Source organism: Herbaspirillum sp. alder98, from assembly GCF_020179755.1.
Taxonomy (GTDB): domain Bacteria; phylum Pseudomonadota; class Gammaproteobacteria; order Burkholderiales; family Burkholderiaceae_D; genus Herbaspirillum.
Map to the genome: position 1 here is coordinate 112,461 of NZ_JAIUCY010000012.1, position 40,716 is coordinate 153,176.

Genomic DNA, 40,716 nt, shown 5'->3' on the forward strand with positions numbered 1-40,716 from the left:
GCCGCGGCGATCTTGCCTTCCACGCCGCGCTTGCCGAAACCGCCCGGTACCAGGATGGCGTCGTACTTGGCCAGCGTGTCGGTACCGGTCGCCTCGATCTCTTCGGAGTCGAGGTACTCGATGTTGACGCGGCTACCGGTATGGATGCCGGCGTGGCGCAACGCCTCGGTCAGCGACTTGTAGGACTCGGTCAGGTCGACATACTTGCCCACCATGCCGATGGTGACTTCGTGCGAAGGATTGTTCTGCGCATCGATCAGCTTGTCCCACATCGACAGGTCGGCCGGCTTGGGCGACAGGCCCAGCTTTTCACAGATGATGGTGTCCAGGCCCTGGTCGTGCAGCATCTGCGGGATCTTGTAGATGCTGTCTGCATCCCACACCGAGATGACGGCATCGGTGGCGATGTTGGAGAAGAGCGAGATCTTGTCGCGCTCGTCGTCGGGAATGCGACGGTCGGCGCGGCACAGCAACGCATCCGGCAAAATACCGATTTCGCGCAGCTTCTGCACGCTGTGCTGGGTCGGCTTGGTCTTGAGCTCACCGGCCGAGGCCAGGAAAGGCACCAGCGTCAGATGCACGAAAGCGGCTGCATTGCGGCCCGAGCGCAGGCTCAGTTGGCGCGCTGCTTCGAGGAACGGCAGGGACTCGATATCACCGACGGTGCCGCCGATTTCCACCAGGGCAACTTCGAAGCCTTCGGCGCCGCGATGGATGAAATCCTGGATCTCGTTGGTCACGTGCGGGATCACCTGCACGGTCTTGCCGAGATACTCGCCGCGACGTTCCTTGCGGATCACCGATTCATAGATCTGGCCAGTGGTGAAGTTGTTTACCTTCTTCATCTTGGCCGAGATAAAGCGCTCGTAGTGGCCCAGGTCGAGATCGGTCTCGGCGCCGTCGTCGGTGACGAACACCTCGCCGTGCTGGAATGGGCTCATCGTGCCGGGATCGACGTTGATGTACGGATCGAGCTTGAGGAGGGTGACTTTGAGGCCACGCGATTCGAGGATCGCAGCCAGGGACGCGGCGGCGATCCCTTTACCCAGGGAAGACACGACGCCGCCAGTGACAAATACAAACTTGGTCATTACAGATGAGTGCCGAACGGCACATGCGGGAAATTGAAATTATACCCCAAAGCGCTCGCTTTTTTAATCCCCCCTGCGCCGATAATTGGCCCGCCCGCCGCGCCCGATATTGCCAGGCAAGAACATCAGCGCGCGGGAGCGCCCTGCCCGGCCGCCAGCAACTGGCCGATCATCGCATGGGTGGCGGCAGCGGCCGCCAGCGGCGACTCCATCGGAAACAGATGACCACCGGGGATTTGCAGGAAGTGCCCGCCCACCAACCGGCGCGTGGCATCCAGCCCGGCCAGGCGGCACTCGGCCGAATCGACGCCACCGATAAAACCGACCGGCACCGGGAACGGCCGCGTGCTGAGCCGTCCCAGGTGATGCGGAATGGTGCGATAGACCTGGGTCTCGGCCTCACGCGTAAAGCGCAGCCGCACCCCGCCCTGCCCGCTCTGTTCCACCCCGTGCTCGACATAATCGCGCAAGACCCGCTGCGGCCACGCTGCGAACAGGGCCTTGGCGGCGTAATGCTGGTAGGCGCTTTCGATATCGGGCCAGGCATTGCGCCGGCGCGCCGAGGCGGCCGCCGGCGAGCGCCGGCCATCGAGCCGCAACAGCTTGGCCAGTCGCAGCGCCGAGGCGCGCCAACCGGCCACGATCGGCGAATCGAGCAAGACCACGCAACGCGTCAGATCGGGACGCTGGCGCGCTGCCATCAGGGCCAGGATGCCGCCCATCGAATGCCCCACCAGGATCACCGGCGCCGGATAGCTGCGCTCCAGTTCTTCCACCAGCTCGCAGGCCAGGCGGCGCCAGCCGTCATCGACCGGGAAGCGCGGATTGTGCGCATGCAGCGGCAAGGCCCGTACGTCGTAGTGCTGGCGCAGTTGTTCGAACAACATGCCATAGGTCCCGGCGGGATAACTGTTGGCATGGACAAAATGAAGGATGGGGAGCGACATCGTCTGGTCAGGCTGGCAGGCGGCAATGCCGGCCAGCATAGCAAAACGGCCGGCGCCGCGAGCGTGCTATTTTTTCAGATCGCGAAATGCCCGCTCAGCGGCCATACCAGTAACGCGCGTGCTCCTGGCGATACTCTTCGGCCACCAGCTGGTCGCCGAAATTGAGCGTGATGGCGCCCGACTGGTCGGTGCGCAGCGTGCGGATACCCAGCGCCCGGTAGCGCGCATCGATCTCGGGCCGCGGATGGCCGAACCGGTTGCGATAGCCCACCTGGAACAACGCCAGCTCGGGATGCACGGCGCGCAGGAAAGGTTCGGTCGACGAGGTATTGCTGCCGTGATGCGGCGCCAGCAAGACCGTGGCCCGCAATTGATCGGCGTTGGGCCCCTCGACCAGGTGTTCTTCCTGCAAGGCCTCGATGTCGCCCGCCAGCAGGATAGCCTGGCGGCCGATCTGCACCTTCAAAACGCAACTGCGGGCATTGGGCTTCCACTTGTCGCTTTCGTAACTCTGCGCCGTGGGGTGCAGCATGGTGAAGCCGATGCCGTCCCAGTTCCACGACTGGCCCGCCTCGCAGCGCTGGTGATGGGGCGAGGCCCGCTGAATCGGGTGCCCGGCCGGCAACGACGAATAGACACTGTCGACCTCCACTGCGCCAAACAGCGACAGCGCCCCGCCGGAATGATCGATGTCGCTATGCGAAATCACTACCCGGTCGAGCCGGTCGATTCCGCGCGCCCGCAGGTACGGCAAGATCACCCGCGAGGCGCCATCGGAATGGGTGCCGTAAGCCGGGCCGGTGTCGTACAGCAAGCGGTGGCCCGGCGTTTCCACCAGCAGCCCCATGCCCTGGCCGATATCGAACGCGGTCACGCGCAGGTTGCCATCGGCCGGCGCAGTCGCCGGATTGAGCAGCAGCGGCAGCCAGCCGAACCAGCCCAGCCAGCGCGCAGGCCAGCCGCGTGGCGCCAGTACCAGCGCGGTGCCGCCAGCGGCCAGCAAGAACATCCACCAGCTCGGCAGCGGCGCGCGCCACACGGCAAACGGCCATTGGTCGAGCCACTGCAGAAAGCCCGCCAGCCAGGCCAGCAGCGCATGCGGCACCAGCAGCACCCATTCGGCGGCAAACGCCGGCAACACGCTGCCGAACAGCGACAGCGGCGTGATCACCAGGCCCACCAGGGGAATCGCCACCGCGTTGGCAATCGGGCTGACCAGCGAATATTGTCCGAACAACAGCATCGTCAGCGGCACCAGACCCAGCGTAACCAGGTACTGGGCACGCGCGCCGGTCTTGATCGACAACCATAGCTTCTGCCACCAGCGCACGCTGGCGGCGGCCTGCATCGCATGATGCGGACGCATGCGCCCCACCGTGCCATACAGCAGCAGCGCCACGGCGCCGAACGACAGCCAGAACCCCGGCCACAATACCGACCACGGATCGAGCAGCAGGACCGCGCCCAGCGCCAGGCACAGCACCAGCGAGATGCGCACGAAGCGCCCGCTCCAGAACGCCACGCCCAGCACCAGCAGCATGTAGAAGGTACGCTGCGCCGGCACCTCGAAACCGGCCAGCAGCACATATAACAAGGCGGTGCCGATACCGGCGATCACGGCCACCTTCTGCGCCGGCATGATCAGGGGCAGGCGCCTGCCGGCCACCCGTGAGCGACGCCACAACCAGCTGGCCAGCGCCCCGGCCAGGCCCGCCAGCATGGTGATATGCAAACCCGATATCGCCATCAGGTGGCCGATGCCGGTACGCTGGAACACGCCCCAGTCGGCCTGGCTGATGCCACGCTGGTCGCCCATCACCAACGCCGCCACCACCGGCGCATAGGGCTGGCCGGACAGCGCCGTCATGATGCGGTCGCGCAACCAGCCACGCGCCAGTTCGATGACGTGCGACGGCGTCCAGACAAAGGCATCCAGCCGGTGATTGCCGGTGCCTGGCCCGGAGCCGGCGGCATCCACCACATAGCCGGTGGCGCGCACGTCGTCCTGCAGCAACCAGACTTCATAATCGAAACCATCCGGATTGGCGTGCCCGTGCGGACGCTTCAGGCGCACCGTCAGGCGCCAGCGCGCGCCGGGCCTGAGGTCGCCCGCCATCTGGCGCGCCGGAGCAGCCTCTTCGCCATCCTCGGCGGGCGCCTGCACCCGGCGGTTGCCGTACCAGGCCAGCGCCAGCCGTGGCGGCACCTGCGGCACCACCAGCCCCTGCATCACCACCTGCTCGACATCGAAACGAAACCGTACCCCCAGCGCTGTGCGATCCGGCAGGTCGGCCACGGTGCCGATGACGGTGATGTCGCGCCCTTCCCATGCCTTCGGCAATTCCTGGTCGAGATAATAGTGCGCGAAGGCGGCGGCCCACAGGAAACCCAGCCAGGCGCCGCAGGTCAGCAGCAAGGGCACGCGCAGCATGGGTTTCCAGAAGCGCCAGGCGGTGTAGCCCAGCAACGCCGCCAGCAGCAGTCCCAGCACATACCATTCGATGCCGGGCAGTTGCGCCTGCGTCTGCAACAGGCCGATACCGAGCGCAAAGCCGATGATGAGACTTCGCATCAGAGCGCCAATCCCGAATGCGCCAGGCGCGGCAAGGCGGCCAGCGCCGCCGCCGTGCTGGCGCTGGCGATCTGATCCGGCGTCATGCCGCGCAACTCGGCCAGGGTCTGGCCGATGCGCGGAATCTGGTCCGGCGTATTGACTTCGGGATGACGCCAGGCCGGCGCGATATCAGGGGCGTCGGTCTCCAGCACCAGCGACGACAGCGGCAGGTCGCTGGCCAGGCGCCGAATCTGCAGCGCCCTTGGAAACGTCATGGCGCCGCCGAAACCCAGGTGCAGCCCCAGCCCGATATAGGCTTCGGCCTGCTGGAAGCTGCCATTGAAAGCGTGCGCGATGCCACCCGGCACGCGGATGCGGCGCAAATGCTTGAGGACGATGTCTTGCGAACGGCGCACATGCAGCAGCACCGGCAGCGCGAAATCGCGCGCCAGCTTGAGCTGCTCGGCCAGAAACAGCTCCTGTTTCTCGCGCATGGCGGGCTCTTTCAGCTGCGGCACGAAGAAATCAAGCCCGATCTCGCCGATGCCGACGAACAGCGGATCGTCCATGGCGCGGGCGACAGCGGCGCGCAAGGCGACCAGATCTGACTCCTGCGCGGTCGGCACGAACAGTGGATGGATACCCAGCGCGTAGACGCCGTTGCCGACTGCGCGCGCTAGTTGCGCGACGGTGTCGAAATTGAAACGGGCGATGGCCGGAATGACGATCGCGCCCACGCCAGCGGCGGCGGCCTGCTCTGCGACAGCGGCAGAACGGGCACCGAATTCACCGGCATCGAGATGGCAATGCGTGTCGACCCACATGGATATGCGTTGAAATCAAAACTTGCGCTGGACTGCTTCAAACCTGATGCGGCGCCGACCGGCATCGTCTTCGATGCTTCTGGAGGGCATGCCGCGCCCCGTATGCGGAAGTGTAGCGCCTAACCCGAGGCCGCGCCGCCTTAACACTTGCAAAGACGACCGCAAAACCGAATTCGGACGCCACGCCCAATAAAAAAGGACGCAACGTGCTGCGTCCTTTTACTTACACCCCGTTGTCTCAGGCGGCCTGCAGCGACTTGCCCAGGCGACGCAGGAACTGTTCGCAGTTGGCCAGTTGATCCAGCGTCACGAACTCGTTGGGCTTGTGGGCGTTGCCGATATCGCCGGGACCGCAGACGATGGTCGGAATGCCGATCTGCTGGAACAGCCCGGCTTCGGTGCCATAGGCCACCTTGCGGGTTTCACGGTCGCCGGTCAGCGCACGCACCAGTTCGGTCATGGCCGCCTGTTCGGCCGCTTCCAGCGCCGGGCTGCCGGCGAAGTTGTCGATCTCGATGCGGGCATCGGCGAACTCCAGCTTCATCTTGGGCAGCAGCACATCGCGCACGTAGTTGTCGATCTGGGCCTGGATGTCGCCCACCGTCATACCCGGCAGGTTGCGGAATTCATAAGTGAATTCGCACAGCTCGGGAATGGTGTTGACCGCAATGCCGCCGCGAATCTGGTTGGTGGTCATGGTGGTAAACGGCACGTCGAAGAACTGATCGTAGGGACCGTTGGCCTTGTACGCATCGGCGAAGTCGCGAATCGCGCAGATCAACCGCGCCGAGTGCTCGATGGCGTTGCAGCCCTGGGGCGTGAGCGACGAATGGGCCGACTTGCCATGCACCTTGCAGGCGAACACGTTGATGCCCTTGTGCGCCACCACCACATTCATGTTGGTCGGCTCGCCCACTACGCAACCGTCGACCTTGATGCCGCGACGAACGATTTCTTCCAGCATCACCGGCGCGCCGATGCAGCCGATTTCCTCGTCGTACGAAAATGCCAGGTGCATCGGCTTGACGCGCGGCATGGCCAGGAATTCAGGCACCAGCGCCATGGCCGTGCCGATGAAACCCTTCATGTCGCAGGTGCCGCGCCCGAACAATGCGCCATCCTTCTCGGTCAGCTTGAAGGGGTCGGTGTCCCACTTCTGTCCGTCCACCGGCACCACGTCGGTATGACCGGACAACACGATGCCGCCATCCGTGCTGCCAGCGGCATCGCCGGCGGTCGCCGGCAGCGTGGCAAACAGGTTGGCCTTGGTCTTTTCCTTGTTGTGGGCGAACCAGGGCTTGATGCCCTGTTGTTCCAGGCTGTCGCGCAGCGTGGCGATCAGGTCGAGATTGGAGTTGCGGCTGGTGGTGTCGAAGCCGACCAGCGTTTCCAGCCATTGGCGGTTATTCATGGTGTGATTGCAGTTCTACGGATAAATAAAAAGCGTCTGCGCCCGAGGGACGCAGACGACATGACGCTAGGCACTATTATGAGGCCGTTCGGCGATTGCCGCCGACAGCCCCCTCTCGCGACAGTCAGCCAGGCTGCAAACCGTTCTCCGACAGGCGCAACAGACGCTTGCAGCGCCCGGCCAGTTCATTGTCGTGCGTGACGATGACAAAGGCCGTGCCCAGCGTGGCCGACAACTCCATCATCAGCGCAAAGGTGCGGTCGGCGGTGCCACGGTCGAGGTTGCCGGTGGGCTCGTCGGCCAGCACGCAGGCCGGACGCGTCACCAGCGCGCGCGCCAGCGCCACCCGTTGACGCTCGCCGCCGGACAGCTCGCCCGGCACGTGCGACACCCGCTGTTCCAGGCCGACCCGGGCCAATATCTCGCGCGCCTGCTGCTGCGCCTCGCCGCGCTTGACGCGACGGATCATCAGCGGCATGGCCACGTTGTCCAGCGCCGAGAACTCGGGCAGCAGATGGTGGAACTGGTAGACGAAACCCAGCGACTGGTTGCGCAACTGGCCCCGGGCCGATTCGCCCAGGGTGGCGAAGTCGCGCCCATGCAACTGCACGGTGCCGGTGGTGGGCGTATCGAGCCCACCCAGCAAATGCAACAGCGTCGACTTGCCCGAGCCTGAGGCGCCGACGATGGCCACCTGCTCGCCACGCCGCACGTCGATGTCGACGCCCTGCAGCACCTTCACCGAATACTTGCCCTGCGAAAAAGTCTTGCCCAGGCCGCGCGCGGCCAGCACTACCGGTTCTTGGTCGATCACATCATTCATAACGCAGGGCCTCCGCCGGTTTGACACGGGCCGCGGCCCAGCTGGGATACAAGGTCGCCAGGAACGCCAGCACCACGGCCAGCGCGCCGATGGTATAGACGTCCGACCAGATCAGATCGGACGGCAACTCCGAGATCACATAGATGCTCTTGGGCAGGAACTGTACATGGAAGGCGCGCTCGATGGCCGGCACCACGACATCGATGTTGAGCGCCACCGCCACGCCCAGGCCGATGCCCACGGCGGTGCCGATCAGCCCCACCAGTGCGCCCTGGATCACGAAGATCTTCATGATCGAGGCCGGCGAAGCTCCCAGCGTGCGCAGGATGGCGATGTCGGCCTGCTTGTCGGTAACCGTCATGACCAGCGTCGAGACCAGGTTGAAAGCCGCCACCGCGATGATCAGGGTGAGGATGATGAACATCATCCGCTTCTCGGTCTTGACGGCGGCGAACCAGTTGCTGTTCTGCTGCGACCAGTCGCGCAGATACAGGTCGCCCGACAGCGTCGAAGCCAGTTGCTGGGTCACCTGCGGCGCTTCCAGCATGTCGCGGATGCGCAGCCGCACGCCACTGGGGGCGTCCAGCCGGAACAAGGTCTCGGCGTCCTGCATCTGGATGAAGGCCAGCGACGAATCGAATTCGAAATGCCCGGCCTCGAAGATCCCCCCCACCGTGAACTGCTTCAGGCGCGGCAGCACGCCGGCCGGTGTGACCTGTCCCTGGGGTGCGATCAGCGTAACCTTGTCGCCCACGCCCACGCGCAGGCCGCGCGCCAGTTCGCTGCCGAGCACGATATTGAACTCACCCGCCTTGAGCGAACCGAAACTGCCCTTGATGACCTTGCTGGCCACATCCGACACCTTCGGTTCTTCGTCCGGCAGCACGCCGCGCACCATCACCCCGCGCACGCTGTCGTCGCGCGTCATCATGGCCTGGGCCGAGACATAGGGCGCCGCGCCCAGCACTTCCTTGTTCTGGAAGGTCTGCTTGGCCACCGCCTGCCAGTCGTGCATGGCGCCGGAGGCGTCGAACACCTCGATATGCGCCAGCACCGACAGCATGCGGTCACGCACTTCCTTCTGGAAGCCGTTCATGACCGACAGCACCACGATCAGCGCTGCCACGCCGAGCCCGATGCCAGCCATCGAAATGAGGGAAATGAACGAAATGAAACTGTTACGGCCGCTGCGCTTGCCGGCACGCGTATAGCGGATGCCGACCAGCCACTCGAACGGCAGGTTTTTTATCAAACTCAAAATTGCTCCGTGATTGACCCCGAGGGCGAGGCGAAGCGCGCAGTTTGCCACAGAATGGACCTGCTGCCGCGCTTGGCCCCAGTGCGCTGTAGAGCGTAATGCGGCGTACTGGTTCACTGCTTGCAGCAAGAACTGGTTATATATACAGTATCGCCATCACGTCGGCTAAAGTTGGCCGACTGCCTGCTCATCCTGCACACCATGTCCACCGAACTCCACACCGAACTCCACACCGATCCCTTCGCCCGCCTGAACCCGCAGCAGCGCGCCGCCGTCGACCACGACGGCCGCCTGCCGCCGGACCAGCAACGCCCCTTGCTGATCGTGGCCGGCGCCGGCTCGGGCAAGACCAACACGCTGGCGCACCGGGTGGCGCGCCTGATCCTCGACGGCGCCGACCCGCAGCGCATGCTGCTGCTCACCTTTTCGCGCCGGGCCGCGGCCGACATGGGGCGGCGCGTCGGCCAGGTGATCCGGCAAGTGCTGCAACTGGCGCCCGAGGCCGCGCCGCCTGCGCTGCCCTGGTCGGGCACCTTCCACGCCGTCGGCGCCCGGCTGCTGCGTGACTATGCCGTGCAGATCGGGCTGGAACCGGACTTCACCATCCAGGACCGGGGCGACTCCGAAGACCTGATCGGCCTGTTGCGCCACGAAATGGGCCTGTCGTCGACCGACAAGCGCTTTCCGCTCAAGGGCACCTGCCTGGCGATCTACTCGCGCGCCGTCAACACCCGCGCCGAACTGGGCCAACTGCTGGCCAGCCAGTTTCCCTGGTGCCGCGAATGGGAACGGCAACTGGCCGATCTCTTCTCGCGCTACGTCGATGCCAAGGAACAGCAGCACGTGCTCGACTACGACGACCTGCTGCTGTACTGGGCCGACCTGCTGTCGGAGCCCGAACTGGCGCAGCACATGGGTCAGCGCTTCGACCATGTGCTGGTCGACGAATACCAGGACACCAACCGCCTGCAGGCCGACATCCTGCACCGCCTCAAGCCCGACGGCGCCGGCGTGACCGCGGTGGGCGACGACGCCCAGTCGATCTATTCGTTCCGTGGCGCCACGGTGCGCAACATCCTCGACTTTCCGGATCTGTTTTCGCGCCAGGCCGCAGTGGTCACGCTGGAACGCAACTACCGCTCGACGCAACCGATCCTGGCGGCCTCCAATGCGGTCATCGCCGACGCTCCCGAACGCCATCACAAGCACCTGTGGAGCGACACCCCGTCGTCGCAGAAGCCGCAATTGGTGGTGATCCCCGACGAAGCCGAGCAGGCGCGCTGGATCGCCAACCGGGTGCTGGCCCATCGCGAACAGGGCCTTACCCTCAAGTCGCAGGCGGTGCTGTTTCGCACCGCCACCCACAGCGCCGCGCTGGAGCTGGAACTGGCCCGCCGCAATATTCCCTTCGTCAAGTTCGGCGGCCTGAAATTTCTGGAAAGCACTCACATCAAGGACCTGCTCTCGCTGCTACGGCTGGCCCACAACCCGCATGGCCGCATGGCGGGCTTTCGGGCCTTGCAGCTGATCCCCGGGGTCGGTCCGGCCACCGCCCGCAAAGCGCTCGACGCCATGACCGGCGCCGGCGACCCGGCCGATGCGCTGCTCAATTTCAGCGCCCCCTCCAGCATTGCGCTGGAATGGCAGGCCTTCGCCGACGCCTATGCGCTGATGCGCCGTGCCGGGGCGCCCTGGCCGACCGACATCAATGTGGCGCGCGACTGGTACCTGCCGCAGCTGGAACGCCGCTACGACGACGCCAGCGCCCGTAGCGCCGACATCGAACAACTGGCGGCGCTGGCCGCCGGCTATGCCTCGCGCGAGAAATTCCTCACCGAGCTGACGCTGGACCCGCCCGAGTCCAGCAGCGACTATTCGGCCCCACCCTATCGCGACGAGGACTACCTCACCCTCTCCACCATCCACTCCGCCAAGGGCCAGGAATGGCGCTCGGTGCATGTCCTCAACGTAGTTGACGGCTGCATTCCGTCCGACCTGGCCACCGGCAGCGAAGCCGAGATCGCCGAAGAACGGCGCCTGCTGTACGTGGCGATGACCCGCGCCCGCGAGCATCTGCACCTGGTGGTGCCGCAGCGTTTCTACATCACCCAGCAGACGGCCCAGGGCGACCGCCACGTCAACGCCATCCGCAGCCGCTTCATCACCACCCGCATGCTGCAGCACTTCGATGACAGCCTGTGGCTGTCGGCCGAAGTCAACGGTGCGCGCACGCCCATGCCGGAGAGCGTGAGGATGCTGGTGCGGCAACGCGCCAAGCGTGCCTGGACGAAACCATAACCAATACCTCGCGAGCCGCTAAAATAGCGCCCCATGAATCAACTCACTGTATTGATCCCCTTCGCCCTGCCGCCAGCCGAACTGGCCCGCGACCTGTTGCGCCAGGCCAGCGCACCGGCGCTGGCCATGCTGCTGGCGCGTGCCGGGCAGACTGCGCCGCCCCAGGCCTGTGATCCGTTTTCGCGTGCGCTGCCGCACGAACACTGGCTGGCACAGCACTTCGGCCTGACCCGCAGTACGCCGGACAGCAGTCCGCCAGCGGCCAGCGCGCTGATGCAGCGCTTCGGCCATGGCGCCCGCGAAGGCCACTGGTTCGTCCTGCACCCGGCGCATATCCATGTCGCGCGCGACCACCTGGTGCTGACCGACGTCGGCCAGCTGCAACTGGAACAGGCCCAGTCGCAGAAGCTGTTCGACGCCGCCGCCCCGCTGTTTGTCGAGTTGGGCTACGAACTGATCTATGGCGACGCCCGCACCTGGTTCATCCGCGCCGATGCCTGGGCCGGCCTGCGCACCTCGACCCCGGGCGCGGCCAGCGGGCGCAACGTCGACATCTGGATGCCGGAAGGCCCGGGTGAGCTGGCCTGGCGCAAGCTGCAAAATGAAGTGCAGATGCAGTGGTTCACCGAGGCGCTCAACGAAGAGCGCGAGGCGCGCGGCCTGAAGACCGTCAATTCGATCTGGCTCTGGGGCGGCAGCAATGCCGGCGCCGATACCGGCGCCAAACCCGGCGCCACCAGTGTTGCACCCGGCGGCTGGCAACTGCCGCTGGGCCAGGGCGGTGCGGCAGAGCTGGGCGCACTCGTCGCCGCCTCCGGCCCGCGCCTGCTGGCGCTGGATACGCTGATCGAGCTGGCGCTGGCCGAAGAATGGGGGCTGTGGCTGCAACGCGTGGAAGAACTCGACCGCGACTGGCTGGCGCCGCTGCTGGACGCCCTGCGGGCCGGCGCCATCGACCGCATCGAGCTGGTGCTGACCGGCTCGGACCGGGTCCGGCAATTCGGCACCGGTCGCGCCAACCTGCGCAAGTTCTGGGTCAAACCCTCCCTCTCACGATTGGCCGCATGATTCGCATCACCACCCGTCCCTATTCGGCGCAGCAGGCCGACCAACTGATCGCCGAAGGCGTGCACCCGGTGCTGGCGCGGGTATATGCCGCGCGCGGGCTGTCGAGCGCGCGCGAGCTGGCCAGCGAATTGCAGTCGCTGATCCCGCCGTCAGGCCTGCTGCATATCGACGCCGCGGCGCGCTACCTGGCCGATGCCATCGCCGACGGCAAGAAGCTGGTGATCGTGGCCGACTACGACTGCGACGGCGCCACCGCCTGCGCCGTCGGGCTGCGCGGCTTGCGCATGCTGGGCGCGCAGGTCGACTACATCGTACCCAACCGCTTCGAATACGGTTATGGCCTCACGCCCGAGATCGTCGAACTGACCGTGCGCGAGAAAGCGCCCGACATCATCGTCACCGTCGACAACGGCATCGCCAGTATCGACGGCGTGGCCGAAGCCAGGCGGCGTGGCATCGACGTGGTGGTGACCGACCACCACCTGCCGGGCGACTCGCTGCCGGACGCGCGCGTGATCGTCAATCCGAACCAGCCCGAGTGCGGCTTCCCGAGCAAGAACCTGGCCGGGGTGGGCGTGATGTTCTATGTGCTGCTGGCGTTGCGCGCCGAAATGCGCCAGCGCGGCATCTTCGACGTCAAGAACCAGCCGCCGCTGGGCAACCTGCTCGACCTGGTCGCGCTGGGCACGGTGGCCGACGTCGTCAAGCTCGACGCCAACAACCGCATCCTGGTGGCGCAAGGCCTCAAGCGCATGCGCAGCGGCCGCATGCATCCCGGCATCGCCGCCCTGTTTCGCGCGGCCGGCCGTGAAGCCCGCCGCGCCACGCCGTTCGACCTCGGTTTTGCGGTCGGCCCACGCCTCAACGCCGCCGGCCGGCTGGCCGACATGTCGCTGGGCATCGAATGCCTGGTCACCGATGACGAAGGGCGGGCCTGGACCATTGCCCAGCAACTCGACGCCATCAACCGCGAGCGGCGCGACATCGAGGCCGGCATGCAGGACACCGCGATGATCCTGCTGGACGACTTCAACCCGGCCGACCGCCGCACCATCTCGGTCTTCGATCCCTCCTGGCACCAAGGCGTGATCGGCATCGTCGCCTCACGCCTGAAGGACAAGTTCTACCGTCCGACCATCACCTTCGCCCCGGGCGACGAAGGCTTCATCAAGGGCTCGGGCCGCTCGATCGGCGGCTTCCACCTGCGCGACGCGCTGGACCTGGTGTCCAAGCACGCGCCCTCGGTCATCACCAAGTTTGGCGGCCATGCGATGGCGGCCGGGTTGACCATCCACGCCGAATCCTTCGACGCCTTCTCGCAGGCGTTCGAAGCGGTCGGGCGCGACTGGCTCACGCAAAACCAGCTGGAGCGCGTGATCGAAACCGATGGGGTGCTCGAAGATGCCCACTATTCGGTGCAATTCATCGGGGTCATGGATGAACAGGTATGGGGCCAGGGCTTTGCGCCGCCGGTATTCTGCGATACCTTCCGTGTGCTCAACCAGCGCGTGCTCAAGGAAAAACACCTGAAACTGCTGCTCGAGAAGGATGGCCAGCGTTACGACGCCATCTGGTTCGGCCACGCCGAGTCGCTGCCCGAGCATGCGCGGGTGGCGTTCCGGCTGGATGCCAACGAATACAACGGCAAGACCACGGTGCAACTGATGGTCGAACATGCGGAGGCCGCCTGAACATGTAAAGGCAGTCGGGCAGCACAAGTGGCACAATGGCGGCGTGGCTGCCAGCAGACCTCGCAGCGGAACAATAAACCCAAACCAGCCGCCGATGAAGATCAAGCGTTTCACCAACAGTCTCATCACGCGCCTGACGCTGTTCGGCATCTTTGTCGTCGTCTCCAGCGCCATCGTGCGCTATAACATCCTGATCGACTTCCTCGAGTCCGACCAGAGCGAAGTCGCCGCCACCCAGCAGAGCACCATCGCCAGCTATCTGGCGCAAGACATCGGCTATCGCATCGCGGAGCGACGCCAATACCTGGAGCGGCTGGCCGAACAACTGCCCGGCACAGTGCGCGCCGATTCGCAGGCCATGCGCATCTGGCTACGCGAGCGCCGCGACCTGCAGGCGCTGTTCCTGCAAGGCCTGTTCTACGCCGACCGCAGCGGCATGATCATTGCCGATTCGCCCGCCCTGCCCGACCACCGCGCCATGTCGTTGATCGGCTCACCCGACTACGCACGGGTGCTGGAGGGCGCCAGCGTCATCGGCGAACCGCTGCAAGGCCCGCTCTGGCCCAAGCCGGTGTTGCCTATCATGACGCCGGTGCAGGATGCGCACGGCCAAGTGGTGGGCGTGCTGGGCGGCGTCACCGAACTGGACGCCCCGGGTTTCCTGGAACACCTGCAGCAGGCGCGCCTGGGCCCCTCCGGCAGCTTCATGCTGGTGTCGCCCACGCGGCGGCTGGTGATTGCCGCCAACGACCCGGTGCTGGTATTTACCCCGCTCCCGGCGCCCGGTAGCGACACGCTGCTGGACCAGGCGCTGACCGGCTTTCGCGGCAACGGCGTGGGCCGCAGCGCCAATGGCGGCAACGAGATCAAGGCCATGGCCAGCGTCGACGGCACCAGTTGGTTCGTCATCGCCAGCCTGCCATTGGCTGCGGCCTTGCCCACGGTGGACCGCATGCGCCACCTGATCGCCCGCGGCAGCCTGATCCAGGCCGCCGCCATCTTCGTGATCATCGGCCTGGCCTATCTCTGGTTCTTCCGCCCGCTGCGCCGCGCCGCCGACCTGGCCGACCGCATGACCCGCGGCGAAATGCCGCTGTCACCACTGCCGGTGGTGCGTCGCGACGAGGTCGGCCACCTGACTACCGCCTTCAATGGCTTGCTGGCGCGCCTCAAGGTGCATCAATCCGAACTGCAGCACCAGGCCCACCATGATGTCCTGACCGGCCTGCCCAACCGCATGATGCTGGCCGAGCGCATGCAGCAGGCGCTGGCGCGGGCAACGCTGGAGAAGACCGGCATCGCCCTGCTCTACCTCGACCTGGATGGGTTCAAGCCGGTCAACGACGCGGCGGGCCACAAGGCCGGCGATCTGGTGCTGCAGGAAATCACCCGTCGCCTGCGCCGGGTGGCGCGTCACGGCGACACGCTGGCGCGCGTCGGTGGGGACGAGTTCGTGTTGCTGGCGGCCGACCTCGGCACGCCGCTGCAGGACGGTGCCCGGGTGCTGGCCGAAAAATGTATCCGGGTGGTGTCCGAGCCGGTATTGCTGCCGCAGGGCGAATTCAGCCTGGGCGTTTCGGTGGGCGTGGCCTTATGCGACGGCCGCTGCGATGCCGACACCTTGCTGCAGGTGGCCGACCGCGCCATGTACGCCGCCAAGGCGCAGGGCCGGGGATGCCATGTGATCGCGCCGCAGAGCCTGGGTTGCGGCCATCTCAACGCACCGGCAGGAACTGCAGGAACGAACCACCCAGCAGGTTCTGCACGTAGCTGATCCCGGCGCGGCGGTATTTTTCGGTGATGACCTGGGCCATCAGGTCGAGGCGGCCGACGATCTTGCCGAATTCCCGCTCGAAGCTCAGGTTACGCACGTCGCTGCCGATTTCGTCGGACAGCAGCAGCGGCGCGCCATTGACGCCGCGCCGGCTGGCCAGGATCCAGGCGCCGATTTCGACATTGCGTGCCGCGTTATAGAGATGCTGGGCGTCCAGGCCATCGATCAGGAAGAATTCGATCTTGTTGCCATGGGCGACGATGATCATGTCGGCGGTGGCGTCGATGAAGGCGGCCACGCGATCGCCCTTGAAACCGGCGTCGAGCGCCAGCGCCATGGCGGCGATATCGCGCTTGCCCTGCAATTCGGGCCAGGCCTGGCGCAACTCGATGGCATCGCGCACGCGGCGCACGGCCTCTTCGCGGCTGGCGGCGGTCTTCTTCCACTCAGCCGGATTGCGGCGATACAGCTTGTCCATCAACAGGTACAACGCATCGAGGTTGGCGCGCATGGCCAGCGTGGCCATGCGATTGGTGTCGGACTGGCCCATCTCGCGCGAGCTGGCGCCGCTGCCCTTGACCTCGCCATGCGGCGCCGGCGCACTGGCGCAAGCCGCCAGCAAGGTGGCGCCGATCAGAACGACGGGCAGTAGTGGATTCTTGTAGTTTGTCATCGGCAGGCAGGGTGGCAAGCTGATAGGACCGATCCTAACAGATTGCGTTCGCTGCCCCGATGACATCGCGCCGGCACGACGGGTTATTTATAACACCCGTCGCTTCCCCCTCCACCGTCGCCCTGACGAAAGTCAGGGCCCAGCGTCTTTCAACGCCCCCTGCGGCGCAACAAACGTCACTGGGCACCGGCCTACGCCGGCACGACGGACTAACACTTAGCCCAACGCGACCCCGGTCAGATACCCCACCGTCGCCCCGAAACGGTCCTTGTAGTTGGCCCGCACCAGCGCGTCGAGCTGGTCCTTGACCTTGTCGTGCAGGCCTTTTTCCCAGTCGCCGGCATGCTGGAAGTTGCTCATCACGTAGGTCCAGCCATTGATCTCGTCGACCGCATGCAGCCCGGTCGATTCGGCCCCGGCCGGGCAGGACAGGATGCGGGTCAGCGCCCGCGTGTCGACGTTATAGGCCCACAGGAAGTTATTGACGTGCATGCCGCTGTCTTCGCCGATGAACAGCGTGCGCAGCTTTTCGGAGAACTTGATGTTGTCCGGATTGGCGATGTGGTCCTGCGCGGCCAGGTTGCCCAGTGCGTCGGGCGTCTTCAGGTCGACGCCCACCAATTCGGCCGGCGGCGCCATATCGACCGGCACCCACTCGCTCGCCATCGCCTCGCCCGCCACATCGCGCTGGCCGCCACGCAGGTTCAGCGCGTACACCGCGCCGGCCTTCGGGCCCTGCACCTTGATATGGCCGGAGCCGTCCAGCATCGAGGTTTGGATATAGGACATGGCGGAATAGGCAATCTTGTCGCGCGCGTTGACGGTGGTGCCTTCCATCTTGGTAAAGCCCAGGCTGCCGCCGGCCAGTGCCGCATAGCGATGGGTTTCCAGGAACGCAGCCGCCTTCTGCATGCCTGGCTTGACGCGCACCCAGTTGAACTTGCCGTTGAACGGGATCTTGCTGAACGAGCCATCGCCCGGGTCGCTGGTGCGCACGTCCATGATGTCGGACACCTTGTAGCGATCGGCCATGGCGCGCACTTCTTCGCTGGTGGCCGAGCCCAGCTTGATCCAGCTCAGCTTGCCGGCGCCAGGACCGATATCGGAGGTCTGCTGCCAGCGCGCCACATACAAGGTGCCCGACGACAAATCGGCGGCGCGGTCAGCCACGAACATGAACAGGCCGCCATTGGTGGCATCGTCGCCCATCAGCACCGTGCGCTGGTCGGGCATCACCTGCACCAGCTCGTGCGAGATGCGGCCCAGGCAATAATGCTTCTTGATCGAACCGCTGCCATCGGGATTGACCGTGACTTCGGGCAGGTGGCCGTAGTGATAAGGATTGGCGCGATTTTCGTCACCATACAGGTTGCGCGAGAACCCCTTGAACTGCGGATGGCTGGCGATGGCGGCGGCGTCCGGCTCGTACTCTTCGCTGGACAGGTGGGTATTCCAGGGCGACAGGCTGGCGCCGCAGGTGATCCACAGGCCATGCACCTGCGAGGTATCGACGTTATGGTATTTCACCAGCGACAACTTGCCGCTCGATGGGTCCTGATCCAGCGTCAGCACGGCGATGGGCGACGGCAATTGGCCATACATCGCCGCCTGCTTCTGGTCGCGCGTGGTGTATTCGAATTGCACCACGGCAAATACGGTATTGCCCTTTACGCCGGGCACCTTGGCGCCCTTGATGGTCAGCAGCGACGAGCCATCCGGGCAATCCGAAAAGAACTGGCGCTCGCGGCCCGGCAGCGAACGGTCGATGATGGGCTGCCCCTTGATGTCGACATAACCGCCGGCCAGCAGCGTGCCGCCGCGGCCATCCGGCACCATGTCGCCGGTCATGAAGAAAGGCTGATAGGCCAATTGATAAGTCTGCTTGCTGCCATCGACAAAAGCCACTTCCAGGGCCGAGCCGACGGTGGTCGTGGCCATTGCCGCCGGGTTGGCCAGCGTGGGAGCCGGCATGCCGGTGAAACGGGCCGATGCAAAACCCTTGGTCGCGCCCGGCGTGGCGCACGCCGACAGCAGCGCTGCGGCACCACCGCCCAGCGGCAGCAACGGTGCTGCGGCCAAGGCCTTGAGCAGGCTGCGGCGGCTGCTTTGCGGCAGGTCGGTCGATTGGATGGCGTGCGGCTGGGGCTGTCTCATCAGGTTTCTCCGTGTCAACATCGTCAGTATTTTGTCAGTGATGCAAAGCGCAGCGATGGTATCGGCCCAACATGACAAGCTTGTGACGGCGCCCCCACAAATGAATCACTCCCCTGCCCCTCTTGTATAATGCGAGGTTTGACCGAAAAAGAATTCATCATGGAAGCCGAACGCCTCAATTCCCTCCAAGCCCTGCTCGACGATCTGGCGCTGCGCGCCACCGAGCTACGGAGGTATCTTTGACTTCGATGTGAAGTCAGAGAAACTCGAGCAAGTCAACGCCGAACTGGAAGACCCGAACGTCTGGAACGACCAGAAACGGGCCCAGGATCTCGGCAAAGAGAAGAAATCGCTGGAAGCCATCGTCCATACGCTGATCAAGATCGACAGTGAGCTGGGCGACGCCCGCGATCTGTTCGACATGGCCCGCGAAGAGAAGGACGAAGACACGCTGGTGGCCATCGAGGGCGATGCCGAAACGCTGAAGAAGCTGGTGGAAGAAATGGAATTCCGCCGCATGTTCAGCGGCCAGATGGACGCCAACAATTGCTTCATCGACATCCAGGCCGGCGCCGGCGGCACCGAAGCGCAGGATTGGGCCTCGATGCTGCTGCGTCAATACCTGCGCTATTGCGAGCGCAAGGGCTTCAAGGCGGAAATCCTCGAACAGTCCGACGGCGAAGTGGCCGGCATCAAGACCGCCACCATCAAGGTCGAAGGCGATTACGCCTATGGCTTCCTGCGCACCGAAACGGGCGTGCACCGCCTGGTGCGCAAGTCCCCGTTCGATTCGTCCAACGGTCGCCATACCTCGTTCTCGAGCCTGTTCGTCTATCCTGAAGTCGATGAATCGTTCGACATCGAGATCAACCCGGCCGACGTGCGGGTCGACACCTATCGTGCCTCCGGCGCCGGTGGCCAGCACATCAACAAGACCGACTCGGCGGTGCGCCTGACGCACGCCCCGAGCGGTATCGTGGTGCAATGCCAGAATGACCGCAGCCAGCACCGCAACCGTGCCGAAGCCTGGGAAATGCTCAAGTCGAAGCTGTTCGAGCTCGAACTGCGCAAGCGCATGAGCGAACAGCAGAAGCTGGAAGACTCCAAGACCGACGTCGGCTGGGGCCACCAGATTCGTTCCTACGTGCTGGACCAGTCCCGCATCAAGGACCTGCGCACCAACTTCGAAACCGGCAACACCAAGGCAGTACTGGACGGCGACATCGACGACTTCATCGCCGCCTCGCTCAAACAGGGCGTTTGATGTCTGATGCTTGATGCATGCCGGGCCGCGCGCGGCCCGGCGCCGCCGACTGACCGTTCAACTTCACCGATCTCACCATGACCACGCAAAACAACAACGCCGCAGCCCCGGTTGCCGCCGACGAAAACAGCATCATCGCCGAGCGCCGCGCCAAGCTGGCCGCCATCCGCGCCCAGGGCGTCGCTTTCCCTAACGATTTCCGTCCGGCCCACAAGGCTGACGACCTGCACGCCCAATACGACGCGCTCGAGAACGAAGAACTTGAAGCCAAAGCGGTCACCGTCACCGTCGCCGGTCGCATGATGTTGAAGCGGGTCATGGGCAAGGCCGCCTTCGCCACCCTGCAGGATGCATCGGGCCTGCGCGCCGATGGCCGCATCCAGCTGTACGTGACGCGCGACGTCACCGGCGAAGAAGCCATGGCCGCCTTCAAGCACTATGACCTGGGCGATATCCTGGGCGCCGAAGGCACGCTGTTCAAGACCAAGACCGGCGAGCTGTCGATCAAGGTCACTTCGCTCAAGCTGATCACCAAGTCGCTGCGTCCGTTGCCGGACAAGTTCCACGGCCTGGCCGACCAGGAAATGAAGTACCGCCAGCGCTACGTCGACCTGATCGTCAGCGAAGAAACCCGTCGCACCTTCAAGGCGCGTACCGCCGCCATGTCGTCGATCCGCCGTTTCATGGAAACCAATGGTTTCATGGAAGTCGAAACGCCGATGCTGCACCCGATCCCTGGCGGCGCGGCGGCCAAGCCATTCATTACCCACCACAACGCGCTGGACATGCAGATGTTCATGCGCATTGCGCCCGAGCTGTACCTCAAGCGCCTGGTGGTGGGCGGTTTCGAGCGCGTCTTCGAAGTCAACCGCAACTTCCGTAACGAAGGCGTCTCGCCGCGTCACAATCCTGAATTCACGATGATGGAGTTCTACGCCGCCTACGTCGATTACCAGTGGCTGATGGGCTTCACCGAACAGGTGATCCGCCAGGCAGCCATCGACGCGCACGGCACCGCCACCCTGACCTACCAGGGCCGCGAGCTCGACCTGTCCAAGCCGTTCGACCGCCTGACCATTACCGGCGCCATCGTCAAGTACGCGCCGCAATACAATGAAGCGCAACTGGCCGACATCGATTTCGTGCGTGCCGAGCTGAAGAAGTTTGGCGTCAAGGTCGACCAGGCGCCGCTGGCAACCGTCGGTTTGGGCGCGCTGCAACTGGCGCTGTTCGAAGAAACCGCCGAATCGCAATTGTGGAACCCGACCTACATCATCGATTACCCGGTCGAGGTGTCGCCCCTGGCGCGCGCATCGGACACGGTCGCCGGCATCACCGAGCGTTTCGAACTGTTCATCACCGGTCGCGAAATCGCCAACGGCTTCTCGGAGCTGAACGACGCCGAAGACCAGGCTGCGCGCTTCCAGGCGCAGGTTGCCGCCAAGGACGCGGGAGATGAAGAAGCCATGTATTACGACGCCGACTACATCCGCGCGCTCGAATACGGCATGCCGCCTGCCGGCGGCTGCGGCATTGGCATCGATCGCCTGATGATGCTGATCACCGATTCGCCCAACATCCGTGACGTCATCCTGTTCCCGCACCTGCGTCGCGAAGATTAACGATATCAGTTTGGCAATATTCAAGGCCTGGCATTGCGCCAGGCCTTTTTTATTTAGCGCATCGCGAGCAGAACCCGCTTGCGCGCTGCCTGTTGCGCCATTACAAGTCCTTACAACTGACACAGCTTAGGGATTTTTTTTCGGTCTTTGCCACTCCATAATCACTCCGACACTAACAACAACGGAGGCCATTATCATGGACACCACAAACACCGAAGTCGCCAAGACATCATCCCCTTCTTCCAATCGCCTGCACCCGCTGGTGGCAGGCGCCGCAGTTGCCGTCATCCTGGCCAGCCTGATCGGCGTGGCGGCAATGACTGGCCTGCTGCCTAGCTCCAATAGCGCCAATGCGCCGCAGCATCCGCAGCAGATTTCGCAGGATGCGCCGGCTGCCTCGCCCCAGGATTCGCGCCAGCAGCTGGCCGCCAATACAGCCCCGGCACGGGTTGCGGCAGAACAACCGGCAGCGGCCGCACCAGCCATTTGCAGCACTTGCGGTGAAGTGGTCAACGTGCGCGCCGTCACCAATACACCCAGCGGCAGCGGCGTAGGTATTGCCGGCGGCGCCGTGGTCGGCGGCCTTCTGGGTAACCAGGTGGGTGGCGGCACCGGCCGCACCCTGGCGACCATCGCCGGCGCCGTCGGCGGCGGTTATGCCGGTAACGTGGTCGAGAAGCGCGTGCGCACCACCACCAGCCATGTGGTCGAAGTGCGCATGGAAAACGGCAAGACCCGCAGTTTCCCCCAGACTAACGAAAACTGGCGCGTGGGCGACCGGGTGCGCGTGGTCAATGGCCATCTGGAAGGTCGCGGATAATCACTAAGCTTTGGCTATGCCCGCCTGACAATGCCGCGCCGCTTTTGCCGCGCGGCATTTTTATTTAGGTTGTTAGTATTTTTGTACACGAATGATCGCCCCCATCCGTTATACGGAAAAGATCATTTAGCAACAACCCTGACATAACAGCAGCAACTGCAGCGCCGGTCCCCTTAAATGTGGAAGGCCTGCTGGCAACATTGTCTTCAGGCAGTTAGACTTGCAGCATGTAAAGCCGGTCGCAACGCGAATACGGAATTGCCACCAAGCAACAACCGCAGTCATCGTAACTGCGGAGGCATCGTGGCAGCGGGGGGCGAACGATTCGCCAGATATCGGACCTGCGGGTTCGATGCGACAACGATATTTATGGAATCACCTTCATCCACTGAACACAAGGTCGAGGCTGTCAGCCCAGATCGCCATGGCGGTCCTCACAAGGAACACGCCGTCATCCTGCTGCACGGCCTGTGCGGCTCGCAGCTCGAACTGGGATCGATCCCCAAGCAGCTAAAAAAAATCGGCTGTACCGTCATTGCACTGAACATCGACAATTACTCGGCATCGCTGACCGACCCCGCTGTCATGCCCGATTGGGAGCAATGGTGCGCCGTGGTCGAAAGCAAGATCGCCCGCCTGAAGGAAGAATTCAAGACTGTCTCCATCTGCGGCCTGTCGATGGGCGCCACACTGGCCCTGGCCGTCGCCGCCCGCAGCACCGAACTGCTGTCGGTGGTGCTGCTGTCACCCGTACTGCAATACGACGGCTGGTCGGTGCCCTGGTACCAGAAGCTGCTGACCGTGGTGTTTGACGCCGGCATTCGTAACTGGTCCTACAAAGAGAGTGATCCGTACGGCATCAAGAACGTCGACATGCGCCGACGCGTTGCCGCCGCCCTCGAAAAAGACGGCGTGGCGGCCGTGGGCGCAGCCTCGATTCCCGCGCGCCACCTGCGCGCCGCGCTGCGCATGATGGCTTATGTGCATGAATCGTTGCCGCTGGTGCAAGCCAATACCCTGATCATCCACTCGATCGACGACGAAACTGCCTCCCCCAAGAACGCCGAGGTGATCCTGCAGAACATTTCTTCGGAAGTGCGCAAGGTGATCTGGCTGGGCGATTGTTATCACATCATCACGGTCGACAACGAACGCGAGATCGTCACCAACGAAGCGGTGCTGTTCATACGGCGCGCGCTCGAATTGCACGGCCACGAGGTTTCGCGCAAGTACGTCGCCCATATGTCGCCGCTTAAAGACCGCCGTTGATCAGCCTCGATACGGCCCTATAACGAAATTTGACGTTTGTCAGCATCCTGCAAGACGAATTTCTTAACATGTAAGAATTGCGCCAACACGCAAATCCAGAGATGATGGACCCCACCCTCCTATATTCACGTGCCGCCATGAGCATGATAAAACTAAAGAACGCAAAAAGCTGGCGTCCGCAGGGCTTGAGACCGCTCTACACCAGCATCATCGGCTTTGTCGCGGCCTTTGGCCTGCGCTATGCGCTGGCGCCGTTTGTCGACGAAGCATTATCGATGCTGTTCTTTGCCGTCAATTGCATCGTCATCAGCTATCTGTTCGGGGTCGTGTATTCGATGGGCCTGCTGGTCATCAGCATCCCGACGGCGATGTTCTTCTTCCGCAAGCCCTTCTATACGATGGACGGACTGGAGGACAAGGACATCTTCATGATCGTGGTCTACACCGTCATCATCATGACCGCCTCGATCATCATCGAGTGGCTGCAGCGGGAGCGCTATGCGGCGGTGTTGCAACAACGCGTCTCCGAGACGCGCTACCGGCTGTTGATCGAATCCGACCAGGCGCATCGCGCCGAATATGCCCAGCAGTTCGAAAAGGGCGACACCGCCTGATTCACCCGGCAATACTGCTTGCATTATTGTCATCAGGAACACCCCGATGGCTCCCTCCTTTCCCATCTGCCAAGATGGGTTCATGCAACGCCAGAGGAGGCTGCCATGACGAACACTTCACCCAGGATCCTGGTGATCGACCCGGATCTCGACGCCATCGAACTGGCACGCTTTGCCTTATGGCGCAGCGGCCTGCCATGCACCTTCCAGTGGTTCGACGATGCCGCGCTGGCCAACGCCTCGCTGCTGACCCAGGCGCTGTGCCACTCACGCGACCTGCCCGCGCTGATCATGCTCGACCCGCGTGGTTTTGCCGGCAGCGAGGGTTACGAATTGTTGCGCACCTTGTGCGGCTATCAGGTGCTGGCTGAAATTCCGTTGGTGCTGTTCACGTCCGCCCCGCTTTCTTCCGACTTCCGTGCCGAGCAGGATAGCCGCATCTGGTACGCCTCGAAAGACCAGGACCCGCTGCTCTACATGGAAACCCTGAGCCGCTGCGTGCAGGCGAGACTGGCCGAAAGCGTTCTCTAATTCGCTAATTCGTTAGCCCGCACGATAAGCGCCAGGCGCCGCATCAAGGGCGCGAATTGCTCCGCCGACGTATTGCCGTAACCCAACACCAGGCCATTGGCCTTCGAGGTGGATGACGGCGCCGCGAACGACGACAACGCGCCCACGTTCATGCCCTTGCTGCGTGCCGCAGCGCTGATGGCCAGATCATCGACGCCAGCCGGCAGCCGCACCGTCAGGTGCAAGCCCGCATCGCCTCCCAATACTTCATGCTCGACCGGAAAACTGTTAGCCAGGGCTGCCCGCAGCGCCAGCTGCCGTTCGCGGTACAGGCGGCGCATGCGTCCCAGATGGCGCGCAAATTGGCCGCTGGCGATGAACTCGGCCAGCGCCAGCTGCTCGAGGCGATGACCGCCGCGCAGTAACTCTCCCAACGCCGCCACCGCCTTGCCGACGGCCGATTCCGGCAACACCAGAAACCCGATCCTCAGCGCCGGAAACATGGTCTTGCTGAAGGTGCCCACGTACAGCACTGGCGCATCGGCCACCAAGCCCTGCATAGCCGCCACCGGATGTCCGCGATGCCGGAAGTCGCTGTCGTAATCGTCTTCGATAATCCAGCTGCCCTTGTCACGCGCCTGTGCAATCAACTCCAATCGACGCGCCAGCGACAGCACCGCGCCACATGGATACTGATGCGATGGCGTCACATGAATCAATCGTGGCGCCCGGCCGCGCCAGGCCCGTGTCGGAATCGCGATACCCTCGGCGTCGACCGGCATGCCGACCACCTTCAGGTCGCCCGCCAGAAAGGCCGCCCGCGCGCCGCCATAGCCGGGGTCTTCCATCCAGGCCAGGTCGCCGGCGTTGGCAAACAAGCGCACGCACAATGACAGCGCCCCCTGCGCGCCCTCCGTCACGATGATGCGCGAGGCATCGCAACGCACGCCGCGCGCCACCGCCAGGTAATGCGCAATCGCCTCGCGCAGGGCCGGCTCACCCAGTGGATCGCCGTATCCCAGCACCAGCGGCGACGCCGCCCGCAAGGCGCGCTCCTGCGAGCGCAACCAGGCATTCACCGGGAACCGCGCCAATGCCGGCATCCCCGGGGTCAACGGCAATGAGCGGTCCCCCGCATCGCGCGCCGGCGTCATGGTGGCGACCCGGCGTGATGCCTTGAGCGTCGTGGCATGTGACGGCGGCACCGTCGAGCGCACCGGTGCGGTGCCGAGTTGCGCCACCCGCGTGCCTTGCCGATCGGCCTGCGCGTAGCCCTCGGCGATCAACTGTTCATACACCGCCAGCACCGTATTGCGCGACACCTGCAGCTCTTCGCACAGCGAGCGTGAAGACGGCAGCCGGCTACCGGGCGTCAGGCGGGCATCGAGAATGGCCTGGCGCAGACGGTCCAGCAATTGCCGCTGGCGCGACGGCGCACCTGGGCTATGGTCCAGCGCAGACAGTAGAAGGTGATGCATCGTGGCCCTATCAGAATCTATAAACATGGCACTTTTTATAATGCCACGAAAGACTTATCTTCTGCCATGCCGATGTCTAACACTTTTACTTTCATCACCATGCCATGAACCACTCTCCAGCGCCCCAAGCCCCACTACTCAATCAATGGCAGCAACCTGTCGGCCAGCCCTTGCCGCAATGGCAGATGCGCCCCCTGCCTCAACGCCTGGTGCTGCAAGGACGATACTGCAAGCTGGAACCGATCAGCGCCGAGCGCCATGCCAAGGATCTGTTTGATGCCTATGCCGGTGCACCCGACGGCAGTGACTGGACCTACATGATCAGCGGCCCGTTCGACAGCGCCGAGAGCTATCGCCAGTACGCCGAGAAACTGGAACAGAGCGATGACCCGCTGCACTTTACCGTGATCGACCTGGCCAGCGGACGCGCCGTCGGCAGCCTGGCGCTGATGCGCATCGATGCCCGCCATGGTGTCATCGAAGTCGGCCATGTGGCGCTTTCGCGCAGCCTCAAGCGCACCCGGGTCGCCACCGAGGCGCAGTTTCTGTTGATGCAACATGCATTCGATACGCTCGGCTATCGACGTTATGAATGGAAATGCGACAGCCTCAATGCGCCTTCGCGCCGTGCCGCCTTGCGCCTGGGATTCACTTTCGAAGGAGTGTTCCGGCAAGCCATTGTCTATCGCGGGCGCAGTCGCGACACCGCCTGGTTTTCGATCATCGATGGCGAATGGCCAGTGCTGCGCACTGCCTTCGAGACCTGGCTCGATCCGGCCAACTTCGATGCTGATGGCCAGCAACGGCAATCGCTGGCAGCACTACGCGCCCCTCACCCCTGACGCAACGCCCACAGCGCATCGAGTACGTACGCCGTGGCAGGCTCGGGCGTGCCGCTGCGGTGCGCAATACCGAGCCCGCGCCACAGCTTGGGCCGTAACGGTCGCATGACGATGCGCGGGTCGACATAGGGCGCCTCGCTCTCGTGCTGCGCCCCTTCATGCGGCAGCAGTGTGGCGCCGTAACCCGCAGCGACCAGGCTCTTGACCGCGTCGTTATAGTTGAGCTGGATGCGCGGCGTTGGGTGTTCGCCAGCGCTGGCGAACCATTCGCTGGTCAGGCGCGAAAGCCGGGTATCGGGCGCGTTGAGAATCAACGGCTGCGCCGCCAGCCATTGCGGCGTGACCGACCTCGGCGCCACCCAGTGCGCAGGGATGAACGCCATGACCGGATCGCGCCGCCATGGCCGCACCGACAATCCCGCCACCGCCGCCTGGGGCAAGGCCACCAGGCCGACATCCAGGGTTCCGGCCGACAGCCGCGAGAGGGTCTCGGCCGATGTCAGCACCATCACCTGCACATCGATATCCGGATGACTCTGGCCCAATCGTTGCAACGCCTGCGGTAACAGATAGGCAATCGCGCCGGTAGATGCGCCCAGCCGCACGCGGCCCTCCAGTCCCTGCACCTGGCGTCGCACCTCTTCCAGCGCCTGCCCGGCATCGGCCAGCAACTGGCGCGCCCGCCGGACCAGGCTCTCACCCACGCCCGACGGCCGCACCTGGTTGCGCTGGCGCAGCAGCAGCGTGGCGCCCACCCGACTTTCCAGTTCGCTGATGTGCAGGCTTACCGTGGGCGGCGCCAGATGCAGCACGCGGGCGGCGGCCGCGAACGAGCCCAGGTCGACGATGGCGACCAGCGTGCGGAGTTGATCGAGGTTGAGTTCACGCATATTTGCAATCCGGCAATGAAGTGATCGGTGATTCAGAAATCCTGAATCATCAGTTCGGAATATTCAACTTTTCCGATTATACGACTTGTCGCATGATGGCCCTGTACCGACATCTGACGGCATCTTCAGCGCTGGCGCGCATAACAGGAGCAAAGGAGCAAACATCATGAGCAAACAAGCACTGGTCTTCATCGACGGCGATCAAGGCACGACCGGCCTGCAGATCAACGAGCGCCTGCGCGGGCGCACCGACCTGCAGGTGCTGACGCTGCCGGCGGCTGAACGCAAGGATGCGCGTCGTCGCGCCGAAGCCATCAATGCCGCCGACATCGCCCTGCTGTGCCTGCCGGACGCCGCCGCGCGCGAAGCGGTGGCATTGATCGAGAACCCCAGGGTGCGCGTCATCGATGCCAGCTCGGCCCATCGCACCGATGCCGACTGGGTCTACGGCTTTGCCGAGCTCTCGCCGGAACAACCAGGGCGCATCGCCAGCGCGCGGCGCGTGACCAATCCCGGCTGTTACCCCACCGGCGCCATCGCCTTGCTGGGACCATTGGTCAAGGCGGGCCTGGTGCCGCCCGATTACCCGCTGGTCATCAACGCCGTCTCTGGTTATTCCGGGGGTGGTCGCGCCCAGGTCGAGCAATATGAAGGCGCCGAGGCCGGCAGCGCTGCGCCGTTTGTACTGTATGGCCTGGGCCTGGCGCACAAGCACCCGCCCGAAATCCAGTTGCATGCGGCATTGCGCCAGCGGCCCATTTTCATCCCATCGTATGGTGCTTTCCGGCAAGGCATCGTGCTCAGCATTGCGTTGCACACCAGGTTGTTGCCTGCCGGCGCCAGCCAGCATGCATTACGGGCAGCGCTCGAACAGCATTACGAGGCAGCCCGGCATGTGCGGGTGCTGTCGGCGCAGCAAAGCCTGGATGCAGCCCGGCTTGATCCGACCATCCATAACAACACTAACGACATGACGTTGGGAGTATTTGGCAACGACGCGGAAGGTCACATCGTGTTGTGCGCCGTCTTCGACAACCTTGGTAAGGGTGCCTCCGGGGCAGCAGTACAGAACCTGGATCTGTTATTGAGCGGGTGTTAAGAGTTAAGGCCTGTGGCATGAGGCAAACCTGCGCCATCGTCTCATGGCGCAGGAGCCGGATGTTTGACAAACTCATCCATTGACAGCGTAACCGGCAGGAACGCCCGCGCTGTGGCATGATGCGTGCTCCGTCATTTCATCCACGACTTACAGGCCCCCCGCACCATGGCAGGTCCCATCGGCAAAAACGTCCAGAAGTACATGGGCGCGACTATCAATCTGACTCCGGTATTGCGCACCGACGGCAAGTGGACGGCATTCGTGCACATCGACTTCCCCGACCGTACCACACACGACTTCGGCGACTTCCAGCCTGGCAATACGAAGATGGAAGCGCTGCAAAATGCCGTCACCGCGGCCGAGAACTACGTCGCCACCCACAAGAAACGCTAATACCCATCCCTTTCCCAGACGATCACCTCGGGCAATGAATCATTGCCCGTTGATCATCATCCACACCGACAGGATCAGCAACGCCCCGCAGAACAGGATGCGCAAGCGGCGTTCTGGCAGATGGTGCGCCAGCGCCACGCCCCACGAGATGCTGAGCACGCCGCCGATGGCCATTGGAATCCCGACGCTCCAGTTGACGTGGCCGGCGCTGGCATAAGTCCATAAGGCCACCAGCGTACCGGGCGTCACCATGGCCAGGCCCAGCCCTTGCGCTGCCGTCTGCGTTGCCCCGAAGAACGCGGTGAGCAGCGGCACCGCAACGATGGCGCCGCCGACGCTGAAGAAACCTGCCGAGGCGCCGGCCGACATGCCCACCCCGAACAGGTATTTACGCGGCAGCACGATACTGCTGTCGGTAGCCGGCTTCCTGCGCAGCAGGGTCCACAGGTAATACAGCGCCAGCACGCCCATGAAGGCGGCAAAGCAGAAGTGCAGCAGATGGGCATCGATGCTGGTGGCCAGGCGCGCCGAAAAATAAGTGGTCACGATGGCCGGCAGGCACATCATCAAGGCCGAGCTCCACTCGATCTTGTTGCGCTGCTTGTAGCGCCAGAAAGCGATGACCACGTTTGGCACGATCATCACCAGCGAAGTGCCTTGCGCCAGTTGCTGATCCATTCCATACAGGTAGCCCAGCACGGGAATAGCGATCAGCCCGCCACCGATGCCGAACAGGCCGCCCATTGCGCCCAATACCCCGCCCAACAGAAAGTTGAGCACGCTCGCCAAAAACAAGGAATCCATCATCGGTGTAAAGTGTGGCGTCTGCCGTGGGTACCGATGTATTCAAACTGCATCGGCACCCACGGCATTCAATTAAAAAAAGGAGACGATCATGAGCGGCGTCATCGTATTCGCGCTTGAAATGGGCGTGGTCGCCATCATTGCGCTGGCGATCTACCTGGTGGTCAAGAAATAAGCCACTGTTAGCACGCCGGTCCGGCATCCGCACAAAGTCTGCCAGTTTAGCGCAGCCTAGGGCGGCTGTCCCGGGCTACGCAGCGCAGCCGTCGATCTCCTCGAGTGCCATGGCATGCAAGCCACTAAAACATCGCCAACACCTCAAGCAAAGGAAGAACAAATGGATTTAGGACTCAAGGGCAAGACCGCACTGGTGTGCGCATCGAGCAAGGGCTTGGGACGCGCCTGCGCGCTGTCGCTGGCCCGCGAAGGCGTGGCCGTCACCATGCTGGCGCGCGGCGCCGAAGCGTTGGAAGCGGCAGCTGCCGAAATCCGCGCCGAGACCGGCTCGACCATTACCACGGTAGCCTGTGACATCACCACGGCCGAAGGCCGCGCCAAGGCGCTGGCGGCTTGCCCGCAGCCCGACATTCTGGTGACCAACGCCGGCGGCCCCAAGCCGGGCGACTTCCGCGAGTGGACCCGGGACGACTGGATTGCGGCGGTAGACGCCAACATGCTGACGCCGATCGAATTGATCAAGGCCACGGTAGACGGCATGATCTCGCGCGGTTTTGGTCGGATCGTCAACATCACCTCCAGCGCCGTGCGGGCGCCGATCGACATCCTGGGATTGTCGAATGGTGCGCGTTCGGGGCTGACCGGTTTTGTGGCGGGCTTGTCGCGCAAGACGGTGCGCCATAACGTCACCATCAACAACCTGCTGCCTGGCCCGTTCGAAACCGACCGCCTGCGCTCGACCGCGCAAGGCGCGGCCAAGGACAGCGGCCGGACGGTGGACGAAGTGCTGGCCGAGCGCCGCACGCAGAACCCGTCTGGCCGCTTCGGCGACCCGGCCGAGTTCGGCGACGCCTGCGCCTATCTGTGCAGCGCCCAGGCCGGTTTCATCACGGGCCAGAACATGCTGCTCGACGGCGGTGCTTATCCGGGCACGTTCTAAGGGATCGGTTTTCCTGACAGAAAGGCTGTACCAACGGGCAATTGTTGTATAATTCGGCCCTCGCGCTGCCCCCTCGGGTGGCAGTGCCGATCAGGAGGTTTGGGTGAGCGGTTTAAACCAGCAGTCTTGAAAACTGCCGACGGGGTGACCCGTCCGTGAGTTCGAATCTCACAGCCTCCGCCAGAACACCATATAGAACGGGCCTTTCAGGCCCGCTCTTCATTTCTACCCCCAAATTCACCCACAATTCATTTTGAGTTTAATTTACTCAAAATGACAACTGTTCTTTTAAAATCCCTCACGTGATCGGCATCTCTGCCGACGAACGCAAAAATAAAAACGGGGGAAATATGGCAGTCACATTGAGGCAACTGGTGGTCGCCTATCGCAAAGCAAAGGTAGATCTCTATTACTCATCGCATGCTTCATTAGAGGCAATAGCTGAATACGAAGACGATCTCATAGGCAATTTGAACGCGCTTTTAAGAAAAATCAATGGCAGCAGCGACGCATGGATAAAAAATGAGGGCTTCCTCGGCGGCTGGACCCTTGCAACTAAGGCGATTTCTTGGCCCGAAAGAAAGAAAGTTCGTGAGGAATTTGGAAATGGGCTGATATTTTCAGACCCTGCAGAAGAATGGGAGCATTCAAAAGCTTTACTGGAAAAAACGGCAGATCCCCATGCCATGCCTAAAGCGGAGTTTCGCGTGATGGCCCAATGCAGCCTTGATTTCCATGTCTTATCTACATTGTGGATCATAAAAGTTGGGCAATTTCTCGACGCCAGGCTTACAAAATGTGCCTATGGAAATCGTCTTCGAAGAACTCGCAGTAGCAATAAATTAAACACGCGCGCAATGGGATCTTTTTCGCCGTATTTAAAGCCTTTTCGGGATTGGCGAGATAAAGGCATCAGTACTATGCATAGCGCGTTAGAAGACAATAAGAAAATTGTTGCCCTAACAGCTGATGTCAGTTCCTTCTATCACGAATTAAATCCTGGATTTCTTTTAAAGAAATCGTTTTTAAAACGAGTGCTAGGTGTTGAGCTTTCGCTTAGCCAGGAAAAACTGCATAGCTTGTTTATTGGTGCGCTGGAGGCATGGGCAAAAAGAACCCCTCTAAAAAAAGGACTTCCTGTCGGATTACCCGCTTCTGCTGTGGTCGCAAACATGGCCCTGATCGAGCTCGATCGCCTGATGGAACAACAAATCGCCCCCCTCTATTACGGGCGCTATGTTGATGACATTTTGTTGGTTATGGAGAATGGAGCATCTTTTCAATCAACGAGCGATGTTTGGGAATGGATATTCGCCAGATCAGATGGGAATCTCACGTGGTCTGACAAAAAAGAGAAGCGGCAAATCAAATTCTCTCCAAAATATCTTCGTGGCCCTAGTGCGCGTGATACCAGCAATATTCATTTCTCCAATTCCAAAAACAAGGTTTTTATTCTGTCAGGAGAATCCGGTAAAACTCTGATCAATGCTATCGCATGCCAGATTCAAGAAAGAGCCAGCGAATGGCGCGCCATGCCCCGCCTTCCGCAATCGGCGCAACATGTTGGTACGGATCTGTTAGCAGCTACCCAGAGCGATGGGGAAGCTGCAGATAATTTGCGAAAAACCGATGTCTTGACGATGCGTAGAGCCGGATTTGCCATCAAGTTGCGAGACTTTGAAGCGTACGAGCGAGATCTTATTCCAAGCGCTTGGCGAGATCACCGCCATGCCTTTCTCCGTGCATTCACACAACACGTATTAGTACTGCCTTACTTTTTCGATTTGGCAATCTATCTGCCCCGAGTCATTCGCCTGGCGACTGCATGCGAAGATTTTAAAGAACTACGAGCAATTATTAACTCGCTACAGAAAATCACGAGAAAAGTTGCTGCCGATTGTTCTGTCGAGATAAAAGCGGCAACTCCTCCTTATAAAATTCAACGAGAGGAACTCATTAAGCGTTGGAAGAATCAACTTTTTTCGTCAGTACGTGAAAGCGTGGCCGCTGCTTTCCCGCCAGTGTTAACACCATCAGGATCATCTGGCTGGAAAAAGTATATGTCGAAATACAAGCCTGAGTTCGACCTGGATCTGTCTGCTGCTTGGCCAACTTCCATCATGGAATTTCAATCGCAACAGGCTCGTCTTTTTTCATATGACTTGGCCCATATGCCGTTCAGATTTATCGGCCTGCCTACTGAAATGGTTTCCCAGCGCGGGATACCAAAAAAGCAGACGATTAAGAACTGCTCCAATGCTTCAAAATTACTTCCGCCTGATATCTACCACGGCAATTCGGCTCTAGCCCGCACTCTTGGATTCGCCCGATTGCCGCATGGCTTAGCGTTTACCACTCGGCCATTCAGCTTGGCAGAGCTCTTCATTTTAGACATTGATGTGTTTGACCGAGATGTTCAGCCTGAATTGGCGGAGATCGTCAAGGCTCAGAGGGGATTTGATCTAAATGAAAAAATGCCCGTCATGAGCAAAAAAAATGTTCTTCAGATTCCCGATGGGCAAGCTGAAGATAAATACCGCATAGCAGTATCAAGTTGGAAGACTAGAACAGATAGTTGGATAGCTGCCGTACAAAAATCAGCAGATCCAGATATTGAGAGGTATGGCCGTTTAAATCATCTTCTCAACCATGTCATATCTAAGCCTCTCGGCTGCCGCTATTTGATACTTCCTGAGTTAGCACTTCCCTCCAGCTGGTTTTTCCGCATCGCTCGAAAACTCCACGGTCGCGGCATTTCTTTGATCGCAGGAGTTGAGTATCTTCATGCCGGCAAACATAAAGTACGCAATCAAGTATGGGCAGCGTTGTCGCATGATGGCCTTGGCTTTCCCTCTACACTAATTTATAGGCAAGACAAACAACGTCCTGCTTTGCACGAGGAGCTTGAGCTTCAAAGACTAGCGGGAGTTAAGATGAAACCGGCAAAGAAGTGGGATAACCCACCAATAATTCAGCATGGTGATTTCCGCTTTTCTCTTTTGATCTGCAGTGAGCTCACAAATATCAGTTATCGGGCCGCCCTTCGCGGAAACGTAGATGCGATATTCGTTCCTGAATGGAATCAGGACACCGAGAGCTTTAACGCCTTAGTTGAATCTGCCGCCCTTGATATCCATGCTTATGTAATTCAGTGCAATGATCGTCAATATGGAGATAGCCGTATCCGAGCGCCCTACAAAAATAGCTGGGAGCGAGACATCCTGCGGGTGAAAGGTGGAATTGCAGATTATTGCGTGATGGGGGAAATAGATATCAAAACAATAAGAAAATTTCAAAGCGGATATCGGTCGCCACCAACTCCGTTCAAACCTGTACCCGATGGCTTTGAAATAGCGGCGGAACGCAAGACACTTCCGAACTGAGATTTTCTCGCCATCATTTTGTTACCCTAGTTGTTACCTTGGCAGTCTAGGGTAACAAACTGGGTAACAATTTTTTAGAGTGTTACCTTACTTCGCTCATAGCGATGCAATCAGCCTCAAGTCCTTTATCCGTATGCCTTCCATCAAAATCGGCTGATCGCCAGTTTTGAGAAATTGCCCGTTTCCACCTCCTGTGTTTTGTTACCTTGTTACCCAAATTTCATAGCTGGGGTAACAATGCGGTGCGCAATGCCCCTGAGGTCCACAGATCGGTCTAAGGCCCCGTACAGGCCTCGCAACATTGCTTTTGATTAACGAGGCGTAGCATCCCTACATCATCGCCACGGCGAAGATGGAATCCAACCTCGCACCCACCACGTACAACATGCGTCGCTTTACCCCCGCCCGCTTTCCTGCCCGCCTCTGCCTGTCTGAAAGGGGTAGCGTTTCACGCCCCCTTACAGTGGGCTCGCATAGCATCCACTGGCATCACATCTGGCCCGATGCATTCAACGCCTGCGACCATAATACTTGTTTCTCCAGCGAATTCCACGGAGCGCACTTGTCGCTTCAGATCAGAATTAATGTTCGGCACCGCGAAGAGCCTGACCAACCAGAAATCAATCTTTCAAGACACTCATAATCAGCGTCTCGCCCAGTGGAAGAAGGCGGCGTGAGCGATCATGGCCGTTGTATCCATAGAGCGAGGCGCGTTTTTCATCACTCCAGACAAATGGCTGGGCATCCTGACTTAAATAGAAAGCGAACACTTCTTTCCAAGTAAATTCGCTTTCGGCATTGCGTATTCTTTTCCACAGAATTAGTTTTGCGACCAAATCCCCGCCGCACAACGCATCGGAGTAAGTGAAGCGTGCAACACTGTTTGCGGCAACGATTACAGAGAATGTATCCAGACTATCTTTGTCCGAATCGCTGATGATTAATGCGCCTATACCGAGATAGGTATCTTCAAACGTCGCGTTTAGATCAGCGATAAAACTTTTTACCTTTTGATAGATTAATGCGCTTTGCTCCCCAACCTCATGCAAATTGTTTAATTCGTTCGAATCTATCAGCGAGTAGCCCATATTTCCCCTCCTTTTTATTCAAAGAAAGTTGATTATATTCGCTGCTGGACGGACGTCTTTTACCAAACAACAATCTGCTGAATGGTTCTATCCCACTCGCAAATGTCTTGTTTCATCTCCCGGAAGTAAATTCAGCTACTTGCGTGAGCGCTAGATTCGTTTAAGCTGCCCTCGTTTTAATTACGAATGAGGATCACCTTGAGCAACAGACAATCGAATGTGAAGATGACAAAAGCTGCACTGGAAGCAATTGTCGACGTGACGTGCCCCCGGAATATCCGTACAGATCAAAACTAGAGCTAAGGTTGCTTCTCTGCGCCCCGAAAGGGGCAAGGAGTAGCCATGAAACGGTCGAGATTTACCGAAGAGAAAATCGTCTATGCATTGCGATTGGGCGAGGGCGGCACGCCGGTGGTCGACGTCTGTCGGCAGCTTGGCGTATCGGCGGCAACCTTCTACACATGGAAGAATAAGTACGCCGATTTCGGCGTAAGCGAACTGCGCAAGCTCAAGCAACTCGAAGACGAGAATGCACGCCTGCGACGTATCGTCGCCGACCTGACGTTGGTTAAGCAGATCCTGCAAGAGGTGGTGCGAAAAAAGTCTGAAGGCTGCCAAACGGCGCGAGCTGGCGGCCTGGATGCAAGAGCGTTTCCAGATAAGTGTGCGGCGTTCCTGTGCGCTGGCGTTGTTGCAGCGTTCGACGTGGTACGAGAAGAGCCACGCACGAGATCAAAGCGCGCTACGCCAGCGCATCCGAGATATTGCTATGAGCCGTCCGCGATTTGGCTACCGACGAGTGCTGGTGATGCTGCGCCGCGAGGGCTGGGAAGTGGGTAAGAAACGCGTCTATCGACTGTATAGTCTGGAGGGACTGCAACTGCGGATGAAGGTCAAACGCCGCAAGCGCATCGCCCTGCTGCGCGGCAAGCCGCCGGTGCCCACTGGGCCGAATCAGCACTGGAGCATGGATTTCGTTCATGATCAGATGCTTGACGGTCGCCGCTTTCGCATCCTGACCGTCATCGATCAATGGAGTCGCGAGAGTGTATGTCTGGAGGCCAACTTTCGGCAGACGGGCCGCTCGGTTGGCCAGGCATTGGATCGTTCTGCGGCCCTTCGCGGATGGCCCAAATCCATCACCGTGGATAATGGGACCGAGTTCACCTCCCGCGCCTTGGACGACTGGGCATACCTGCATGGCGTGAAACTCGCCTACACGCGACCTGGGAAGCCGACCGATAATGGCCTCATCGAGTCATTCAATGGCCGGCTGCGTGATGAATTCCTTAACGTGCATGAATTCATCACCCTATATGACCTTCGAGAAAAGATGCAGGCTTGGCAGCACGACTACAACCATCATCGTCCCCAGGGCTCGCTTGGCCTTCTGACCCCAAGCGAGTTCGTCCAAAAGTGGTCAGTAAAAACCAAAGAGGTAACCCCCCTCTAGTTTTAAACTGTCCAATTTCCGGGGACAGGTCAATGACCGTACCCCAAACGTTGAATCAGTGTCCAACCTTTGGGGTGCAGTTAACCATGATTTAAAATGGCCAAGCCCCAAAAGAACCAACCTATTTCTACCTCATCCCAATAACAACACCGACCAAAGCCCGGCTATTCTTTGACGAAAACATTACAAACAGGCATCCATACCCGTTCACTGGACAACTTCTTTTCTCGAAGTTAATATTTATCCGTGTTTGATTTACAGCGCTACATTCGCCAGTGCAGCAAACACTCCAGGAGGACGACCTCCCCCACCTTGGGCATGTTTCCGGGACGACCCGGTGCTTAAGGAGGTGCACATGGCCTGGATCATGTTGCTCGTCGCCGGCATCCTGGAAATTGCCTGGGCTTATTCGATGAAACTATCGGATGGGTTCAGCAAAACTACCCCCACCATTATCACGCTCGTCACGATGATCGCCAGTTTCGGCTTGCTTTCGGCTGCAATGCGCACCATCCCGTTGGGCACCGCTTATACGATCTGGACTGGCATTGGCGCAATTGGCGCATTTGTCGTCGGCATCGTGGCACTCGGAGAGCAACTCACGGCGCTGAGAGTGGCAGCAGCAATGTTGATCGTTTCGGGCCTGGTGTTGATGAAGCTCTCCAGCTCTCACTAATCACACCCTTTCACCCCTTTTCAACCACTGCTGGATTGCCCGGGTGATCAGCAGCATTCGCTCGGCCATTTTGGTTCGCATCAGCTCACTATTAGGTACGTTCGATGAATCTCGAAGAATACTTCCCAATTTTATTATTCATTGTTGTCGGTCTGTTCGTTGGCGTGGCGCCTCAGGTATTGGGCCGCTTGCTGGGGCCTCATAAGCCCAATCCCACGAAGAGCTCTCCCTATGAATGTGGATTCGAAGCATTCGAAGATGCGCGAATGAAATTCGACGTCCGCTACTATCTGATAGCAATTCTTTTTATCATCTTTGACCTTGAAGTCATGTTTCTTGTGCCGTGGGCGGTCTCGCTGGACGAAATCGGTCGCACCGGCTTTTGGGCAGCGATGATTTTCTTGGGGATACTTACTATCGGCCTCATCTTCGAATGGCGTAAAGGCGCACTGGATTGGGATTGATTTGACCACTCCCCCGGAATCCTCGCTCATACTTATCTGCCCCGCCTTCCCGCTGCATCTACGACGATTTCCTAAGTCGCAATTCCTCAAGACTTCGAAACCATTGATCATCGTGGTCACCAGATAACTGGCGCCATTGCCCCAGTTATCTGTCCGTCCGCCAGAGAAATTGATTGCACCGATAACACCCGGTAGATTCTGGCTCGCGATGTACATCGTGCTATAGCCTCCGGCGGACTGGCCACTCACCAGCATCCGGGACGAATCTATCGCCGGATGTTTTCTCAGCACATCAAATGCCGGCACGATATCGACGGCATGCCGGCGAGCGGTATAGAGCGGGTCGCCGTCACCTGGCTGCCGTCTGTTCCGCGAAGAGGGATCTCTTCGATAACCCATTTCCCGGCGCCAACCGTCTCGCTGTCGACCTCCGGCTTTGCCTGGGCATGTGCCGGCGAACCGATGATCAATGAAGCAACCAGGCTGGCGATGCCCGCCAGCCCGAATACCTTATGCAATCCCACGCCCCTCTCCCCCAACAGATTCTTGTTTGATTCACGACCATCTGCTGACACCAGCGCCCCCGCCAATCAGCCCTCTCTCAACCTTGCTGCGCCTTCCGGATAAAGCGCACCCGGTCGGCCAACGCCGTCACCATCGTTTTCAGGAATTCACGGGTCGGTTCATGCGTTAGCTTGCCGTTCGCGTCAAAGCGGTCAGCCGCTCCGCCGATCATCACTTCCGGCTTGTTGATGAACTGCAGGTCGAGGAACACGCCGATCTGGCGAAGATGATATTGCGCACGTGCCGTGCCGATAGCGCCTGGACTTGCGCCCATGATGGCGGCGAATTTTCCGGCGAAGGGCTGTTCCGGTGGACGTGATGCCCAGTCGATCGCATTCTTCAGCACGCCGGGAATGGAATAGTTGTATTCGGGCGTGGCAAAGATGATGGCATCCGCCTCGGCAATCTGCTGGCGCAGGCGCGCTACCGGCGCTGGCCAGCCTTGTTCGCGCACATCGTCGTTATAAAGCGGCAGATCGGAAATATCAGCTTCAGTCAATGTAACGCCGGGCGGCAGCAATTCATACAGCGCGCGAAGCGCTGCAGTGTTGATTGACTTGGCCCGCAGGCTGCCGGAAATACCGAGGATCTTGACGTCTGTCTGGCTCATTGGATTCTCCTTGCTGAAGAGGTCGGTGGAATACGTCGCATACGACTGAACATATGCTAACAGCAAAGAAAAGCGTCCACCGACACGCCAGCAAAAACTACGACCGCCGACGCCAGGCCTGGATCTCCCCCACGATCCCCTTGCGGAACGCCAGCACGCAAACGATGAAGATGAAGCCGGTGACGATCGTCACCGAGTCACCCAGCGTGTTGAACCACTCGATGCGCGTCACACTGGCCAGCCAGTTGCCGATATCGCCCAGCTTGTTCTCCAGCAGGATGATGATCACCGCGCCCACGATAGGACCCACGATCGTGCCCAGGCCGCCCACCAGCGTCATCAGCACCACCAGCCCCGACATGCTCCAGTGCACGTCGGTCAGCGTCTCGAAACCCAGCACCAGCGTCTTGGTGGCCCCTGCCAGGCCCGACAAGGCCGCCGACAGCACGAACGCCAGCAGCTTGTAGCGCGCCACGTCATAGCCCAGCGAGATGGCACGCGGCTCGTTCTCCTTGATGGCATTGAGCACCTGGCCGAACGGCGAATGGATGGTGCGCACGATCAGCGAGAAGCCGAACACGGCAATGGCCAGCACCACGTAGTACAGCGTGAGGTCGCTGGAGAGATCGATGAAGCCCAGCAGCTTGCCGCGCGGCACGCCCTGCAAACCATCTTCGCCACCGGTGAACGGCACCTGCAACGCCACGAAGTACAGCATCTGCGCCAACGCCAGGGTGATCATCGTGAAATAGATGCCCTGGCGACGAATCGCCAGCAAGCCCATCACTAACCCGATCAAAGCCGCCGCACCGGTGCCCACCAGCAGGCCCAGCTCGGTCGGCAAACCCCAGGCCTTGATCGACTGCCCGCACAGGTAGCCGGCCCAGCCGAGGAAGGCGGCATGGCCAAACGACAGCAAACCGGTGTAGCCAATCAAGAGGTTGAAGGCGCAGGCAAACAAGGCAAAGCACAGCATCTTCATCAGGAACACAGGGTAGATCCCGAACGGCGCGGCCAGCGCCAGGATCAACAACACGCCAATCATCAACTTTTTGTTCATTTGCTGCTCCCGATCATTTCTCTTTGCCGAACAGGCCGGCAGGACGGACCATCAGCACGATTGCCATGACGATGAAGACCACGGTGGCCGACAGCTCGGGATAGAAGACCCGCGTCAAACCTTCGATCAG

33 protein-coding genes, 1 tRNA gene and 2 pseudogenes (1 of these 36 cut by a window edge) are annotated in these 40,716 nt (G+C 61.2%); 19 read left to right on the top strand and 17 right to left on the bottom strand.

Features of this window, described 5'->3' with window-relative positions:
• The 7 genes from LBW87_RS21180 to LBW87_RS21210 form a co-directional block, all read right to left on the bottom strand.
• Positions 1-1,091, bottom strand: the 5' portion of a protein-coding gene (locus LBW87_RS21180) for a CTP synthase (RefSeq protein WP_225203453.1). 565 nt of this gene lie to the left of the window's left edge; 1,091 of the gene's 1,656 nt are visible here — the first part of the coding sequence; the start codon lies at positions 1,089-1,091; its stop codon lies off the left edge, out of view.
• Positions 1,092-1,216: 125 nt separating this feature from the next.
• Complete coding sequence (locus LBW87_RS21185; protein ID WP_225203454.1) at positions 1,217-2,038, bottom strand: alpha/beta fold hydrolase; 822 nt, start codon at positions 2,036-2,038, stop codon at positions 1,217-1,219.
• 94 nt (positions 2,039-2,132) lie between these two features.
• On the bottom strand, positions 2,133-4,610 hold the full coding sequence (locus LBW87_RS21190) for a DNA internalization-related competence protein ComEC/Rec2 (RefSeq protein ID WP_225203455.1): 2,478 nt from the start codon (positions 4,608-4,610) through the stop codon (positions 2,133-2,135).
• Positions 4,610-5,416, bottom strand: a complete 807-nt coding sequence (locus LBW87_RS21195; RefSeq protein ID WP_225203456.1) for a TatD family hydrolase — start codon at positions 5,414-5,416, stop codon at positions 4,610-4,612. Before LBW87_RS21195 ends, LBW87_RS21190 begins: the two co-directional genes overlap by 1 nt.
• A gap of 238 nt (positions 5,417-5,654) precedes the next feature.
• Positions 5,655-6,827: an acetylornithine deacetylase gene (gene argE / locus LBW87_RS21200; protein ID WP_225203457.1), complete on the bottom strand. Its 1,173-nt coding sequence runs from the start codon at positions 6,825-6,827 to the stop codon at positions 5,655-5,657.
• 124 nt (positions 6,828-6,951) lie between these two features.
• Positions 6,952-7,650 carry a lipoprotein-releasing ABC transporter ATP-binding protein LolD gene (gene lolD / locus LBW87_RS21205; protein WP_225203458.1) on the bottom strand — a complete coding sequence of 233 codons (699 nt, stop codon included), beginning with the start codon at positions 7,648-7,650 and terminating at the stop codon, positions 6,952-6,954.
• A complete protein-coding gene (locus LBW87_RS21210) occupies positions 7,643-8,908 on the bottom strand; it encodes a lipoprotein-releasing ABC transporter permease subunit (protein ID WP_225203459.1) in 1,266 nt (421 codons plus the stop codon). Before LBW87_RS21210 ends, lolD begins: the two co-directional genes overlap by 8 nt.
• 201 nt (positions 8,909-9,109) lie before the next feature.
• On the opposite strand from LBW87_RS21210, the gene LBW87_RS21215 reads away from it, so the two are divergent.
• The 4 genes from LBW87_RS21215 to LBW87_RS21230 all read left to right on the top strand — a co-directional run bounded on the left by LBW87_RS21215 (position 9,110) and on the right by LBW87_RS21230 (position 15,739).
• Positions 9,110-11,206 carry an ATP-dependent helicase gene (locus tag LBW87_RS21215; RefSeq protein WP_225203460.1) on the top strand — a complete coding sequence of 699 codons (2,097 nt, stop codon included), beginning with the start codon at positions 9,110-9,112 and terminating at the stop codon, positions 11,204-11,206.
• 33 nt (positions 11,207-11,239) lie between these two features.
• Positions 11,240-12,274 carry a hypothetical protein gene (locus LBW87_RS21220; RefSeq protein ID WP_225203461.1) on the top strand — a complete coding sequence of 345 codons (1,035 nt, stop codon included), beginning with the start codon at positions 11,240-11,242 and terminating at the stop codon, positions 12,272-12,274.
• Entirely contained in the window at positions 12,271-13,965 is a 1,695-nt protein-coding gene (gene recJ, locus LBW87_RS21225; RefSeq protein WP_225203462.1) for a single-stranded-DNA-specific exonuclease RecJ, read from the top strand. Before LBW87_RS21220 ends, recJ begins: the two co-directional genes overlap by 4 nt.
• 94 nt (positions 13,966-14,059) lie before the next feature.
• Positions 14,060-15,739, top strand: a complete 1,680-nt coding sequence (locus tag LBW87_RS21230) for a diguanylate cyclase domain-containing protein (RefSeq protein WP_225203463.1) — start codon at positions 14,060-14,062, stop codon at positions 15,737-15,739.
• Here the strand turns inward: LBW87_RS21230 and LBW87_RS21235 are convergent.
• The gene (locus LBW87_RS21235; protein WP_225203464.1) at positions 15,681-16,412 is read right to left on the bottom strand and encodes a hypothetical protein; all 732 of its coding nucleotides are present in this window, start codon (positions 16,410-16,412) and stop codon (positions 15,681-15,683) included. The two genes, LBW87_RS21230 and LBW87_RS21235, sit on opposite strands and share 59 nt — an antisense overlap.
• A gap of 216 nt (positions 16,413-16,628) precedes the next feature.
• Positions 16,629-18,566: a PhoX family protein gene (locus tag LBW87_RS21240; protein ID WP_225203465.1), complete on the bottom strand. Its 1,938-nt coding sequence runs from the start codon at positions 18,564-18,566 to the stop codon at positions 16,629-16,631.
• A 159-nt stretch (positions 18,567-18,725) separates the two neighbouring features.
• Between LBW87_RS21240 and prfB the strand changes: the two genes are divergently transcribed.
• The 6 genes from prfB to LBW87_RS21270 all read left to right on the top strand — a co-directional run bounded on the left by prfB (position 18,726) and on the right by LBW87_RS21270 (position 24,686).
• Positions 18,726-19,830, top strand: a protein-coding gene (prfB, locus tag LBW87_RS21245) for a peptide chain release factor 2 (RefSeq protein WP_225203466.1) whose coding sequence is annotated in 2 segments (ribosomal slippage) — positions 18,726-18,806 and positions 18,808-19,830 — 1,104 coding nt in all. Because the reading frame shifts where the segments join, the coding sequence is not laid out codon by codon here.
• A 77-nt stretch (positions 19,831-19,907) separates the two neighbouring features.
• On the top strand, positions 19,908-21,452 hold the full coding sequence (gene lysS, locus LBW87_RS21250) for a lysine--tRNA ligase (RefSeq protein WP_225203467.1): 1,545 nt from the start codon (positions 19,908-19,910) through the stop codon (positions 21,450-21,452).
• Positions 21,453-21,648: 196 nt separating this feature from the next.
• A complete protein-coding gene (locus tag LBW87_RS21255) occupies positions 21,649-22,272 on the top strand; it encodes a glycine zipper 2TM domain-containing protein (protein ID WP_225203468.1) in 624 nt (207 codons plus the stop codon).
• A gap of 369 nt (positions 22,273-22,641) precedes the next feature.
• Positions 22,642-23,541 carry an alpha/beta hydrolase gene (locus LBW87_RS21260; protein WP_225203469.1) on the top strand — a complete coding sequence of 300 codons (900 nt, stop codon included), beginning with the start codon at positions 22,642-22,644 and terminating at the stop codon, positions 23,539-23,541.
• Positions 23,542-23,678: 137 nt separating this feature from the next.
• Positions 23,679-24,155 (top strand): DUF4118 domain-containing protein, encoded by a 477-nt coding sequence (locus tag LBW87_RS21265; protein ID WP_225203470.1) that lies wholly within the window; start codon positions 23,679-23,681, stop codon positions 24,153-24,155.
• Positions 24,156-24,260: 105 nt separating this feature from the next.
• Entirely contained in the window at positions 24,261-24,686 is a 426-nt protein-coding gene (locus LBW87_RS21270) for a histidine kinase (RefSeq protein WP_225203471.1), read from the top strand.
• Here the strand turns inward: LBW87_RS21270 and LBW87_RS21275 are convergent.
• A complete protein-coding gene (locus LBW87_RS21275; RefSeq protein ID WP_225203472.1) occupies positions 24,683-26,143 on the bottom strand; it encodes a PLP-dependent aminotransferase family protein in 1,461 nt (486 codons plus the stop codon). The genes LBW87_RS21270 and LBW87_RS21275 overlap by 4 nt on opposite strands.
• Before the next feature lie 104 nt (positions 26,144-26,247).
• On the opposite strand from LBW87_RS21275, the pseudogene LBW87_RS21280 reads away from it, so the two are divergent.
• Positions 26,248-26,970 (top strand): annotated as a pseudogene (locus tag LBW87_RS21280) (GNAT family N-acetyltransferase); the annotation flags it as partial.
• 5 nt (positions 26,971-26,975) lie between these two features.
• On the opposite strand, the gene LBW87_RS21285 reads toward LBW87_RS21280, so the two are convergent.
• The gene (locus LBW87_RS21285) at positions 26,976-27,875 is read right to left on the bottom strand and encodes a LysR family transcriptional regulator (RefSeq protein WP_225203474.1); all 900 of its coding nucleotides are present in this window, start codon (positions 27,873-27,875) and stop codon (positions 26,976-26,978) included.
• A 166-nt stretch (positions 27,876-28,041) separates the two neighbouring features.
• Between LBW87_RS21285 and argC the strand changes: the two genes are divergently transcribed.
• Positions 28,042-28,974 carry an N-acetyl-gamma-glutamyl-phosphate reductase gene (gene argC / locus LBW87_RS21290; RefSeq protein WP_225203475.1) on the top strand — a complete coding sequence of 311 codons (933 nt, stop codon included), beginning with the start codon at positions 28,042-28,044 and terminating at the stop codon, positions 28,972-28,974.
• A 165-nt stretch (positions 28,975-29,139) separates the two neighbouring features.
• Entirely contained in the window at positions 29,140-29,367 is a 228-nt protein-coding gene (locus LBW87_RS21295) for a hypothetical protein (protein ID WP_008117251.1), read from the top strand.
• A gap of 39 nt (positions 29,368-29,406) precedes the next feature.
• Here LBW87_RS21295 and LBW87_RS21300 read toward each other — a convergent pair whose 3' ends face one another.
• Positions 29,407-30,174 (bottom strand): sulfite exporter TauE/SafE family protein, encoded by a 768-nt coding sequence (locus LBW87_RS21300; protein WP_225203476.1) that lies wholly within the window; start codon positions 30,172-30,174, stop codon positions 29,407-29,409.
• A 334-nt stretch (positions 30,175-30,508) separates the two neighbouring features.
• Here LBW87_RS21300 and LBW87_RS21305 point away from each other — a divergent pair, with 334 nt between their 5' ends.
• From LBW87_RS21305 to LBW87_RS21315, 3 genes are all read left to right on the top strand, one after another.
• Positions 30,509-31,288 carry an SDR family oxidoreductase gene (locus LBW87_RS21305; RefSeq protein WP_225203477.1) on the top strand — a complete coding sequence of 260 codons (780 nt, stop codon included), beginning with the start codon at positions 30,509-30,511 and terminating at the stop codon, positions 31,286-31,288.
• A gap of 93 nt (positions 31,289-31,381) precedes the next feature.
• Positions 31,382-31,471: transfer RNA gene (locus LBW87_RS21310), tRNA-Ser, on the top strand.
• Positions 31,472-31,590: 119 nt separating this feature from the next.
• Positions 31,591-34,671: a reverse transcriptase domain-containing protein gene (locus tag LBW87_RS21315; protein ID WP_225203478.1), complete on the top strand. Its 3,081-nt coding sequence runs from the start codon at positions 31,591-31,593 to the stop codon at positions 34,669-34,671.
• A 620-nt stretch (positions 34,672-35,291) separates the two neighbouring features.
• On the opposite strand, the gene LBW87_RS21320 is transcribed toward LBW87_RS21315, so the two are convergent.
• Positions 35,292-35,759: a hypothetical protein gene (locus LBW87_RS21320; RefSeq protein ID WP_225203479.1), complete on the bottom strand. Its 468-nt coding sequence runs from the start codon at positions 35,757-35,759 to the stop codon at positions 35,292-35,294.
• Between the two features lie 342 nt (positions 35,760-36,101).
• Between LBW87_RS21320 and LBW87_RS21325 the strand changes: the two genes are divergently transcribed.
• From LBW87_RS21325 to LBW87_RS21335, 3 genes are all read left to right on the top strand, one after another.
• Positions 36,102-37,212 (top strand): IS3 family transposase gene (locus LBW87_RS21325; RefSeq protein WP_225203480.1). Its coding sequence is split into 2 segments (ribosomal slippage): positions 36,102-36,364 and positions 36,363-37,212, totalling 1,113 coding nucleotides; the frame shifts between segments, so codons are not numbered across the junction.
• Between the two features lie 355 nt (positions 37,213-37,567).
• Complete coding sequence (locus LBW87_RS21330; protein ID WP_225203481.1) at positions 37,568-37,888, top strand: DMT family transporter; 321 nt, start codon at positions 37,568-37,570, stop codon at positions 37,886-37,888.
• Between the two features lie 104 nt (positions 37,889-37,992).
• Entirely contained in the window at positions 37,993-38,352 is a 360-nt protein-coding gene (locus LBW87_RS21335) for an NADH-quinone oxidoreductase subunit A (protein WP_225203482.1), read from the top strand.
• A gap of 284 nt (positions 38,353-38,636) precedes the next feature.
• Here LBW87_RS21335 and LBW87_RS21340 read toward each other — a convergent pair whose 3' ends face one another.
• From LBW87_RS21340 to LBW87_RS21355, 4 genes and pseudogenes are all read right to left on the bottom strand, one after another.
• The gene (locus LBW87_RS21340) at positions 38,637-38,876 is read right to left on the bottom strand and encodes a hypothetical protein (protein ID WP_225203483.1); all 240 of its coding nucleotides are present in this window, start codon (positions 38,874-38,876) and stop codon (positions 38,637-38,639) included.
• Between the two features lie 77 nt (positions 38,877-38,953).
• Complete coding sequence (locus tag LBW87_RS21345; RefSeq protein WP_225203484.1) at positions 38,954-39,526, bottom strand: NADPH-dependent FMN reductase; 573 nt, start codon at positions 39,524-39,526, stop codon at positions 38,954-38,956.
• 97 nt (positions 39,527-39,623) lie between these two features.
• The gene (locus tag LBW87_RS21350; protein ID WP_225203485.1) at positions 39,624-40,586 is read right to left on the bottom strand and encodes a branched-chain amino acid ABC transporter permease; all 963 of its coding nucleotides are present in this window, start codon (positions 40,584-40,586) and stop codon (positions 39,624-39,626) included.
• Between the two features lie 13 nt (positions 40,587-40,599).
• Positions 40,600-40,716 (bottom strand): annotated as a pseudogene (locus tag LBW87_RS21355) (branched-chain amino acid ABC transporter permease); the annotation flags it as partial.

Coding starts and splice junctions, on each gene's coding strand:
- LBW87_RS21185 (WP_225203454.1), bottom strand. CDS start 2,038: ATGTCGCTCCCCATCCTTCATTTTGTCCATGCCAACAGTTATCCCGCC.
- LBW87_RS21190 (WP_225203455.1), bottom strand. CDS start 4,610: ATGCGAAGTCTCATCATCGGCTTTGCGCTCGGTATCGGCCTGTTGCAG.
- LBW87_RS21195 (WP_225203456.1), bottom strand. CDS start 5,416: ATGTGGGTCGACACGCATTGCCATCTCGATGCCGGTGAATTCGGTGCC.
- argE (WP_225203457.1), bottom strand. CDS start 6,827: ATGAATAACCGCCAATGGCTGGAAACGCTGGTCGGCTTCGACACCACC.
- lolD (WP_225203458.1), bottom strand. CDS start 7,650: ATGAATGATGTGATCGACCAAGAACCGGTAGTGCTGGCCGCGCGCGGC.
- LBW87_RS21215 (WP_225203460.1), top strand. CDS start 9,110: ATGTCCACCGAACTCCACACCGAACTCCACACCGATCCCTTCGCCCGC.
- LBW87_RS21220 (WP_225203461.1), top strand. CDS start 11,240: ATGAATCAACTCACTGTATTGATCCCCTTCGCCCTGCCGCCAGCCGAA.
- recJ (WP_225203462.1), top strand. CDS start 12,271: ATGATTCGCATCACCACCCGTCCCTATTCGGCGCAGCAGGCCGACCAA.
- LBW87_RS21230 (WP_225203463.1), top strand. CDS start 14,060: ATGAAGATCAAGCGTTTCACCAACAGTCTCATCACGCGCCTGACGCTG.
- LBW87_RS21235 (WP_225203464.1), bottom strand. CDS start 16,412: ATGACAAACTACAAGAATCCACTACTGCCCGTCGTTCTGATCGGCGCC.
- LBW87_RS21240 (WP_225203465.1), bottom strand. CDS start 18,566: ATGAGACAGCCCCAGCCGCACGCCATCCAATCGACCGACCTGCCGCAA.
- lysS (WP_225203467.1), top strand. CDS start 19,908: ATGACCACGCAAAACAACAACGCCGCAGCCCCGGTTGCCGCCGACGAA.
- LBW87_RS21255 (WP_225203468.1), top strand. CDS start 21,649: ATGGACACCACAAACACCGAAGTCGCCAAGACATCATCCCCTTCTTCC.
- LBW87_RS21260 (WP_225203469.1), top strand. CDS start 22,642: ATGGAATCACCTTCATCCACTGAACACAAGGTCGAGGCTGTCAGCCCA.
- LBW87_RS21265 (WP_225203470.1), top strand. CDS start 23,679: ATGAGCATGATAAAACTAAAGAACGCAAAAAGCTGGCGTCCGCAGGGC.
- LBW87_RS21270 (WP_225203471.1), top strand. CDS start 24,261: ATGACGAACACTTCACCCAGGATCCTGGTGATCGACCCGGATCTCGAC.
- LBW87_RS21275 (WP_225203472.1), bottom strand. CDS start 26,143: ATGCATCACCTTCTACTGTCTGCGCTGGACCATAGCCCAGGTGCGCCG.
- LBW87_RS21285 (WP_225203474.1), bottom strand. CDS start 27,875: ATGCGTGAACTCAACCTCGATCAACTCCGCACGCTGGTCGCCATCGTC.
- argC (WP_225203475.1), top strand. CDS start 28,042: ATGAGCAAACAAGCACTGGTCTTCATCGACGGCGATCAAGGCACGACC.
- LBW87_RS21295 (WP_008117251.1), top strand. CDS start 29,140: ATGGCAGGTCCCATCGGCAAAAACGTCCAGAAGTACATGGGCGCGACT.
- LBW87_RS21300 (WP_225203476.1), bottom strand. CDS start 30,174: ATGATGGATTCCTTGTTTTTGGCGAGCGTGCTCAACTTTCTGTTGGGC.
- LBW87_RS21305 (WP_225203477.1), top strand. CDS start 30,509: ATGGATTTAGGACTCAAGGGCAAGACCGCACTGGTGTGCGCATCGAGC.
- LBW87_RS21320 (WP_225203479.1), bottom strand. CDS start 35,759: ATGGGCTACTCGCTGATAGATTCGAACGAATTAAACAATTTGCATGAG.
- LBW87_RS21330 (WP_225203481.1), top strand. CDS start 37,568: ATGGCCTGGATCATGTTGCTCGTCGCCGGCATCCTGGAAATTGCCTGG.
- LBW87_RS21335 (WP_225203482.1), top strand. CDS start 37,993: ATGAATCTCGAAGAATACTTCCCAATTTTATTATTCATTGTTGTCGGT.
- LBW87_RS21345 (WP_225203484.1), bottom strand. CDS start 39,526: ATGAGCCAGACAGACGTCAAGATCCTCGGTATTTCCGGCAGCCTGCGG.
- LBW87_RS21350 (WP_225203485.1), bottom strand. CDS start 40,586: ATGAACAAAAAGTTGATGATTGGCGTGTTGTTGATCCTGGCGCTGGCC.